Source organism: Bacteroidota bacterium (assembly GCA_039111535.1).
Taxonomy (GTDB): Bacteria; Bacteroidota; Rhodothermia; order Rhodothermales; family JAHQVL01; genus JBCCIM01.
In genome coordinates, this window is record JBCCIM010000019.1 from 1 (window position 1) to 51,586 (window position 51,586).

Sequence of the window (51,586 nt, forward strand, 5' to 3'; positions counted from 1 at the left end):
GGGGGAGAGCGGCACAGGCAAAGAACTGGTTGCGCGAGCGATTCACTACAATGGGCACCGCAAAGACAAACCCTTTCTCGCACTTTTCTGCGGCTCACTGCCAGACGCATTGCTCGAAAGCGAGCTATTTGGCTACAAAAAAGGAGCTTTCACTGGCGCATCAGCTGACAAACCCGGTTTATTCGAGGCAGCAGATGGCGGCACGCTGTTCCTCGACGAAGTAGCTGACCTGAGTCCGTCCATTCAAACCGCGCTCCTGCGTGTATTGCAAGAAGGAGAAGTAAAACGCATTGGTGAAAACCACGTGCGCCATGTTGATGTCCGTATTATCTCAGCATCCAATAAATTGCTGACCGATTTGGTTGAAGAAGGCGCATTCAGGGAAGACCTCTTTTACAGGCTCAACACCATCACCCTTGTCACACCACCCCTCAGAGAACGAGGTGAAGACATTGTATTGTTAGCACACCATTTTCTAGACAAATATGCCACAGGCACCCGGTCTTATGTAAAAGGATTTGAACAAGAGGCAATTCAAGCCCTGAAATCTTATCACTGGCCTGGCAACGTGCGTGAATTGCAGAATTCCATAGAGCGCGCTGTTGTGCTGGCTACCGGTGAAATGATCAACAGCACTGACCTGAGTTTGCCAGCCCTTTCAGGGCCGCTCGACAAAAAATACCAGCCGACAACCTATGCCGGCAAAACTTTGAAAGCGATCGAAAAAGAAGTTGTTTTGCAAACACTGGAAGAATGTGAGCACAACGTCTCAAAAACGGCGCGTACCCTTGATGTATCGCGTAGCTGGTTACACTACAGGCTAAAGGAATGGGAAATCACAAATCCATAGGTGGTGTCACACCGTTCCTTAAAATCCAGGAAGGCACCTGGGCCGGCGTATTCAAAGCTCATGATGCGTCGCTGGACAGGTACGTCCTGTTGAAAGTGCTACACGACCGCTTCCGGCACAACGCTTCCCTCGTAAGCCAGTTTGAACAGGAAGCCCGTCTGATGGCCAAAGTACAGCACCCCAATGTTGTTCAAATACTCGCGTACGGCGAAGATCAAAACCGGGTATACCTCACAACCGCCTTTATTGAAGGCTTTTCGCTGCAACAAATACTTGCATCCCACGGCAAACTACCCGCACCCGTGGCCTTGCATGTTGTAGCAGACATGGCGCGTGGCCTCCAGGCGGCTCATACCCAGCAAATTTTGCACAGGGATCTCAAGCCGGCCAACGTATTAATCGCCCACGATGGCCAGGTAAAACTGACTGACTTTGGGCTCGCCACCCTCAAGCAAACGGATACAGACACACAAAACCCTGCCCTGGCCGGCACACCGGCGTACCTCGCGCCTGAATGCATAACAGAAGGCCGACCGACGACAAAAAGTGACCTGTTTGCGCTCGGTGCTACCCTTTTTGAAATGCTCGCCGGCAAAGCTGCATTCCGTGGCGCAGATAGCCGCGCCCTTTTTGACAGCCTGTTGCACTATGATCCAGTACCCGCGCTCAGAGCGGATCCCGCGCTACCGGCTGACCTTGTTAATTTGTGCGCCTCCCTACTCGATAAATCACCAGCACAGCGGCCAGCTGATGCAGCTTCCGTTGTAGAGCAAGCGGAAGCGTTAAAAGGATGCTATACCAACTTCGAGGGCCAGAAAACGGTGCAACGGTTCCTGGAAGTGCCTGAGGACTACGTAGCTCCAGCACTGGTAACGCAGGCACCGGAAGCCCCGAATAAATCGACCCCCGGGCCTGCACCTTTTACCTCAAAAACAGCAGATCGAGCCACAGACCGTTTAGCTGAAAGCCGCAAACAAAGCGGTACACCTGGATTCAAATGGGCCGTAATTGCCACTGCCTTACTACTGGCTGGTCTTATCGTTTTTCAAGGATGGAGTGCATTTAATACCTCAACGCCAACGGGTTCTGCGCCAGAAACTTCGCCTCTCCCCCCCATGTCAACTGACACGGAAGTTGTCGACACCAACATCGATGCGCAGCCACTCCCTGAAAATCCAAGGGCGCAACAACCAAATACAGCACAACACAAATCCGAAACGCCGGCAATATTACCGGCACCTGAACCAGTAGAAGATCCTGTTGTCCAATCGGGCAGCGATGCGTCAAGCGTAAAAACAGAAGTATCTTCGCTACAGCCTGTTTTTTTCACTACGGATAGCCTGCTGCAAACTGAAACCGTACCCCCAAAGCCCGGAAACCTGACAGTCCTCTGTACACCGTGGTGCAATGTTTTAATGGATGGCATCAACATAGGCACCGCCCCCCCGGCCATCAGCCATACGACCACACCGGGTTCATATGCATTGGCGCTTGTCAATCCACATTACCCGACCTACTCGCGTCAGGTAACCCTTGCGCCGGGACAACAGGATACGGTTCGGTTGTCTTTCAAAGATTTTGTGGCCTCCGTGGACCTGGAAGTTCTCCCCTGGGCAGAAGTGTTTATCGACTCTGTTGCCTATGGCACATTGCCGCCAAATAAAACCGTTTTACTTGCACCGGGCACCCATTCAATCACGTTGAAAAACGACGAATTGGGGGAATGGCAGGGGGAATTGATTGTGACTGCGGGCGAAAAACGCCGGCAGCCTTATAACTTGCGTGAACTGATCAACAACTAAAATTGGTACGTCCATTGCAAAACATAAAATTCCACCATTTAAGTCGTAATAAGCGACCATTATTTGTACACCTGTGATAGTAAATCGTCACATAACATCTATCGGACGCGTATGCTGCGCCCTGTTGTTAGCCTGCCTCATGGCGACTAATGCATTTGCAGATGATCCACGGTCCTGGCAACGCAGGGCGCCTATCCCTGAAGCACGTTCCGGGGTAAGCGCCGTTGTACTAGACAACCAGGTGTATGTGATAGGTGGCAGAAATGAAGCAGGTCAGATTCTGAACACGGTAAGTCGCTACGATCCAGCAAACGATACGTGGACAACCGTACAGCCCATGACACAAGCCCGCTTCAATGCCGCAGCCGTTGTGCATAACAATAAAATTTACGTAATGGGAGGCCGTGGCAACAGCAGCGCTGTGTTGGACAAAGCAGAAGTATTTGACCCGGTTGCGCAGACCTGGACTGACATCAGTAACCTGCGCGAAAGCCGAGAAGGACTTGCCGCTTTTGTGCAGGACAACACCCTGTATGTAGCTGGAGGCTCCAATGGCAATGCGCAAATCCTGAACACTGTCGAATATTTTGACGAGGCTGGAAATACCTGGCGCGACTTCTCAGCCTGGAATCTCGACGTTGCCCGGGCTTCGTTTTCGGCCCTTACGTTTGCCGATTCTGTCTATACCTTTGGTGGCTTCAGCACTTTCGGCCCGCTCAACCAGGTGCAGCGGTATCACCCGGCAAGTGGTGTTACATCTTTAGCGCCTTTTATGCCGGCACGCGGCGGGTTGACTGCCGCACCGCTTGACGACGCCATCTACGTGATGGGTGGCCGCATGAGTGATAATGATGTAGTTGATATCGTAAACCGGTTTATCCCGGCAGAAAACCGATGGGAGCTCGCGGCACCTCTACTCGAGGCACGGGAAAACGCGGCAGCCGTATTTGCCGACAACCAGCTGTTTGTATTTGGTGGCGAAGATGCTGCGGGGAATATCCTTGCAAGCGTTGAAGCGTTTGATGTCATTGCAGCCCCCATCGCAAACAACGATGCCATCAGTACATTGGAAGACACTGCAGTGGTTGTTGATGTACTGCGCAACGATACAGATCCTGCCGGCAGTCCGCTAAACATCAGCGGGTTTACGCAACCGCTTCAAGGAACGGTGACGCAGGTCGACAACCAGTCGTTCAGGTATGAACCTGCTGATGATTTCAACGGACTGGATCTCTTCTCGTACACCATACAAAACGCCGCAGGTGCAGCTGCACTGGCTACCGTACAAATTACCGTTACCCCCGTAAACGATGCCCCACAGGTACGTACAGATCCGGTTACCGGCATACTCACCGAAACAGCCTACGTTTATGAAATTTCGGCATCTGATGCAGAAGGGGACGCCATCACCATTACCGTTAACCCACTGCCTGACTGGCTGACTTTCCTGGATCGCGGAGATGGTTCAGCAGCGCTCTCTGGCACGCCGGCGCCTGCAGATGCCGGAACAGTGCCAATTGTCCTGACTTTTTCAGATGGACAGGATAATAGCACCCAGAATTTTGACCTGCTGGTGGTGACTGCGCTGCCAGCAATCCCGATTCTCACCTTTCCCGCAAACGAAACTACTGTTGACACTACGCCTGTCGCTTTTACCTGGATAGGGTCAGACAATGCACAGTACCGGTTCCAGCTTGCCAGCAACGAAGCATTCAATGACATTCTCGTAGACTCTACCCTGACATCACCCGAAGTCACCCTTTTTCCACCAGATGGCAGTAAATTCTGGCGAGTTCGCGCCTTTAATGCAGCCGGCACCAGCGACTGGTCAGCTACTTTTTCCTTTGGCTTTGTAAGCACAGTCGGTGTTGATGATGAACTGCCGGCGATCCCCTTTGCCCTTGCGCCAGCCTACCCTAATCCGTTCATCACACAGGTAACCATTCCGTTTCAACTGGAGCTGCCGGCAGACCTTGTTTCTGTTGCCATTTACACCCTCGCCGGACAGGAGATCAGGCAACTGCTACAACACCCACTGCCGGCAGGCAGCCACCAGATATCCTGGGATGGCCTGGATAACCAGGCACGCAGCGTTGCCAGTGGTCGTTATCTCGTTGTGCTCAAAGTCCAGGGTACCCTCCAATCTCAGGTCTTGTTGCTTGTGCGCTGATTGATGAGCCGCCGCATCCGACATATCACCCTTTTGCTGCTTTGCTTTGCCGGCTTCGTTGTAGACGGATTTGTTGTAAACTGCATGGCACAACAGTCAAATGAAGCAGTGATTCGCGATATAAAGGGGGCTTATGAAAGCCTTGATTTCTCGGTTGCAGAAGCAAGGATAGAAGCTGCGCTGGAAGGGTTTGATCGCTTTACCCCCGCAGAACTGGGTGAAATATACACCGTCTACGCGCTGATTCTTTTCACCAGGAATGACCAGGCCGGCACCCGGAAACAACTGGCGCTTGCCCTCCAGGTTAACCCCGCCCTACAGCTTTCCCCACAGGATACACCGCCACAGGTTATTGATATTCTGGATGAACTCATCACCCTCCGGAATACAGCCAGTCCGGCTGAGACCGAGTTGCGGTACCTCGTTATAGAAGACGTGAGACCTGCCGCTGTTATGCGCTCCATGATTCTGCCCGGATGGGGGCAATTGCACAAAAATGAGCGGACAAAAGGAATTGCACTGATGTCGGCTTGGGGCGTTAGCGCTGCCGGCGCATTGCTTTCGCATACGCGCAGACAACAGGCTGAAGAGGACTACCTTGCCGCCTTAACACCTGCTGACATCGAAGACCGGTACAGCACGTTCAACCAATGGCACAAAACCCGTAACAATTTGATCGTGGCGGCTGCCGGCATCTGGGTTTTTAGTTATGTAGATGCTCTACTAAAAAGACCAGCCGCTGGTAAACAATCGCCTGTCCGGTTGACCTACACTCCAGCACCCAACCAGCATAACCTCACCTTGCGTTACAGTTTTTAAAAGTGGTGGGAACAGGTCGTGAACCTTAATAGGGATACCTGCACGCTCAGATCCTTCGCGCGGCTCGGGATGCCATGTGGAGAAACTGCGCAGGCCCTTGTAATTCAACACTCGGCATTCAACACTCGGCAATCAACCCTCGACACCCTGGCGCGCCGTGACGACAGTAACATACAAACCCATCTTAGCCACCGGTAGTCATATCGGGTATTTTGTGTACTATCAAGTAAATAGCCAAGGAACTAGTCCATCCCAATGAGTACGAGCCCTTCATTTGAAGAGTACTGCAAGCGCCTTAACGCCTCCGACCGGAGTGCTTTTGGCGACCTGTTCAGGCTCCTCCGTGCAGAGCTCATCCGGTATGTACACCGCATTGTTAAAGACGAGGCGCTCGCGCACGATCTTATTCAGGATGTATTTATTTCCCTCTGGGGGCTCAGGACCTCCCTGGACCCTTCCCGCTCACTTAAAGCATATATCTATCAGATGGCAAAGAATCGTGCCATACGACATCTGCGAGATGAGCGGATCCATGATGAAAAACACAAAATCATCAAGCAACAATCGTCTAACAAAGTCCCGAAAAGGGAGCAACCAGACGCTATGGTTGATGTGCGTACGCTTTCAACACGATTGAAAGCCTGGATAGAGGAATTGCCGGATAGACAACGGGAAGCCATATTGCTTAGCCGTTTCCAAGGTCTGAGTCATCGCGAAATAGCCGACATTATGGCGATTTCGCCGCGTACAGTGAACAATCACATTATGCGGGCCCTGACCCATTTACAACACCGTATTGAAGCATTTGAACCTTCATTGCTTGAGTTATGAGTACGCCAAGTCATTCATCTTTACCTCCCGAGTTGCAGGATGACCTGCAGCAGAAGACTCCTGATGAGCAGGCGCGCATTAAGCGTGTATGGCAATTGCTTGGGCATCTGGAAGAAGATGACTCCGTCCAGTCAGGCCTTATTCCGGATACAGAAGCTGCCCTGCAAGATATCGAACGTTCCCTGGATTCAGGAGAAAGCACGCCGGCCCCAGTTGGTCTGGGCAAACGCGCACGTCGTGCCCCGGATCGTCAGTCGCTTTCCGGCGCAACAAACCCCAAAGAACGGGCGATGCAATGGACTACGATGAGCGCTGCTGTTACACTGGCGCTCTTTGCCTGCATGATCTGGTTCTGGCGTATACCCGTCGTTGTGCAAGCGCCGCTCGGCGAACAGGTAACAACCGTTCTCCCCGACCAGTCTGTAATCACACTCAACAGCGGTTCACGGATTGAATATGCCCGCCGCTTTGAATCATGGCCATTAATCTCAACAACAAAACGACGCGTTTACCTGCAAGGCGAAGCCTTTTTTGAAGTTGAAGAAATGGATGTCCCGTTTGTTGTAGAGTCATTTAATGCACAGGTCCGCGTGCTTGGCACCAGCTTCAATGTGTGGGCCCGCGAACACGACGCAACCCCTGAAACGCGCGTAGCCCTGAAAACAGGCACCGTGCTCGTTACAAGCCATCAAGACGAAGCCCCTCTTGACACCCTCGCTGCAGCCGGCGACATGGCCCGCGTTGTTACCCGGCCCAACGGCCGCATTGAAACCGTCGCCTCCCGCGTTCCTGTTGAACAGGCAGATGCGTGGCGTTCCAATGGCTTTGCCATTCAGGATTTGTCCATTGCTTCCATTGTTGCCGAAATCGAGCGCAGATATGTCATGGACATTACGCTTGACCCCACCATAGATGCTGAGCACAAACTAAACCTGTTTGTCAAAGACCCGACGCCGGCTGAACTGCTTGAGTCAATCTGCCTGTCGGTACAATGTCAATTCAGAGAAACCAGCAATGGGTTCAGTATTTTCACGCCCCCATCGGGTAATTCCCAGCCCCCAACACCCTAAGCTGGAAACTGTAATCCGTTTTCGGGATACATGCTATACAAGGATTTCCCCGGCAACTTTTAGCCTGGCGGCTTCTCCTTTCTTTGTGTCCTGTTACCGCCTATGATCCCTTTCTTACGATATATCTGCTTTGCTGTACTTTTCCTGGTTTTTGCTGCCGCCCCAGCAGACCAGGTTTTTGCGCAATCAGGAGGCACGTACAGCTTGCTGTTGCGCGGTGTATCGATGGAAGAAGCACTTGAAACCCTGGTGGCACAGACACAGCTCGATCTTGTTGTCTCCAGTGAGCTCATCAAAGACAAGCAGGTTTTTTGCTCAAAAAAAGACGCACAACCAGAAGCCCTGCTGCAGTGCATACTAAGAGACTCCGGCCTGGATTACATCCGCTCCTCTTCTGGGACTTACATTTTGATCGAAGCCATCCAGCAAGCCCCGCTATTTGGCGACCTTGCCGGCAGTATTACAGACCTGGAAACGGGCATGCCGCTGCCTTATGCCAATGTATTACTGGCAGATGGCTCATCGGGTACAACAACAAACCAGGATGGCTTTTTCAGCTTCAAGTCGCTCATATCAGGACTCCAGCGCGTTGTTGTTACCTACGTCGGATATGAAACGACCATGGACAGTATCTGGGTACAACCGGGTGCAAAAAGCCGCATCAACATTGAACTCCAATCCAGCGCGCTGTCTGTTGGCCCCATCGTAATCGATGGCCTCGAGCAGCGCATCCCCTCACAGGACCTCGGCAATCCAACCCTTGATGGCAACAGCATGGTTGGGATGTCGGCCCACGGTACCCCCGATGTTATGCGCGGCGCCAGTAAACTGGCCGGCGTATCTATCCTGCAGCCACTTGCCGGTGTGCAGATTCAAGGCGGGATCAGCAATGAACATGTAACCTTGCTGGACGGCGCACCCGTAAGAGATCCTGTAGCACTGGGCCGCTACCTGGGTGCATTTAGCCCGCTTGCCATTAAGCGCATGACGGTTCACAAAGCCGGCTATGGTGCCCGGTATGGAAGCCATCTAACAGGATTTGTTGCCATTGACCAGGATTTGCACCCAACGGATCGTTACAGCGCCACTTTTATGCTCGACCCGGTTAGTGCAAACGGACAAGTAAAAGGCCGCTTCAACCTTAATGAGGCGCGTGAAGGCTTGTTCATGGTTGCGGCAAGAACGAGCAACTGGAATTTATATCAAGACCGAGGGATCCAGGCGCTACTGGAAAACTGGAGTGGTATTGATCCTTTTCTGACCAGTTTGTGGACGGGAGAATCCGTAGCGCCGACAACCCTCACAACCCATACACAAACACCGCTGATTGCCTTTTCAGATTTACACTTTGCCTCACGCATCAAGCTCTCGCCCTACCAGAATTTGCACGCATCGCTTTATCGGGCCAGCAACCGCATTGCCTCTGACCTCGTTGTCACAAACGACTTACTCCAGGTTGGCAACGACCTTTTTGTGATCACGTCTGACCGGTATAGCTGGCTGAACTGGGCCGGCCAACTCAAACACAGTTGGCTGCTTGGCAATCAGTCAGCCCTTTCAACGCAGATTAAAGGAAGCTGGCATGACTCCCGCTACAGCTACCGCGCATCGAACGACTTTATCGAAGACCAGCCTTCTACGCAACTTGTAGACCTCAAAGCCCTGGATCTCAAAAGCACCCTCGCTGATGCACTCTCCTCTTCGGAACGCAATTTCATACGCGAATTAACCGTCAGCTCGACCCTATCACACAGCTTCTCCCCTTTTCATCATACCGATGTCGGGGTTGAGTTTACCCATGTAGATACAGAGTTTGATTTCCGTAACGCTTTTGTTGCCCCCCTCGTCCATCACATTTCAACAACCAATCTGGCTGCATTTGTGCACAACCAGATTGCGCTGAATGCCTATGCAACCGTTGAACCTGGTGTGCGGCTGACGTATCTGCCCATCCATAAAAAAGCATACCTTGAGCCCCGGCTTGCACTCCGGCTTGATGCAGTTAGTCCCTTGCTCGGCAATTATGCCATCAGGCTTGCCGGGGGTATGTATCGGCAGTACGTGAATCAGTACGACCTCACAAGTTTTGGTACCACATCCGCAGCGCCATCCATTCTGTTTTGGTTGCCGCTGGATGCCTCTCAATCCCCACCACTCGCCTCTCACCTTGCCGTGGAGATGCTGATTACCCCCGGGGTAAAATGGACCATCAGCGCGGAGTCCTTTATCAAATGGCAAGAAGTGCTAACCGTAGACTATGCCGGCTTGCAAGAACTTGAAGGGTCTGAATTGTCTCGCCCGCAAGATCAATTCATAAAACGGGCAGATGGTAGATCTTACGGCGCCAGCCTGCACGCAGCCCGCTCGGGCAACTGGCTTACCCTCAAGGCTGGCTACGACTACATTCTGTCAGAACAGCAATTCCCTAACCGATTCAACGATGAGCGCATCGCCGTCCCCTGGAATACGCCACATCAGGTGCGGCTGGACGCCAGTGCGCAGCTCAGCCCTTCTTTTTCTCTCGAAGCCAATTGGGTTAACCAGTGGGGCAAAAAATGGGCACTTCGGCGCGCCTACTACGATTTCCTGGCTTTCAGGCCTTTACCGCTCTCGCTTACACCGTTTGATTTGACATCGCCGCTGAACGACGAAACACCGCGCTATCAACGCCTTGATCTCGGTGCAACCGTACAAATCTCGTCCAATGCTGTGCGGTCTTCCATCCAGTTTTTCGTGTTGAATGTACTGGACAAGGAAAACGTGTTCGACCAGTTGCTCCAACCTGCAAGCCCCGCTGCACTTACCTCACCCCGGTCGCTACCAGGCCGGCAATTTACGCTTTCCTTCCGCGTAGACTATTAAGCGCCGTTCCCACCGTTAATTAGCCAGCAACTCGCTGAACCGCTCGGTTCTATAGTCAAAAATTCGATCAAGCGTTCGTCGAATAAAAACGGCGTTGGCAATCTGGCCAAAAACAAGAAATGGCGGCTCATAGGTTACTTCATCGGTAAACAGCACACCACCTTCTACTTCTTCTATTTTGTGGAAATGATACCAGAGCTTGTACGGACCAACCCGTTGCTCGTCTACAAAAGAATGGTTTGGTTTGATGTGTTTGATTTCAGAAATCCAGCGCTGGGCGCCAATCACTGGAATGGTTACCCGGTATTCTACGAGTAAACCATTGAACATCTGATCAGGGACATCAGAGATAATCTCAAAAGACAGGTCATCTGGCGTAATGAGATTAAGGTTTTCGGGCCGGCTGATAAAATTCCACGCTTTTTCTAGCGTCGTATCGACCAATAGTTCGCGTTTCAGGGTATACATACGTTCTCAATCTTGCAAGATTTATATAAAGCCGGCACTCCTCGGTCCGATGTCTAAATTATCAGCCCTACCGGTCTCTTTCTTTAACCGCTAAGCATCCGCAGTAACTACCCAATGACCAAACTGATTTTTCAATTCAGTAATGAACTCCGCACCATGGTCGACTTTGGCCTAGTTGTGCTGATCTGGCTGGTACAATTAATCATATATCCGAGCTTCCTCCATAGCCAGCCAGCTACATTTCAGGATTGGCATCAGGTGTACAGCTTCCGTATCTCATTGTTTGTGATCCCACTCATGTTTGCACAGGTTGGCCTGATAGGTTTTCAACTTTTTAATGCCCCGGGATGGCCCGTGTATGCCGCAGCGCTCCTGGTATTGCTGATCTGGATTTCCACATTTACCCAGGCGGTCCCGCTTCATAATCTTATCTCAGCCGGCCAGATTCAACCCGACACCCTCTCTTTACTTGTCAGCCGAAATTGGGTACGCACGGTGCTTTGGACAATCGTTTTTCTACTTGGCTGGGTCCGCACGTCTACCTGACAACCGCAATACCTCAACAAAAGCAAATCTTTTCTACAATCCTTTTGGTGATTTCCCCCAACCTCTCGTCTTGATAGATGTGAGTGCTTAGGCAATTCACATGCTCCATTACAATGACAATTTTATATAGAGGTCTTCCTATGGTCACCCTGATTCCTGCTACCCCCCCATTGCAAACCACAAGTCATCAGAAAGAAGCCATTTGGTACGATAGAGACGGTGTTGGCTGGGATGTCGGCTATGTACTGCAATTTGAAAGATTTCGCAACAAGCTTGCCGGGAGCCTGATATGTGCCTGGGATACAGGGTATGACAAAACCCGCAAGGTCTGGACGGCCATTGACAGTTGCTGGCCGGCAGCAATGGCCCGGTGCGCGAACGCTGAAGATATTCAGATCTGCCTTACGTTTGCGCAGCAAAACAACCTGCACGTAGCCATTCGCGTCAAACCGGCACCCATCGACAGACAGTTTGCCGAAAACGGTGTACTCATTCTCGACACGTCTGCATGCGGAGCCATCTAAGGCATACCGAAAATATGCAGCTTATCCCCTGTACTTTCTTCCCGAGTATGCATTTTTACCCCAAAATAAGCAGATTCTTATCATACTATATGCTAACTTATCGACCCACCTGTGTGCCCCGCCTTGGGGATGTGTGTTAAGAATGCAGTCTATAATAATGATTTGATCGAATGATTGACTGCATTTGATTGACGATCCATTGCACAAGTGCAGCACCACCACTGCCGGCAGAATCAACGGTTTCAATAGCCGCTTAATTACATATTCTTGAGGCTTATCTATCTCGTTGGGCAAGCCTCCCAACGATGTGCCTTAACCAAATTTAGGAGCGAGATAAGATGAGCATCTGTAAGAGCTTAGCGCTTAGCGCTATCTGTTTATTTTTATTGATTGGATTCACTGACCCGGTACTCGCACAATCTGCGGCCTTTGAACTAAGGTCGCCGGCCCCCAATACTGCCGGCAACCGGATTGACATGACCTGCTTCCCCCCCCCGCCACCACCCGGGGGCGAACCGGGTATTGGGCCTCCCCCGCCTTGCCTGTTACCTACTGATTTGGATCCAGACCTGGTAGCACCAAATCCGTCGGGATTTGCCAAGTACCAGGCGCTTTCCAACGGAAAACACCGCATTGTAATAAACCTGGAAGGTCTTGATCCTGATCTAGTCCTCACAGCATGGGTTTCCTACTTCTTTCCGGGAGGCCCCGTTGCGCCGCACCCGATCTTTGATCCCATAGGCCCAGGATTGCCGCCCATTGCCGGCGTTTCTGCGCCCGTTGCCCCTACAACCGCAGCGTTCACCGAAGGACTCGGCCCCGAACCCAACCAGTTCCATATCCGACCCAACGGGAAGTCGCAGTTGATTATAGACCTCGATTACAACCCACTCCTGCCCGGCCAAGGACCTCTGAGGAATGGCATGTCGAACACCATTCAAGCACTTGCACCCGATGGTAGCGATTCAGAACAACCGCTTTGCTGTCCGAATGGCGTGCCCGCCCCTGAATACCAGCCAGTGGGCAGTTCGTATCTGCGCGCATTTGATCTCAATACGGGTTTTCAGGAGCTCGACCACAACGGCCGGCCCGTGCTTATCCGCAGTCCGCGTGCTGTTGATTTCATAGCGCTAGTAATACACACAGACAAAACGACACACGGTATCAATCCCGGCGTACCAATTTTGCCCATACCCGGGCTATCCGCTACTACGGGTGATCACTACCTGCTAGGCATCATTGACATGCGGTCGCTGCATCCTGGCAATGAAGCCGTGTCTGGTGAATTGGCTGGAGATCCGGCACAGCTCAATGATGAATATGCGCTCTCGGGTGTATATCCTAATCCGTTTAATCCAAGCACGACATTCCAATTGCGCGTAAAGGAAACCCAGCACGTCAGGATTGAGGTCTATGACATGCTGGGACGGTTTGTGGCGCAGGTTCATAACGGCGAACTGGGTGGTGAACAGGCGCATCTGTTTACCTTTGACGCCAGTAGCCTTGCCAGTGGACGCTACCTGCTCAGGGCTGTTGGCGAACGTTTTGTTGTAGACCAAAACATTACCCTGATCAAGTAAATTTTCTCGTGTTCGACTTGAGGGGGAGATGCCTGGGCGTCTCCCCCTTTTTTGTACCCATACGATTCTCGACAACATTCACTTGCCAAACTCGTATCCGTCTGATATATTACAGGAATACCAAAACAAACCCTACTTAATGGTCCTGCCATGAAAACTCCCTGGAAAGGTATTTTCCCCGCTGTAACTACCAAATTCACAGCTGATGACAAACTGGATTTCGGCGCCATGCGTCACAATTTCCAGGCACAAATCGAAGCCGGCGTCCACGGCATTATCGTATCTGGTTCCTTGGGCGAGAGCAGTACGCTGACGCCAGAAGAAAAACTGGATGTTCTCAAACTGGCTGTTGATGTAAGCGGTGGCCGCGTGCCAGTTATGACCGGTGTGGCAGCGCGCAGAACAACTGATGCCTGCGCATTTGTAGAGCAAGCCGGCAAGGTAGGCGCTGACGGATTTATGGTCCTTCCACCGATGCTGTATAAATCTGACCGGCGTGAAACGATGCATCACTTCAGAACAGTCGCCAACGCGTCACCCTGCCCGATCATGGTGTACAACAATCCCGTGGCATACGCCGTTGATGTAACCCCCGAAATGTTTGCAGAACTGGCTGATGAACCTAAATTTGTAGCCATCAAAGAATCATCAGACAATGTGCGCCGGATTACAGATCTTTATAATATTGTGGGAGATCGGTATCAGATATTCACCGGTGTCGATAACCTGGCCCTTGAAAGTCTGCTGCTTGGTGCCGTTGGATGGGTTGCTGGCCTGGTTTGCGCTTTCCCGCGTGAAACGGTGGTAATTTACGAACTGGCAATGGCCGGCCGGCTCCAAGAGGCCCGTGCACTGTATCGCTGGTTCAAACCGCTGCTGGATCTGGATGTATCCACAAAACTTGTTCAAAACATAAAAATGGCCGAGGTTATGACCGGCCTGGGCACCGAACGCGTACGCGCACCACGACTGGAGCTGGTTGGCGAAGAACGTGCCCATGTAATCAAGGTGATAGAGGACGCGTTGGCAGTTCGACCCACGCTGCCCGAACCCGTATCCGTTTAGTCCTGTACAATTAGCTCAGCATTAAAATGCAATCTGTTACGCAACCTGCCAGCCTTGCCGACAAAGCTTATACCCTTGTGGAAAGCCTCATTGTCACGCTGGCTTTGCCGCCAGGTCACATTTTTTCTGAAGCTGAATTGAGCCGGCAGATTGATATCGGACGGACTCCGCTGCGCGAGGCGCTTCAACGCCTCGCCGCAGCGCGCCTTGTCAAAACGCTCCCCCGCAAAGGCATGATGATCGCAGAGATCAGCATGACGGACCATTTCGCTCTACTGGAAACCCGGCGCGTCCTGGAAAAACTGGTTGCGACCCTCGCGGCAAAAAAAGCAACCACTACACAGCGTACAGCGCTACAAACCATCAGAGATGAAATGGAAAGCGCCGCTGAACATAACGATCTTGCAACGTTTATGACGCTCGATCGTACCTGCGACACCCTCCTTGAATCTGCATCTAAAAACCTGTATGCCACCACTGCCCTGGCACCTCTCCATGCGCACTGCCGGCGGTTCTGGTATCAATACCAGCATGAAGGTGATCTCCGCCGTTCTGCAGCATTGCATATGGAAATGATCGCTGCCGTAGTATCTGGCGACGAACAAGGGGCAGCCTTTGCTGCAGATGCAATTCTGGATTACCTCGATGCATTTACCAGAAAAGCCCTCAACCTGATTTAGGGCCCATCCGATACCATGGCCAGACACACCTTTTTTTGTATAGATGCCCATACCTGCGGCAACCCCGTTCGTGTTGTCACCGGCGGCGGCCCACAATTAGAGGGTAAAAGCATGAGTGAACGCCGGCAGCATTTCCTTGCCGAGTTCGACTGGATCCGCACAGGCCTCATGTTTGAACCGCGGGGGCATGATATGATGTCTGGCAGCATCCTCTACCCTCCCTGCCGCGAAGACTGTGATGTGGGCATCCTCTTTATCGAAACCAGCGGCTGCCTGCCCATGTGCGGACATGGCACCATTGGTACCGTCACTGTGATGATTGAACATGGCCTGGTCACACCCCATGAACCGGGCACGCTGCGTCTCGAAACGCCGGCAGGACTTGTCGTTGCAACTTACCAGATGGAAGGCCAACGTGTAAGCGCCGTCAGGCTCGTCAATGTCCCGTCTTATCTGGCAGCTGAAAACCTGTCTGTCGAATGCCCCACCCTCGGTACGTTGCGCGTTGATGTAGCCTATGGCGGTAATTATTATGCCATCGTTGAACCACAGGAGAATTTTGCAGACATGGCTGACCATGCAGCAACCGACCTGATAAGCTGGAGTCCAGTGGTTCGAAAGAGGCTCAATGAATTGTATACGTTTGAACATCCTGAAAACCCAACCATAAACGGACTAAGCCATATTGAATGGACAGGCAAACCTCGAAACAAAGCGGCCCATGCCCGTAATGCCGTATTTTATGGCGATAAGGCCATTGACCGCTCACCTTGCGGCACAGGGACGTCTGCACGCATGGCTCAATGGGCTGCGCGGGGTGATCTCCAGGTAGGTGATGCGTTTGTACACGAAAGTATCATTGGCAGCCTGTTCAAAGGCCGGGTTGAAAAGACGGCACGTGTTGGCGGGTATAATGCCATTGTGCCAAGCATCGAAGGATGGGCGCGTATTATGGGCTTCAACACTATTTTTATCGATGATGATGATCCGTACGCTCATGGATTTCAGGTCATCTAGCAGCTGTGCGCCACCAAAACGCGGAAGCAAAAGTTCGAACAGGTATCAGCCCAATGCATAAACAAAAAAACATTGTTGTAATAGGCGGAGGTGCCATAGGACTATGCACTGCGCACTACCTGCAACAATCTGGTCACTCAGTTACCGTGATTGAAAAAGGCGTCTACGATAAAGGGACTTCGCTGGGCAATGCAGGTATGTTGGTTCCGAGCCACGTAGTACCGCTTGCTGCACCGGGGGTGATTTCACAGGGCATGCGCTGGCTGTTCCGGCGCGATAGCCCTTTTCGTATCAAACCCCGGCTCGATCCTGCCCTGATGTCATGGCTGTGGCAATTCCGTAGCTTCTGTACCGAAAAACATGTTGCCCGCTCCATGCCGTTACTACGCGACCTGAGTCTGGCCAGCGTTGAGGCCTTCGCAAGCCTCGCTACGCTGTTCGACTTTCACTTCGAGCAAAGAGGCTTGCTGATGGTGCACCGGACGGATAAAGGAGAAAAAGAAAACCTCAAGTACGGCAAAAAGGGGCAAGCAGCCGGCCTTGACGTCACCTTCCTGACAGCAGATGAATTAAAGCAAAAAGCACCCAATCTAAAATCTAGTGCTCGAGGTGCCGTATATTTCCCGCAAGACGCACACTTGAGTCCTAATTTGTTCATTGCGGGCATAACAAAGGCCCTTGCTGATAACGGTGTTGTCCTCCGACCTGACACAGCAGTGACAGGCTTTGAAACAACCGATACAAAAAATAATCGAACAATTCGCGCCGTCAACACTAACAAGGGTCGGATTGAGGCTGACGAAGTAATTCTGGCAGCCGGCGCCTGGACGCCGGCATTGGCCCGTATGCTACGCATTAAGGCACCAATCCAGCCTGCGAAAGGTTACAGCATTACGGTTGACGCCCCAGAAAACGCGCCGACTATCCCTGTTATTCTTACGGAAGAGAAAGTTACGATAACACCCATGGGCAATAAACTGCGATTTGGAGGCACCCTCGAGTTGGCCGGATTTGATGCATCCGTTGACCTGATCCGTGCCCGTGCCATTCGCAACGCCATCCCGGATTATTTGCCATCTGTTTCCCCAGACCAAATTGACCAAAAAATGATCTGGTCGGGCTTCAGGCCCTGTACCCCTGACGGCTTGCCTATCATTGGCCGGCCGGGAACGATGCAAAACCTTGTTATTGCATCCGGACACGCCATGATTGGCATCACACTGGCCCCCATAACAGGGCAGCTTGTTACGTCGATCATCAACAATGAAAAGCCGGCTATCGACACGGAAGCGCTCCATCCTGATCGTTTCTCAAGACTGGGTTCTTTGAAGCAGCGAGCAGGTACTGCTGGTCTTCCTCCTCAAACAGAACCGCTTCATGCAGCCTAGACAATATAACCGCCATATTTTCTGGGCGCTGCTCTCCATTGTGAGCGTACTGTCAATGGTCACCATTTACCTCGTATTTTTTCGCGAAGTCCCAAAAACGCTCCAAACAACCCAAGACCCCTTCCTTTCAAGCGATTTTGTCCGTATCGAGCCCGGTACGTTTATGATGGGCTCAGCCGCTGCCGACGCATATCCGGATGAACAACCCGTCCACAGGGTGACCATCACCAAGACTTTTCTGATGGGCAAAACAGAGGTAACCCAGTCCCAATGGTCGGCCATCATGGACAAAAACCCCAGCCTCTTCCCAAACGACGACCATCCCGTAGACAATGTTGATTGGGGCGACATCCAGATCTTTCTTAACCGCTTGAATAAAGTAGCCGGCTGCCAGCGTTGTTACCGGCTGCCGACCGAAGCGGAATGGGAATACGCCGCCCGTGCAGGCTCTGAAAGCCACTACACCTTCGGAGACGAAGAAGGGAAACTCAAACATTTCGCCTGGTATGCTAAAAACTCTGGGTTTACCACACACCCGGTTGCAACCCGCCGGCCCAACGCCTGGGGCCTGTACGACATGCACGGCAACGTTTATGAATGGGTCCAGGACTTCTATGGTGAATACAGCGAAGAACCCGAGGTTGACCCGCAGGGAGAAACCTTTGGTAACCAATATGTGCTCCGCGGCGGCAGTTGGACCGATGAAGCGCGCGAACAACGGGTTTCCTACCGGGACTACTACGCCCCAAGCCATCGCCACAACTTCTTTGGCTTTAGGCTCGTTCGTACCAAGAGCTTCAAATAACCGCTCGCCTATCCATTCGGTTTTCCTGAACGTAGCTTGCACCTGCACGCGCTTTTTCATTAACATGCCTGCCCAAGAAATGAGTAAAAGGCATGAGTACCACACCGAACATTACGATACGATCCGAGAGCGCCGCAGGCGCAGAAATCGCGTGGTTCGCCCCGATCTGCAATGGCGATGACGTGTACCTCGGCACCCATGACCCGCAATACAAAAGCAACTGGGAAAACACGTCCAATATCTTGCTTACGGCAGACAAACTGGGGTACCGGAATATCCTGTGCCCGTCGTCTTATCAGGTAGGGCAAGATGTATTGCCTTTTGTATCAGCTGTTGCGCCGCTAACAAAGCAAATCAACCTGCTGCCGGCTATCCGGTGTGGTGAAATCCATCCTCCCATGCTGGCACGTTCAATCGCTACACTCGACCATATCCTCAAAGGCCGGCTCACGCTCAATATCATTTCGTCGAACCTGCCTGGTACCTCGATGGAGTCGGAGGCGAGATATCAACGTTCGCGTGAAGTTATTCAGATACTGAAGCAAGCATGGACTCAGGATGCCATTGACTTCTCTGGAGACTTTTACAACATCCAGTTGCCGGCTACCCCCGTAAAGCCGTACCAGCAAAACGGTGGCCCATTACTCTACTTTGGCGGCTACTCTCCGCCAGGCGTTGCGCTCTGTGCAGAACATTGTGACGTATACCTCATGTGGCCCGACACCCAGGAAAAGCTGCTGCGTTTGATGCAAAACATGAGCGCTCAGGCTGCAACGCACGGCCGGACCGTCGATTTTGGACTCCGCGTTCATGTTATTGTCAGAGAAACTGAAAGCGAGGCCCGCGCAGCTGCCCGAAGCCTGGTTTCACAACTCGACGACGCCCATGGCACCGCACTTCGCGAACGCGCCCAGGATGCAAAATCACTGGGCGTATCCAAGCAATCTGCCTTGCGCGAAGGGGCTGATGATGAAGGCTATGCTGAGCCTTTCCTCTGGACCGGCATTGGTCGGGGCCGATCGGGTTGTGGTGCGGCGTTGGTTGGCAATCCCGACCAGGTGTTGACGAAAATTAAAGCGTACATGGCAATGGGCATGCGCGCATTCATTTTCTCAGGTTACCCGCACCTGGAAGCATGCGGTCTCTTTGCACGGTATGTATTACCAGAACTGGAGACTTTGTCTATGCCTCAACTACAAGGCCGCATACCTTCAGGTCCACCCAACACGCCCCTTGCCGCCGGCCCCCGACGCTAACTTTCCCCAGCCCCCAATACCACCGTGTTAGACCTGGCCATAGTACTTGTCTATTTTGCAGCTATTTTTCTTGTAGCCCTCTCTGGCCGGCAAGACAAAAACGTATCCACCGAAACCTATTTCCTGAGCAATCGCTCGCTCCGCTGGCCTTCAATTGCCCTTTCAACAATCGCTACCAACATCAACGGGTATCAATTTTTGGGGATGATGGGGTCTGCCTATCTGTATGGACTGGCGCAGGCTAGCCTTGAAATCAATGCAGTACAGGGCATTTTGATAGCGGCGTTCATTTTTGTCCCGATGTACCTGCGCGATCGTGTAATCACCGTTACGCAGTTCATCAACAACCGCCTTGGCAAGCGGGTTGGTTTGGCATACGCCCTTGCCAATCTTGCCCTGTTTTCTACCATTACGTTGGGCGCAGCATTGTTTTGGGGCGCGTACGCAGCAGAACTTGTTTTCTCTGACTATCTAAGGATCCTCAGTGACAACCCCCTTATTCAGCGGTTGGGAGAAGCCCTGTTTGCCAACTACGATACATCACCAGAATTGTCGCAACTGATGCGGGTCGGGGTACTCCTCATCGGGCTTGGTATTTTTTCAGCCATTTACACCTATCTCGGTGGCCTCAATGCAGTGGTCAAAACGGATGTGATTCAGTTTGCCATTCTGCTCACCGGCGGCATTCTGATTGTTGTTGTCATCATTCGAGAGCTCGGCGGCTGGGGCATGCTCTACGAGAAGACACCCGAGCTTATGCAACTGCATTTGCCGGCCGATCATCCCACCCTTCCTTGGATCCACATGTTTGGCCTGTTTCTGATGAACATCAACTACTGGTGCGCCAATCAAACCATTATGCAGCGTTCTTTTGCAGCAAAAAGTTTGAAAGAAGCACAGCTAGGCTTAATGGTAGGCGGTGCGCTCAAATATGCTATGGCCGTGGTTATCGTCGTCCCGGGTATTGCACTTGCCGGCATCCTCATCGACAACGGACTCACCGACCCCGACAATGCGTTCCCCTACATCGTCTCCACGTACATGCCCGTAGGCATCAAAGGCCTCATTCTCTGTGCACTTTTTGCATCGCTCATGAGTACGGTCGATTCTACGTTCAACTCTCTCGCTACCCTCTGGTCAATCGATATATACAAAGCTTACTTGCGCCCGCACGCATCTGAACAGCAAGTTGTACAAGCAGGCCGGCGCGCCATTCTGGTTACGCTTTTTACGGGGATTCTGATGGGCCTCATTTTGCTCTACCTCAAGTTCGAAAACCCGGAGGCAGCGTTTACCCACACCCTCAACGAGTTACGGTACTATATTAATTGCGGGATCGTTGTCCTAATCTGCTCGGCCGGCTTAATGATCGCACCAAACCATCGCGCAGCGCTCCTCGCCTTTGTCTCGACCATCCCACTGCACCTCACCATAATCGCCGTCTTCCCCGACATGAACTATTTCATCCGGGCAATGTGGGTGATTCTCATTGCATTTGGCTTCCTGGCTGCGGTATCCCACAAACACGGCTGGAAAAGCCGAAAAGACCTCTTTGTATCAGCCTCGCCTGTACTGACAAAAGTTGGATTTGGATTGCTGGCCTCGCTGGTCTCCCTGCATATCATTTTCCACTAGATGTATCTCACGTGGGCTATGGAACGTTGTGCCCTTTGGAAGCCTGCCAAACTTTAAACCACTGTTGGCGCGTTAGCACAAGCGCTGCGGCATCACAAGCAGCTTCCACGCGGTTCATTTTCCCCGTCCCAAGTACCGGAATAATGCGAGCGGGGTGTTTCAACAGCCAGGCATAGGCAACCTGATCAAGGGTAGCGCCGCCCAATTCTTCACCCAGCGTTTCCAGACACGCCCGTACACGGACCGCCTGTGCATCCTGGCTGGAAAACAACCGTCCGCCCCCAAGCGGTGACCAGGCCATCGGTGCGATACGCAGTTCCTGGCTCTGGTCGAGGGTACCATCGTGCATCACATCAAAATTTAGTACGGAGCATTCAACCTGATTCGTAACGAGCGGGAAAGGGAGCCGGCTCGCCAGCAAGCTATACTGTGCGGGCGTAAAATTGGAAACACCAAAGTGCAATACTTTGCCGGCATCGCGCAACGCAGCAAACGCTTCAGCTACTTCATCAGCCTCCATCAAGGGGTCGGGGCGGTGCAGCAAAAGCACATCGATATGGTCGGTATGCAGCCGGCGCAGGGAGTTTTCAACGGACGCCATAATGTGCGCCTTGCTCGTGTCGTAGTGCGGCAGTGCGTGTCCAGGATGTTTATCTGATACCAGCTTGATGTCACATTTAGTTACCAGTTGCATCTGTTGCCGAAGACCGGGTGCCTGAGCAAGCGCCTCACCAAAAAGCGCTTCACAGGAATAGTCGCCATAGATATCTGCATGATCCATCGTAGTAACACCAAGCGCCAAACACCGGTGTAGCATAGCCAGCAACTCATCGGTTCGGTATCCCCAATCAGCCAACCGCCAAAGGCCAAAAACAAGTCTGGAAAAAGTGGGACCGTCTGTACACGTTTGTATTGCTGGAATCATGCGAAAACTGGTTTAAGGTGGAAGGTTTAAGGTTGAAAGTTTTACGTCGTGGGATACGTCGAAGCGGAGACCAATAATGTTAAACTTTAAACGTTCAACCTGCAACTTTCAACCCGCGTCCAGCCATCCTACGAGGACCTTGATGAGCGTTGGATGAATCAGGTAGCCGGTGCTGTGATGTGGGTTGGACTTTCCATTTCGTAGCGACAAGTTGTAAATCTCGTGGTCTTCAATTGTGTCAACGAGATTCCACTTCAGCATCTCCCGATAATCGTTTTTGATGCGCTTGTCGTGGCAAATAAAATCGTCTTCAGCCGCGATGTTTACCCATTTTCGGATGTTGCAGGGAAATTGCCGCTCATTGGTTGCAGAAGCGCCAAACAAACCACGCTTGACGGTGTCATCACCAAGCGGTGAACCAATGGTAAGAAATAGATCCACGAGTTTGTTGCAATAATCCGGACGGTATTCGCTCATGTACGAAAATTTCCAGAGCACATCATAGGCAATCAAGCTGCCAAGGCTGTGGGCGATGATGCATACCGAGTCGCTTCGGTTTAAAGCCCGCTTTAACGGACGCGTGACAGGCGCACGGACGGCAGAACCAAACGGACTCTGGTATCCCATCCAGTATTCTTTCATGTCGGGCGCGACCAGGCTGATCACTTCATCACCGAGGCGCGTAAAACTCAGTACTGCCGAAAGCACATCTGCGAGGCCTTCTTTATACGACTCCTTGCCGGCCAGCCCTTCATAATTTGCTTTATCAAATTCCGACTTCTTCCACAACTTAAGTCCATCCAGCGTTGCCTTGCGGGTTGTGATATCATCTGGCACAGGATCACCACTCAACTGGCTCAGAAAGGCATTCGAGATATCACCGTAGTACACAAACTCAATGCGCGTCGCATCAAACAGATCAAGCGCTGCGGGAAAATCACGCGCAATACCAAAGCGCAACGCGTCGAGCCAGAGTTTCTTTAACTGGGTCTTGGGGGGTTTAAATCCCCGGCCATGCAATAGAATAAGGGTTTTCATGCAGCGTCGTTTACGAAACGAAAGGCCACAAGTTAGAAATTGGCGGCCTTTTTCTCCACAATCATGGCGCGCTACATGGGATGCGTACAAACCGGCAGGAAGCCTGGTAGATGCGGTAAGAGAAATGAGATAGCGTGGGGAGCAATATACAAGCGATACCCAGATGGAAAATGGGGGCAGAGTTTCGAATGTCGAGGACGGTAACGCAGGCTCCTTGTTACCTGTGTACCCATTCGAAACTCCCCTGGCCTCGAGATAAAAATGTGGAGGGCATCAGAAGGTTAACTTCTGTATGTGAACCGGCACGTGCCGGGTTATAGCCAAAAAGGAGGCAAGCGGCTCGGGAGGTCGGGAGGTCGGGAGGTCGGGAGGTCGGGAGGTCGGGAGGTCGGGAGGTCGGGAGGTCGGGAGGAAATGCGGGGAGCATCGGGGGGTTGCAAACGACGAGATCCCAGGTTCATGGCTCGGAAAGCCCGTCGTTTGCGCTATGTTATGTCCCTCGGGGGAACGGGGTGCGCTCGGGGTTGGCCGGGGAGCCTTGGGTTCAGGGGGATAGTCAAAAAGCTCGGGTTCGAATCGTCAGCTGCTGCGGCACTATGGGAGGAGAAGTGCAAGGACGGAGACCTCTACCCACTCTTTGGGTCTCCGTCCAATTTGGAATTGATCTTAAAGATGTGTCAGCATGTAAAAGAAGTGCTTCCGTTCGTTCTGGTAATAATATCGTTGTTTCTTAAATTCCGCGGTATCGGGGGAATACTGTCATCTTTTGCAATCAAAACCCCCTACAACCCCCTTACAAAAAACGCCACACTATATGCCTGTCCTCCCCACAATAGCAACACACGCTGCAACCCTGCAATCCAGACAAATTTCGAGTGTTGAGCTGGTTAAAGCCTGCCTAAAGCGCATTAACGCACCTGACGGGGAAGGCGACCTGGCTTTTGTTCATGTAGATGCTGATCAAGCACTGGCCGCAGCTGCTGCATCAGATCGGTTGCGTGCCGCCGGCATTATGCTCTCGCCCTTGATGGGGTTGCCGGTATCTGTAAAAGATTTGTTTGACATTGCCGGCCAGGTGACGCGCGCCGGCTCCCGCGTCCTTGCTGAAGCGCCGGCTGCAACTAAAGACGCCACCTGCATTGCCCGCCTCCGCCGTGCTGGGGCAATCCCTATTGGCCGCACCAACATGACTGAGTTTGCGTATTCCGGGCTCGGACTCAACCCACACTACGGTACGCCAGCTTCTCCTTATGACCGCACAACCCGACGTATCCCGGGAGGCTCCTCTTCCGGCGCCGGCGTATCTGTGGCTGACCAGATGGCAGTCTTTGGCATTGGCACCGATACGGGCGGATCCGTACGTATTCCTGCAGCGCTTTGCAATCTTACCGGATTCAAACCTTCAACGGGCCGCGTCCCTACAGCAGGCGTATTACCCCTCTCTACTACGTACGATTCGGTTGGCCCCCTGGCCCCTTCTGTCGCCTGTTGTGTTACAGTAGACCAGGTGATGACCGACCAGCCCACCACACCACTTGTGCCCCGACCGCTCAACCATCTCAGGCTGGCCATTCCAACAGGTATTGCAATGGAAGGCCTCGACAACCACGTTGCCACTGCCTTTGCAAGGGCGGCCAAGAAGCTGGAAGCAGCCGGCGCGCATATACAGGACGTGCAGATCGATGCCATAACAGATCCATCCAGACCAGGCAATGGCGGGCGACTCCTTGCTGCTGAAGCTTATGCCTGGCACCGCCATTATCTTGAAGCATCGTATGATATGTATGACCCGCGGGTATCAGGCCGCATGATGCCGGCATCTGAAACAAGTGCAGCAGATTATATCGCATTGCTAGGTTGGCGCCGGCAATTTCTGCAAGATGTCGCGCAAACCCTGACACCATACGATGCACTCATCTTGCCCACCACGCCCATCACGGCCCCTCCGATCTCATTACTTGAAGAAAGTGAGGATGCGTATTTTGCCAACAACGTATTGATGCTCAGAAATACATCCATCATAAACCAAATTGACGGCTGTGCGCTTTCAATACCCTGTCATGCACCCAATGAGCCACCGGTTGGCTTTATGTTGGCAGGTACAGCAATGCAGGATCAACAGATACTACAGAGTGGCCTGTCGGTAGAAAGCGTCTTGCGAGCGCTGTAAAGCAAAAAAATAAAAACAGGCACCCGGACTACGATAAGGGCGCGGCATAGACGTAGATCCAGGTACCTGTTTTATAGTCGTAGTATTTATGCACCCCGTCTAAAGGGAGACACACTTCAAACACTACAATTCCCTAACAATAATTTTGACTGGTATCGCCTGCAGCACAAGTGTCTTGTTTATAACATTGCAACCCATTATGAACTTTAACTAACCTGGCTGCAGTGACACCAGCTATCCAATCTCTTACAAGGACCTTACCAGCCTTGGCATACCCCGCAAAAAACGGCATAGAGGCCGATTCGGTAAGATGCAATCGATTATTTGTTCATTATAGTCGACAACCGGCTGGACCTTTTGCTATACATCCGGGTTAGGCTACCCCTTTTCCTGCACGAGGCTCACCCGCCCTTAAGCAGGCACCACCCGACCACCTCGAAATTGTATGGCAAGTACCGACCCGGCGGAAGCGTCGCAGGACACCAGCTTCTGGTCAGACCTAAAAGGCATTTTTCAGGGCAAGCGCCGCGACTTTACCTCGGGAAGCATCGGGCGGGCCATCCTGCTGTTGGCCATTCCCATGGTACTCGAAATGCTGATGCAATCCGTTTTCGGGGTTGTTGATGTGTTTTTTGTGGGCCGGCTTGGCGCTGACGCCGTAGCCGCTGTTGGCATGACCGATTCCCTGATGGTGCTGGTTTATGCCGTAGGGATGGGTATTTCCATGGCAGCAACTGCAATGGTTGCGCGCCGGATTGGCGAAAAGAAAGAGAAAGAAGCCAGTGTTGCTGCATTCCAGGCGCTGATTGCCGGCCTGGTTACGTCTATTCCCATTGCAATCCTGGGCATCGCGTACGCCCCTGAACTCATGGCGCTTATGGGTGCCACTGAAGGGGTGATCGAAATTGGCAGCACATACTGCGCTATTTTGCTTGGCAGTAACATTCTCATCCTCTACCTCTTTCTTATAAACGCGATCTTCCGCGGCGCCGGCGATGCCGTGCTGGCGATGCGCGTACTCTGGCTTGCCAACCTCATCAATATTTTTCTCGATCCCGCGCTCATTTTTGGCTGGGGCCCCTTCCCTGAACTGGGCGTCACGGGAGCAGCAATTGCCACAAGCATTGGGCGTGGCATCGGCGTCATGTACCAGCTCTACATCCTCCTGCGGGGCAATGGACGGGTGCGGCTTTTCCTCGACCAGCTTACCCTGAACCGTACCATGATGCGGCAGCTAATCAATATCTCGTGGCCGGGCATGATTCAGTATGGTGTCGCAACAGCCAGTTGGATGCTCATTTTCCGGATTGTTGCGCTCTTTGGCAGCACCGCTATGGCCGGCTATACCATAGCCATCCGGATCATCATTTTCGCTTTGCTGCCTTCCTGGGGTATGGGCAATGCCGCAGCAACCCTTGTGGGCCAAAACCTGGGTGCCGGCCAACCCGACCGCGCCGAACGAAGTGTCTGGATAACCGCGTTCTGGAATATGGCGTTCCTCGGCACTGTTGCGCTCTTCATGTTCATCTATGCCGTTGAACTCATGGAGATCTTCACCCAGGAAGCAGCCATCATTGCCGTTGGAGTTGACTGCCTCCGCATCGTCAGTGTCACGTATATCTTCTTTGCATTTGGCATGGTGAGCGTCCAGGCCTTTAACGGCGCAGGAGACACCAAAACGCCCACGATTATCAACTTGATTAGTTACTGGATTTTCCAGATTCCGCTTGCCTATTTGATGGCAGAGCCCATGGGGCTTGGGGCGCGCGGGGCTTTTCTCGCCATTGCCATTGCCCAAACCGTCCTTGCCATTATCAGTGTGATCTGGTTTAAGAAGGGAACGTGGAAAACTAAATCCGTTTAGGGCATGTGGACAATCAGCTTGTAAAATGCATATGATTTCATTTTTGTCCACACGCCCTAAGCAGAAAGCCTCCATCAAACGGTGTTGATAGAGGCTTCTTCATATCAGGGATACTTGTTCAAGACCGTCTATCTTGTGAATTCAATCCAGTCTAGCAAGAAGAGTGGATAGGCTGTATCCAGGCGGTCTTTGAATATGAAATAGATATTGTGCTGACCGGTTTGCTTTTCGAGTGTGGTTTCAAAAGCAAAGCCCGTCGTCAGTCTACCCATTTCTATTGGCGCGCTGCCAATCAATTGGCCATCAACCGCATCCATTCTCACTTCAATGGTGCCGGACGTAGTCGAGGCGGTTGTCCCCATAAGCATAAACTTGAGGCCAGCTACCCCGGTGAGGTCAATGTTTTCGAATCCGATGTGTGAGCCATCGTAAATCTCTTCAATTACGGTTGGCTCACTGCCCGAGCCGGCTTTGACTTTCACGTTGTGCGAGAAATCAAAGGTCTCAGCCTGTACCCGCGGGTGACGCAGAACAAATAGGGACTGCCTTGTCAACGGCCCGATGCCATTTGCACCCTGATCCGTGTACGAAGCGCGGAGGAAGTACATCCCCTGCTGTTGTTCTACTTCCTGGTGTGCATCCAGTGAAAAAGTGCCCGAGAGCGGCAAACTTACGGGTGCAACCTGCTCTTTGGTCTGGGCGAGGATATACTCGACAATGGCCCCTACCTCGTCTTGCGTCATGTCAGGATGTGCTGCCATTGCCGTTTCTCCCCAGACTCCACTTCCACCATTTCTGATTTTTTCAATCAGATATGCCGGCGCCTCAGGGTCGTCTGCATAGCGTTCTGCTACATCTTGATAGCTTGGTCCGATGGACGTTTCATTTACCAGATGGCAGCTTGCACAATCGCTGTTGTCGATTAGACGCTTGCCGCCGGCCAGGCTTGCTGAAGCATCCGCCTGCTGATGACCTTGCGCTACCAATGTTTTGTCAAAACCCTGCTTCAGGTAATCCATCTGGACAAATACATCTTCCTGCGCAATTCCATCACGCAGGGCGCCGTCCTCTGCATCTTCAACCAATACATGGTAATCCAGCGTGGTGCTATCCCAGAAAAATGATCTGTTGCCTTCAATGGCAAGATCTACTTGCGGCGGCGCATTGCCTACTTTGATGCGAACGCGGTCGTTGCCCTTTCCTCCTGCCGGGTCTGTCACCTGTACTGCGACCTTGTAAACCCCAGGCTCGTTGAACGTGTGACTTACGGTCGCATCTTCAATAGCTGAAGGATTTCCTGCAAAACGCCAGGTGTAGGAAAGCGGATCATCATCATGATCAAAAGAACCAGTTGCAGAAAAGTTGACAGTTAGCGGCGCGGCGCCGGCAAGTTGGTCCGCTTTCAATACGGCTACTGGCAATCGATTGCCAGGGTTGTATTCAATACGGGAGATGCGGGCATCTGCGTTTTCCGAGAACCACTTCTTGCCATACTCCATCACGTACATGACGCCATTTTTATCGAAAATCATGTCGATGGGATTGGCAAATTCAGCCGAAGGCATAAAGGGCTCTATTTTCTCAAGGTCACCGTTTTCGTCCATGGTGACAACGAGAATCCATCCTCTAATCCAATCATAGATAAACAGCTTGCCGTCAAAGTAGTCTGGAAACGTGCCGGCAGCCGGCTCAAACATATCGGTGTAAAAAACCGGACCAGCCATTGCATTGCGCCCACCGCTTTTAACAATCGGAAACTCGGGTGATGCAGCGTATGGGTACCAGATGAATGCCTTTTGGGCAGGAGGCAATACGCCCAGCCCTGTATTGTTCGGAGAATCGTTCGAAGCACCATTTACGTCGAATGACGCACCAGATTCTTTGGTGGCAAAATTGTAATCGACGTATGCCTTGTTGTCGCCGACAAAATAGGGCCATCCGAAAAAGCCGGCTTCGCGCGCCTGGTTTACTTCATCATGTCCACGCGGTCCACGTACCGGGTTATCTTCATTCGCATCAGGTCCAACTTCCCCCCAATACAGATAGCCCGTTTTCTGATCAATGGCAATGCGATAGGGATTGCGATTACCCATCACATAGATCTCGGGGCGGGCAAGGGGCTCATCTGGCGGAAACAGGTTACCTTCCGGAATTGAATACGAGCCATCAGCCTCAGGGCGAATCCTGAGGATTTTGCCGCGCAGGTCGTTTGTATTTCCAGACGTCCCCTGTGCATCCCATGGCGCGCGTCCTGGCTGTTCATCTATCGGCCCGAAACCATCAGAAGCAAACGGGTTGGTGTCATCACCCGTGGAAATAAACAAGTTTCCATCAGGGCCAAATTCAAGTGACCCACCGGTATGACAGCATTCAACGCGTTGCGTGTTCACAACAAGCATCAACTTCTCACTGTCCATTTCCAGGACATCGTCTTTGAATACAAAACGAGAAAGGTGCTGTACTGCCTCATCCCCTGCTGGCGAGTAGAACAGATAAATCCAGTTGTTTTGCGCAAAGCCGGGATCCAGCGCAAGCCCCATCAAACCATCTTCAAACTCGTTGTGGACATCCAGTTTGGCAATCTCTTTTACTTCGCCAGCTTCCGGGTCAAGCAAACGCACGCGGCCGCGGCGCTCAATAAAAAGGATACGTCCGTCATCCAGAATCTCCAGTTCAGTCGGCTCATTGAGTCCGGCAACCAGTTCTGTTCTCACAAACCGGCTTTCATCGGGAGCACGCCGGGCTTTCACCTTGTCATAATCGAGCGGGGTGCGCAGCCCCATTACGTATTGGATCCCGCCGGACAGGTGTTGCAGAAATGCTTCATCCGTATAGCTTTCAGCCGTGTGGCCGGCTGCGGTGTAGAAGATCTTGCCCCCTTCAAATGTCCGCGTCCAGGCCACAGGATGGTTTACGCCGTTGGTGCCACCGTTGTATGACAATTCGTCTATAGCGAGCAGCACATTTACATCCGGTGCAACTTCAGTAAAATTTAGCCACTCGTCTTCGCGCTCCCATACTTCAGGCAAATGGCGCGTGCTTTTATGCTTGGCGTCTACTACGTAAAGTGTCGCCGGCTGGACGTTAGACGGGGTTGTTGGATGACCAGCATATTTGGCCCCGATCATTTCGCTAAACCATTCCCAATCCGGTTCTGTATTGATGGCCCCATGGATACCAACAAATCCACCGCCGGCCTGAATAAAGCGCTGCAAGTCCATCTCTTGCTCATAGTCGAGGAGATCGCCAGCGGTATTCAAAAAAATGACTGCTTTGTACTTTTTGAGATGCTCTTCCGTCAGCATCTCCGGCTCATCGGTAGCCACAACATCGTAGCCATGTCGTTCTCCAAGCATCTGAATGGCTTTAACCCCTTCAGTGGTAGAAGCATGTTGGTAGCCGGACGATGCCGTCAGGACAAGTACATTGGTGTCGGGAAATGGGTAAATCCATGCGAGGACGCCAAAAATCAGGGCGAACGGAATCAGTTTTTTCACGCTTGGTCGCAGCTTTGATTGGGGGATGGCCTGGTGGTCCTATAAGAAAAGAAAAGCCGGGCCATTAATAAATAGCCCGGCTAAAAATTTGAAAAGAGTACACAGAGGGGTGAATTCTATGCAGCTACTTTTTCTCTGGTGGTATCAGGTGTTGCATTTACCGTGAGTACGCCGGCAAAATAGCTACGATAGCTATATGCAAGGTACACCAGCAAAACAACCGTCAGAATAGGTACAGCAATGGCTTCAGGAGCTGACGCCAGGAAAATATGGAACAGGATAATGTTCAATACAACCGGGGCCAGAATCGTCAATGCCAGGGGCACCATTCTGTTCGTAAGCAACAACAACCCGCACACAGTTTCTGTCAACTTCAGGAAGGGGAAGAAGTAGCCAGAACCGAGCAATGCACCAATAAATTCACCTGCTCCACCCGGTAGATCCGGAGCCGGCAGGAAATTCAGAAAGCCATTAAGGCCAAAAACGGTGAAAATCAGTCCCAGTACAATGCGGGCTATGAGGGTTAGATTCATAGGAAAAACCTCCTTTATTAGTTTACCTCGCCAAAAAGGTAGCCAAATAAAGACAATTACTCAACGAATTGATGCATACAAAAAAGGCCAGCTACACTGTAGCCGGCCTTAAAAGGATCCTTCTTTTTCTACTTTCCTGCAGGAAAGCATCGGTAATACGGTCAACTAGTTGACGGTACAACCACTGTCAATAATTTTGACAAGAATATCGTTTGCTGCATCATAATCTCCATTGTTAATATGTTTGGAGAGTTTTGCTTGCAGTCCAGTACAATTCACTGAACTCATGGCAGATGCGGTATTCAGCAGCGGAGCGGCTGCAATCACGGGAAGGGCCCAACCCGCTTTCTTAAGAATGGCGCGACGTGAAACGGCCTGTTCTGGTTTATTGTTTTCGTTCATAGTTTTACCTCTAGAAGGCAATTAGCTTGCATTTGCACGCAACTGGTTCTGGATGTCCAGTGCTTTCGATTAGTTTCCTCTCTTTGTCAGCGAAAAGTGATGCTTGCACGCTGTTCTATATAGAAAGGGCGTATCCATCCCCCCTCACCTGACAAACAAGTCCAGGTAATTCAGCCGGATTGCACAAAAATAATACAAAAACGAGCCGGTCTGCACCATCCACTTTTGGCGCATACCCATCTAGTAAAACCACCTAAAAAACCCCGCTCCAAAACTTCGAGGCCGGGCGAGATGGTAATCCTGAACGACTTTAGCGGGCTTATTCCAGCACAAACGGCTTTCGAAAAAGTCCAAGTGCCCTAACCTGGGCGTGTAGTTGTTCTACAGAAGGCTGTTCATTCGCTGCGCGTTCTCCGGCTACAGACCGACGGCCCATAAGGTCAAATGCATATTGGTCAAACCAGGCCTGCAAGGCAGCAGCTTCATCACCAGCAAAGAGATAGCGTTGGCCGGCTATGCTGATGGAAATCATGTCTGCCTCTATCTCAACAGATTCCAGCAAATCGATGTTCAGAAACTGGTTTTCGATTTTGATCAACTTCATGGTCGGGAGCAGTTTTGGTGGTTGACACACAGAAAGACGTGGCAGGTAGCCCCATTATAATCCCATCTTGAAGCCTCGCCTGAAGCTAATGCCACACACCAACATTATCCTTTAGCGCGCCAGGCATCAGCCATGCTGCGCTAAAAAGCAGGATTTCTTTTCTCTCTTCGCAGCAGGAATCCGCTCACTCCCGTTATCCTTGCGCTTTTTAGTTGAATAACGCCCCTTGTTGCCTTATCATGCCCGCATCAGTTTCGAGGCTTCTAACTTAACCAGGCGCTGTGGTTGACCCCGGTTGCCCTCCTCATTTATTGCAATCATGTCTGAAAAAATTGGATTTATCGGCCTGGGTATCATGGGCCGCGGAATGGTAAAAAACTTAATGGATGCCGGCTTTGATGTCTCGGTCTGGAACCGTACCGCATCGCGGGCCACCCCATTCGCAGACGCCGGCGCCCATGTAGGCGCAACGCCGGCAGCAGTAGCCCAAAGAAGCGACATCATCATCACCTGTGTGAGCGATACGCCCGACGTAGAAGCTGTAATCACTGGATCAGATGGCGTTATTGAAGGGGCAAGCGCAGGCGCGCTGGTCATCGACATGAGTACAATTTCTCCCCAGGTAACACGCGATATAGCCGCCAACCTCGAAGCAAAAGGCATTCATATGCTCGATGCCCCCATCAGCGGTGGCAGCGAAGGAGCAGCCAATGGCACCCTGAGCATTATGATTGGCGGAGACGCTGAACAGGTTGCACGCGCCATGCCCTGTTTTGAAGCAATGGGTAAAACCATCACCCACGTAGGCCCTTGTGGTGCCGGCCAGGCGGTGAATCTGGTCAACCAAATTCTGGTTGTGGTGACCATGCTGGGCGTAAGTGAAGCCTTGCTTTTCGCTGAAGCAAGTGGGGTGGATCTCGAAAAAACACTTGCTGCAGTTACCCAGGGCGCTGCAGGCAGTTGGATGTTGAGCAATCGTGGACCGCAGGTCATCGAACGAGACTGGCGACCCGGCTTCACCATCGACTTGCAGCAAAAAGACTTGCGACTGGTTTTAGAAGCAGCCAACGAAATGGGTGTCCCGATGCTAGGTACCAGCCTTGTGTACCAGTGTTATCGAACGTTGCAAGCGCAAGGCCTGGGCCTGGAAGGCAACCACGCCCTGGTCAAAGCGCTTGAGCATCTTTCCGGTAAAACAATCGGAAACGAATGACTGCCGGCTTAGTTAATGCACCAATTATTTAAATTTGCCTGCTATTACCTTACTTTAAGTGGCAGGTATGTGCACAGCACGTACAGTTTATGATCCACAACTCTATAAAAATCACGCTACGATAACACAGATTACAATGAAACACATCGCTACAACTTGTCTCCTACTTCTCGCACTGGTCTATGTCGGCTGTTCTTCTTCCAAAGACGCTGCCCAGGAAGCTGCGCCTAACCCGTATCACGGTGCCTGGGTGATGGACGGAAGTGCCAATGGCGCCTTACAGTTGATGTCCTCTGGCGACGCTGTCCTCGAGCAAGGTGATATCCTCGCGGCGATCAACCGTCACCAGAATACAGATCGTGCAAAGTATAGAACGCGGCTGGTGAAAGAAGCGACGTATAAGCTGGACTCTCCCGAGCAACTGACGCTGAATGTAATGGCTGATTGGACCGGCAAAGGCACTGGCTCAAGGCGTGCAGAAGACAAAAGCGTTGCAAGTACAATCGTGTTTTCCGTTATCCACATGGGAGATACAATGAAGCTGACGAAAGTCAGCATGACACAGTCTGGTAGTGGTACAGACAACACCAATGCAGACGAAGAATTGGTTCTGACGCTGAACAAAATGTAGTTTTACCGCAAATTTTTGCGCGTAATTGGCCGGCTACCCGGCGAAAAAAATATCAAAGGTGGAATTCCAACGGTGTATGCCCGGAATTCCACCTTTGCAGCTTTAGGGCAATACGGCGCCCCTGCTCTATCAAAAAGGCTCAAACTGCTCAAAAAACGCGCATCACAACTTTAATCTAGAACTTGCGTTAGAGGATGAGTTTTTTGGCGTGATTTTTTCGCCCCCCAACTCTCTAGTACACTTTCCGGCCCATTTCTTAGACAAATCCAATCGAGCATGGCAAACACAGCGCACCTCGACATTTTACAACAAGGCGTGCAGATCTGGAACGAGTGGAGAAAAAAGAATAAAGATCTCCGTATCGACTTGCGGGAAGCACAACTCAATCGGTTTAATCTTTCCAACGCAAACCTGAGTGGTGCACTCATGGCCCGCGCCCAATTGAAAGGGGCCAAATTACTGCGCACCAACCTGCGCGGCGCAAAACTAACAGCATGCAATCTGTCGGGTGCTGATCTGACAGGTGCTGACCTTTACCGCGCTACCCTGTTCAAATCAGACCTCGCGCGCGCCAGCCTGATGAAAGCCAACCTTACACGGGCCAACCTGGGCAAATCAGACCTTACCCAGGCGGTACTCAGCCGTTCTGATTTCCGCGGCGCAGACCTCAAAGGCGCGCAGATGATGGGTGCCGTGGTCTATGAAACTGTCTTTGGCGACACTGACCTTTCAGATACACAAGGACTTGAGAATTGCCAGCACCACGGGCCATCTACCGTTGATCACCGTACGATCAACAAATCCAACAACATCCCGCTCAGTTTCTTGCGGGGTTGTGGCCTGCCAGATGAAATCATCGGCCATTACCAGGCGCTGATGGCCAAAGGCCTGCGTACACACACATGCCTCATCAGCTATGCCAAGGAAGACAAAGCATTTGCCCTTCAACTGCACCATGACCTGCAAGACCAGGGCATCCGGTGCTGGCTTGTACCAGATGAACTGAAAGGCGGTCAGGATCTCCAATTACGCACCAACCAGGCGCTTGGCCAACACGGCAAGCTTGTGCTTATCCTGTCTGACAGCAGTATGGCCAGCGATTGGGTGGCAGCTGAATTGAAAGGGATGCGTGAACTGGAAAAACAGGAGCGCCGGCGCATGCTGTTCCCGGTAAGCCTCGCCAGTCCACCCATGCTGCAATCATGGACCCTGATGGAGCCGGGCTCATTCATAAACCTGGCCAAAGAACTGCGCCAGTATCCAATTCCAAATTTTAGCGATATGCACCACGAGCCTTCTTATGAATCGGCACTGGTACAGTTGCTGCGTGACCTCAAAAGTCCATTTCACCACCCGCGGTCGAATAACCTGGGACCAGACGTGACAGGTGAGCTCGAAAACAAGTTATATTAATCCTGCGCACCTAAGGGTTTTTTGTCCCTGAATTACCCTGTTGAAAAAAAATGGAATGCGAAGACCTGATGGTTCGTCATTAGGTCAGCGCCACCTTTTCTTTCAACCACCTGCCGGCTTGACCCCATAGAGCCCGGTGACAAACACAGTAATTCATGGACACCCCTGGCTTTTCCCAAAGCTGGTGCTGGCTCGCCAGTACCTGTAAGGTAGCGTTTCTGATAGCCTGTTTGGTCGCACCATTGTCGATTGTCCACGCACAGGACCTATCTATCTCAGGCTCGGTACGAGACGCAAACTCCAGAGAAACCCTCCCCTACGCAAGCGTAACCGTTCTCAATACCGACCGCGGCACAGCAACCAATAACGACGGTTTTTTTGTGTTGCTCGATGTGCCCAGAGATTCGATTACCCTCGCAATCTCGTATCTCGGCTACGTTACAGCTGAATTCAAACTCTTCGCACCCGATATCACAGGTGCACTCGATATTTTGCTCCTGCCCTACACGTCTGAGCTGGACGAGGTCATGGTGGTAAGTGACAAATACACCATCATGAAAACAGCGGAGAACATCAGTCAAATTACGGTCTCTCCAAAGGAACTGGCTACGCTGCCGAGCCTTGGCGAAGTTGATATCTTTAGATCTTTACAATTACTTCCCGGCGTTAGTGGCACCAATGAAGGTTCTTCTGGTCTCTATGTACGAGGAGGCACGCCAGACCAAAACCTTGTTTTGCTGGACGGCATGACCATCTACCACGTTGATCACTTCTTTGGCTTTTTCAGTGCATTCAACGCAGACGCCATTAAAGACGTACAGTTGTACAAAGGAGGCTACCCTGCAAAATTTGGTGGCAGGACCTCAAGTGTAGTTGAACTCACGGGCAAATCTGGCGACGTTTCGCAATTCAGAATGGGCGCCGGCCTCAATTTGCTTAGCGCCAGTTCCGTGATCGAGTTTCCGTTTCTTTCACGCGGATCCGTCCTGCTCTCTGCCAGGCGTTCCTATACAGATGTAGTAAGAAGTGGGGTCTACAACAACATTTTTGATCTGTTTGATGACGACAACGACGTTGTGCAAGGGCCGGGCGGCCTCGCCGGCGGTGGCGGAGGGCCTGGTGGTGGCAGATTTGGCAACGCTGCCACGCAAACGGCACAACCCGATTTCTTTTTCTACGACTTGAATGCAAAGATATCTTACCGGCCAACGAGCAAAGACGTTGTAGCAATCAGCCTGTATAATGGCAAAGACGACCTCGACAAATCGCGGGATCAATCCAGAACCATTGGCAACAACGCAAACCTGAATATCCTTGGCGGCACAACAGACCTTACAGATTGGGGCAATAGTGGCATCAGTGGAAAATGGGCACGACAGTGGTCTCCCCGTTTCTATTCCAATGCCCTCGTCGCTTATTCGGAGTATTTTAGCGATTACTACCGCTTCACGGACCAGGAAGTGCTCAATGGCGAAACCAGCGAAGTCATACGATCCATACGAAGAGGCTCTGCGGAAGACAACAACATTTCCGACTTAACCATCGGCCTTGACAATGAGTGGCAGGCCGGCAGAAATCACAAAGTGGGATTTGGGGCAAAAATTACGCGCTCAGATGCTTCGTATTTCTTCAGCCGGGATGATACAACAACCATTCTGAATCGGGCCCAGTCCGGCCAGCATTCAGCTGTCTATATACAAGATGCGTGGCAGTTGACGCCGGCGCTTGAGTTGTCGCTCGGTGGCCGTGCGTCGTACTACGACCAAAGTGAAGAGACTTTTCTGGAACCACGCCTCGCAGCAACTTACAACGTAACGGATCGCCTTACATTCAAAGCTGCATATGGTAAATTCCACCAGTTTGTAAACAGGGTTGTAAATGAAAATGTATCAGAAGGGTCGCGCGATTTCTGGTTGCTTGCTGATGGCGAAACCATCGAAGTCAGCCAATCTGAACACATTGTTGGCGGCTTGAGCTTCGACCAGGGCACGTACCTGTTTGACGTTGAAGCCTATCGAAAAAAACTGGATGGGCTTTCGGAATTCTCTCTCCGGTTCCAGCGCAGCAACTTCAGAAGCGAAACGGCTAACGAACTGTTCTTTTCAGGAAGCGGCATTGCAGAGGGCATAGAGTTTCTGGTGCAAAAGAAGCGGGGCACCTACAATGGCTGGCTGAGCTACACACTGGCCAACGTCGAACATACATTCCCTGAACTCAACGACGGCGTATCGTTCCCGGCACTGCACGACCAACGCCATGAATTCAAAATGGTCCACAACCTGGAATTGGGCCGCTGGAATCTATCCTCAACGTGGATGTTTGCCTCCGGAAAGCCCTATACGGCGCCGGAATCTGAATACACGGTAACCTTGCTCGATGGCACCGAACAATCGCAGATCCACATTGGCGAGAAAAACGGTCTCCTCTTGCCGGCATATCATCGGTTAGATGTTGCCGCCAATTACAACCTCGATTTTGGCCAGGCTAAAGGACGCATTGGGTTGTCCCTGTTCAATCTATACAACAGGCAAAATGTCTGGTACCGGGAATTTGATCTAACAGAGGGCGACCTGCTCGTCACAGATGTCAACTATCTCGGTATGACACCCAATCTGCAATTCCGCATCGACTTTTAGCCCCAACCCCAGTTTTTTTGGTTAAGATCATGAAGAACTTAAGCTACATCCTCTTTGCCGGCATTTTGTTTTTGATGCAGGCGTGTGACACAGCAACCGGCGACCTCGGTGACGACCTCGCCGTAATCGAAGCCTTCATTTTTGCCGGCGAACCTGTTGAAAATATCCGTGTAACCTCAACGGTTGCGTTCAATGGTACCGACACCACGGCGCAACCCATCAATGATGCTGAGCTCCGGCTCATCAAAAACGACGTCAGCTATCCGCTAACACCTAGTGGTACAACGGGCTTCTACCATTATGCCGGCGACGATTTAACCGTAGCGCCTGGCGATTTTTTCGAACTTGAAATGGATTACCTGGGCCAGCGTGCAACGGCAGAAACGGTTGTTCCTCCTCCTCCAGTAGCGGTTGTATTGGATTCAACCATAATGGAAGTACCTACTTTTGAGTTTGGTGGCGGCGGACCGCGTGGTGGAGGCGCCCCACCAGACCGGGGGAATCTGGATAATAGGCTTACGGTAACCTGGGACAACAGCCAGGATCTCCTGCATTACGTGGTCATCAATGGCCTGCAGGAAGAACATGAGTCTATTTTCCCAGAATTCCTCGGACAACGCATCGGACGCTTCCGGTTTATTTCAGAACCCAACCGAGACAACTTCTTCGAAATAAACCTGCTTATCCTGGAAGGTATAGGTGCCCATGAAGCCCGTGTATACCGGGTCAACCAGGAATATGCAGATCTTTACGAAAGCCGCGTGCAAGATTCGCGGGATCTGAATGAACCGCCAAACAATATTGATGGCGCCCTCGGGATATTTAGTGCCTTTAACAGCACAGCTATCCCATTTGAGGTGAAACGCGAAGAATAATCCGGCGTTGATGCAAAACCCAGCAACCAATCGGACACATTCGTGCAGCACCCCCCTATTCTTGTATGGCTTCGGCGCGATTTACGATTACACGATAATCCGGCGTTATTCCATGCGGCTGCAACAGGCCGACCCATTGTACCCGTTTTCATCTGGTCTCCAGAAGAAGCGGGTGCCTGGGCACCAGGAGGGGCGCACAAGTGGTGGTTTCATCACAGCTTGCTCAGTTTTCGGGAAAGCCTCGCTGCATGCGGGGCTTCCCTGGTTATTCGAAGTGGATCAAGCGAACGTGAACTGAATGCCATCCTTGCTACTACCGGAGCTGATGCCGTCTACTGGAATACCCGATATGAACCTGAAGGCAAAGCCATTGACGCAGCAATATTAGCAACGCTAAAAGCCCGGGGGATTTCTGTCACACCTTTTGCAAGCCATTTGCTGCATCAGCCCGACCTGATCAAGACCGGCTCAGGTTTGCCCTACAAGGTGTTTACACCTTTCTGGAAGAAAATACACGCAACCATGGAAGTACCAGCCCAACTGCCGGCACCGGCGTCCCTGGTTGCGTCCACTTCCCAACCCGATTCAGTCCCGATCGAAGCGCTTGACTTGTTGCCGCAACGCAACTGGGCAGACGGCTTCCCTTCGCTATGGACGCCTGGCGAACAAGCAGCTCGTGAGCGCTTGACATATTTCTGTGACCACCTGATGGTGGCCTACCCTAAACAACGCGATATTCCGGAAGATGATGGTACGTCGCAGCTGTCTCCATACTTGCATTTTGGAGAAATAAGCCCACGACAGATTTGGCAAGCGGTCTCTGAAAAAATGCATGACCCCGCGCTGCAGGAGGCAGGGGTCTGTTATCTCCGAGAAATTGCATGGCGCGAGTTTTCGTACCACCTCATCCACCATTTCCCACAAACGGCACAGGAGAACCTGCGGCCGGCGTTTGACCATTTCCCCTGGAATACAAATGCGGATTGGCTGAAGCGCTGGCAAACCGGCACAACGGGTTATCCGATAGTAGATGCCGGCATGCGGCAATTGTGGCACACAGGCTGGATGCATAACAGGGTTCGCATCGTTGTCGCATCATTCCTGACCAAACACTTGCGGATGCACTGGCAGCACGGCGCCCGATGGTTCTGGGATACGCTTGTTGATGGTAACCTGGCCAACAACACGATGGGCTGGCAATGGTCTGCCGGCAGCGGCGCGGATGCACAGCCGTTCTTCCGCATTTTCAACCCGATTGCGCAGAGTGAGCGGTTTGATGCAAAAGGGACCTATATCAAACGGTGGGTCCCTGAACTCGGAAAGCTGCCGGCCAAATATGTCCACACGCCGTGGACCCTCCCCCGTCCCATGCAGGAACACCTTGGCTTTTATCCAGGAAAAGCTTATCCACTCCCTGTTGTTGACCACAAAACAGCCCGTGAAGCAGCATTAGCGGCTTACCAGACCATTCGTAAATAAGCTACGTTATCAATTTGAGACGGCAGCACAGCGTATTTTGCCTTCGTGAACCAGCAGCCGGCTACCGTCTTCCCCTTCTGCATGCCCAAATACCGCGTAGTTAAGTAAACACTGTATTACCATCTGCTACAGCTGTGCGCTAAAATACCTACATAAATGCGGTTTTTTCGAGGGCAAGGCAATATGGAATAGCTTTTGATGTTTACCACCCACAAGTCCCCTCTGCCGCTGGGTGGCATGCTCCAGTCAGCTCTCCAAGGAACAGCAATGTGACAGGTAAAACAATGGTCGCAAAGAATCTATTTCGCCCGCGTCAGGCAATCAACAGAAATGACATGTTTCAACAAGCCCCTCCTGTAACACCAGACCCTTACGCACAAAAACAGAAAGAGCACGAAGAGCAACTGGCACACCTTTCACAGCAAAAAGAGCTGCATACGCTTGCGCTGAAAGAGATGTACCAGTTCATCTGCAAACTGGACAACTCTTTCAGGGAAGAAAACAAAAAGCTTCGTGATCAAATTGCAGTGGAGCAAAGCCGCTCTGCAAAACTGATCGAGGTAACCCGTGGACTATGGGATATTATCGAGTTGATGGATGATGGTGAGCCCAAGCCACTGGACCTTGCAGCTGAGCTTACGCGCGAAGTAAAACAGCTTGCTGAACTGGAAGTGGAAGTTTCTGATGAGTCAGAAGCAGACAACTTCCCTAACGTCTCCGAAATTGCACCGATGATTGCCGCCGTGGGTTAATGTTGTTGCGTTGATTCTTTGACGCCAGTAACATCTGCAGTGGTCTCAACGTCGTCCGTCGCATTCGGATCGCACAACATACCGGTACAGAGGCACATCTTCCGATCTGTTCGGGTGAGGATGTCAAAGTTAGGGCAACTGCGGCAACCGTTCCAGAATTCTTCGTCGGTTGTCAATTCGGAAAATGTAACAGGTTTATATCCCAAATCAGAGTTGATCTTCATGACTGCCAGACTCGTGGTAATCCCGAAGAGTTTGGCATCTGGATATTTCTTGCGCGACAGTTCGAAGGCTGTTTCTTTGATTTTACGGGCGAGGCCGGCTTTTCTGAAGTCAGGGGACACAATCAAGCCGGAGTTTGCCACATACTTGTTGTGGCTCCAGGTTTCGATGTAGCAGAATCCAGCCAAGGCACCACCTGTATGCAGGGCAATGACCGCCTTGCCATCTCGCATTTTCCCTCTAATGTACTCGGGATCGCGCTTGGCAATACCCGTTCCGCGTTTTTTGGCTGCGTCTTCGATTAATTTACATACAGCTTCAGCATAGGACAGGTGCTCCGTGGTCGCAACCTGAACGGTAAATGCGGCACTCATGGTATAAATGCAGATTTCGTGGCTGGGAGTTCAAGAAATGTCCTAGGCTATTTTGCCTTCAATCAACACTACTGCTGAAAGTTCACCCGGTGTTGTCGATTTTTTCTGATTTGGCAAAAAATCACACAGGTAGTTTTGCCGATGTAACAACCGTAAAGGATATACGCTCAAGCAGTCTATGGAAAAAACGAGAAACAGCACATACTTTTACAGATACCATGTGCGAGGACGTCCACCAAATGCGTGACGATGTGCGGAGGGGCTTTTATCGAGCCGTATTCCTGAATGAAGTGCAGGATGGGATGTGCAATTGGCGATAAAAGTGTGCTTTTATTTGGTGGTGCCCATTTGGGGGCAAGCAATAACATGAACGGCCACTAGCCCCAAGGCAACTTAACAAGCAATAAAGCGCTACTTAGCTTGCATCAATATCCTATCAACTAAGAAGCTTCGTTTCCCTTTTTGCAACAGCCACCATTTTTACCGAAGAACAACCAGAACCCGACGGCTAACAAAATCCAGGGCAGCGCACCGCCAAAATGAACAAATCTGTGAAACCCACCAAAGCTGGGTGCCCCTGTGATTTGAATAACGGCCAAAAACAAAACGCCCAGGCCGGCGAGCATGATAAGTTTGGATCGGTCTTGCATCGGTTTTCTCTCTCCTAAAAGCAGTCAATAATCCACGCTACGACTGCATGCACAGGAAGTTACAACTGTTCACTGCTATGCACCGGGGCCGTAACCTGCATCCTGCATCGGATGCCAAAAAATCGGCAAGCCTTGCCGCCCTGCTTCAGCCACCAGGATAGCAAACCGTGATTTTCCCTTTTTTTTAACGACTACAGCATCAGGAATGGAGTTTGAACCTTCCAGATCCAGACACCCATACCTGCAGGTGCATGCCGCGCTGCTTCGGTGTTCTTTATCGTATCTCATTCATCAGGAACCGGGTGACGCACATGCTGCTTGCTCCAGTGATTCCGGTTGTTGTCCTTTTGATTGTGGGGCTTTTCTGCATCGAAGCCTATCTTGCCTTTCTGACCGTTGTGCTATTGCAGCCCAACCTGGTCTTGCCGTCTCAACCAGCACCGCTGCAAGCAGACCGCAAAGGTACTGCCTGGCTGGACAACGTAAATCACGAAATCAGAACGCCGCTTGCCGGCATTCTGGCTACCGCACAAATCTTGCACGATGAAGTTGGCCCGCAACATCAAGAGTTAACAGAACTCCTGATGGAAAGCGGTCAGCGAATGAACAATGCAATTTGTGACGTCATTGATCTGGTCGCACTCACCGAACCCTCGTATAAACCAGACCAAATACCCGTCCGGATCAATCAAGAACTCCCTGCTCTCATCGACCGCTATAGCGCAGCGGCAATGGCCCGTGGCATCTCGATTGAATTTGACCCGATGCAGAAAGATTATGCGGTAAAAAGTGACCCAGCATTGCTCAGAAAAGTATTTGAGCATTTGTTACAAAACGCCATCCAGTTCACAGATGCCGGCGCAATCAAACTCGCCGTCAAAAAAGATGGCGAATGGCTACACGTCGAAATTAAAGACGCCAGTCCAGTAATGGCTAAAAATTTGCTTTACAGACAGCATAACCCATCATTACTGCCAGAATCAAAACAAACACCTACAGCCGTAGCGGACGGACTTGGGCTGGCTTTAACAAAGCGTATGATCAACATCTCAGGAGGGAGAATTTCCGTATCCCACCAGGCCGGCAACAGCAATACCCTGACCGTCTCATATCCCGTTGCCGAAGAATCCGCTTAGGCGAGGAAACGCATGACCGTTCCATGCGTGCAAGGGATACTGATTTACCAGCATTTCATGAAGGGTCACAGCGGTTCTCCCTGCTCGTCAGGCCGAATTGCCCAGGAATGAATGACGCATTCAAAACAGCCGTGTGCATCCTTTTCCATATCATGAAAAGCGCCTCAGTTGCTTGATCTAAAGGAGTACGATGGATATAATTGACCCATGCATGGAGTTGTCTGGCGGCCGACAATATCCACAAGTCCATTCTTTACAAGCATTTACGTCTATTTCCGAACCCAATACCCACCGTAAGTCTTCCAGGTAGTAGCTTTTTAACATGGAGACCGCGCGATCACATGGTTCATCCAGAGTATTGACCGAAGCTGAAGCTGAACGGTCAGGAGTGGCCTATGCCATTGAAAATGCGTGGGCCAATACGCCTGTTGATGACTCTGGCTATCAGTCCATTCACCTTTCCCAAATGGGAAAAGAGCGCCTCAAAGCTAAACCTGAGCGCTATAAAATTGGTGATGTGATTGGGGGCAGATACGCCGTACTGGACATCCACAGAGGCTCCATGGGGGTCATCTACGCAACCTACGACCGCGTAGAAAAGCTGCCGCGCGCGCTTAAAACACTGCAGCAACGCTTTGCGCACATTAAAGAAATGCAGCAGATGTTCATCGAAGAAGCCTCTGTTTGGGTGCGCATCGAAAAACATCCCTTTATTGTTCGCGCTTATCTGGTAGATATTTTTGAAGGTCAACCTTTTGTAATTACCGAGTATATCCGCGGTAAAGAAGGTGTTGGCAACGATTTACGCGCCTGGCTGGGCAAACCAGAGCTAACCCTCGATGTAACCATGGAATTGGCCTTGCAGATGGCGCAAGCCCTGCAGCATGCCACCCGTAAAGTCTCTGGACTTGTACACCGCGACCTAAAGCCTGGCAACGTGCTCGTTGACGACCGCCGGCGGGCGCTGGTAGCAGACTTCGGTCTGGTTTACGCCAACGACTCGCGGAGCGGTACGCCGGCCTACATGGCACCAGAGCAATGGATGCGAAAAGAAGTTACGATGCAAACCGACATCTACGCTTACGGCTGCATCTTGTATGAAATGATCACAGGCCATCGCCTGTTCAAGGCACAAACGATCAACGATTGGCAAAACGTCCACCTCAACCAGGAGCCCGTGCTCCCCTCTTTGCTCAACACCAATGTTGATGAGGGACTCGAGCGCTTTGTACTCAGATGCCTCGCAAAAGACAAAGGTGAGCGACCATCGGGTTGGGAAGAGGTTGTAGACGAGTGTACCAACTGGTACCGCCATCTTACGGGCCTAAATCCAAAACTCGACTTCAGTACATACGACCTCAAAGGGGGCGAACTTGTGAACGCAAGTTATTCGCTTACCCAATTGGGCAAATATCAGGAAGTACTTGAAGTGTGCGACCGGGCCCTGCTGCTGAATGCCAACAACACCACTGCCCTCTACAACAAAGGCATTGCGCTTGGCAAAATTGGCAGATACGAGCAAGCTGTAGCAGCATACGAACGCATCCTGGCGCTCGACCCCAGTGATGCCGGCGCCCTGTACCATAAAGGCAACGCGCTGATGGCACTTGGTCGATATGACCAGGCCGTGATTGCCTACGCAGATACCCTTGCAGTGAATAAGGAAGACGCGGCCGTTTGGTATAACAAAGCCCTTGCGTTAAACCACCTTGGGCAGCACCAACAAGCCCTCGATGCGTGCCTGCATTCGTTGCGCATCGACCCTGAAAATGCCGCAGCCTGGCAGAACAAAGGCAACGCGCTGATTGCGCTGGAAAAATACGACGAGGCCGTTGAAGCCTACCAAAATGCCATTGCCCTCGACAGCGCTGACCTCGACTCCTGGTACAACCTTGGCAATGCCCTCATGACCACAGGCCGGCATGATGCAGCTGTGGAGGCCTATGACAATGTCTTAAACGTAGCCCCCAATGATCCGGGAGCCTGGAATAACAAAGGCATCGCGCTAAAGCATCTGGGCCGGCATGAAGAAGCCGTAGCAGCATACAACCGGGCACTTGATCTCGACCCGTCGGATGCCGGCGCGTGGAACAACAAAGGCAACGCCCTCCTGCAACTTGGTAAAACCGACAAAGCGATGACCGCCTTTGTCCGCGCCCTCGTGCTAAACCCGGAAGATGCCGGTGCCTGGTACAACAAAGGCATTGCGCTCGCGCAGGTACACCGCTATGCGCAAGCACTCGAAGCATACAACCGGGCACTTGCCATCAATGCCGGCACAGCCCAGGTATGGTACCACAAAGGAATTGCACTCATCAAAACCGGCCAATACGAAGAAGCCATTAAAGCCAACGATCGCGCCATTAAACTGGATGCCCTTTCGGTGGACGCATGGTACAACAACGGCATTGCCCTCAACCACCTGCGTCGATACAAAGACGCGGTGACCGCTTACAACAGGGCGTTGTCGCTCGACCCCAAATATGCAGATGCCTGGTACAACAAAGGCAATGCGCTGACCAATCTTGGCCTCCTCCAGGATGCGCTGGAAGCATATACCAATGCGCTGGAACTGAACAACGAAGACATCGAAGCAGCCTACAACAAAGCCATTACCCACGGCAAACTTAACCAGTTTGAAGAAGCCAACCGGGCGTATGACATTGTGCTAAACTACAATGACCGAGACGTAGACGCGTGGCTCAACAAAGGGATTGCGCTTGACAGCCTGCATCGCTACTCGGAAGCCTTCGTTGCTTATGAACACGTATTAAACTTGAAAGACGACCATCCGGTAGCCTGGAGTAAAAAGAGTGGTATTCTGATCAAGCTGAAGCGGTTCAGAGAAGCTGTGCAGGCCAGCGACCGGGCGCTTGCGATCAATGCGCACGAGCCAGAAGCCCTGCGTAACAAAGCTATTGCGCTGAATTATCTCAGGCGCTACTCCTGATCTGGCATCCGCTACTGGATTCCAGTTAACGTTGCATACCGGGTCGTAGCACATTGGACATTCCCACCTCCTTGTTCGATATTCAACCGTACCCAAAATCGAACAACGCTGAAACAAACCCCAAAAACGCGATGCCGCTTTCCTGCCGCTCGTTGTACCCTGCTGTGCAAACAAGCTTACTGATATGCTTGCTGCTGCTGGCTACCGGATGCAAACCCACTGACAACAAACCAGAAAATTATCCACAGCGTCCGATCAGCTTTTTTGTCCCCTGGAATCCCGGAGGCGGCACCGATACCGTTTCAAGGGCGCTTGCGGTTGCATTGCAAAAACATCTAGACACCTCGGTAAATGTTATAAACCGAACGGGCGGCGGCGGCGTTGTCGGCCACCTTGCCTTGTCTCAGGCAAGATCCGATGGCTACACCATTGGCGCTGTTACGGGTGAAATAACGATGATGCACTGGCAAGGCCTGACAGATTTGACCGTGAACAACTACACCCCGATTGCGCTGTTGATGAATAACCCGGCAGCCCTCACGGTACGCGCTGATGCCCCCTGGCAAACCCTCGATGATTTGCTAGGCGCGCTACGTACTGACCCCGGGACGCTACTGGCTTCGGGCACCTCGCGCGGAGGTATTTGGGATCTGGCACGTATTGGTTTTTTAAATGAAGCCGGCCTGGAAGCCTCAGCAATGCCGTGGGTACCGAGCCAGGGCGCGGCCCCTGCCTTGCAGGAATTGCTTGCGGGCGGCGTGCAGGTTGTTACAGTGGCCCTTGCAGAAGCAGAAGCCCTCTACCGGGCTGGTGAAGTTAAAGTTTTAGGCGTGATGGCCGATGACAGACTCGCTGCTTTCCCTGAAATCCCTACCCTCAAAGAACAAGGCATCAACTGGCAAATTGGGGGCTGGGTATCACTGGGCGCACCAGCTGACCTGCCAGACGCCGTTAAAGCAAAACTTGTAGCTGCTACGCGCGCAGCAGTCTCGGATTCGGTCTACGCCGCCCCGCTAGAACGCGCCGGCTTCAACCTGACGTTCATAGACGGCGACGCCTTTGACAATTTCCTCACCGAGCAAGACGAAATCAGCGGCAGACTACTCGAAATGGCAGGTATGTCGAAAAAACAAGGAAATTGAGTAAAGCCCTTAGCAACAGCGCTGATTCGAGATGCTCATGATCCTGTAGTTGTTGTCCTCCTCGCCTGACACAGACACCACCCATGCAACGACGCGCCATACATAGAGATGCTTTTTCGGGCGTGTTGCTCATCAGCCTGAGCCTGTGGGTTTTGTGGTACAGTAGAGGGTTTCCACAACTCGACAATGGCTATCCCGGCCCCTCCCTTTTTCCAGTGCTTATCGCCGGTTCAATCGGGCTTGCCGGGCTCTGGCTTGCCTATCGTGGCTTGCGTCAATCGGGGACTCCACGTAAACCCCGCACAGCAAAAAGCGTCCTTTCTGGCCTCGCCCGACTTCTTACCGGCATTGCCCTTGCAGCACTGTACCCTGTGTTGATAAACTACACACACTTTATCCCCGTGATGGCATTCCTCATTCTCTTTGTTGCGCTCATGCTAAAGCATACGGCATGGCATGCAATGCTGATGGCCATCTTAAGTGCTAGCCTGATTTACGGACTGTTTACGCAGCTTTTGAATGTGCCTTTGTAAGCCCGTCTTCTAAACACAAATAACCGCTGTTTGCCCTATATTGGTGCGCTGAACGTACCACCTAGTTTGCGGTTATAACAATGTCCATATTCTCCTGGGAAGGCCTGCTTGCCCTTGTGCTTGGAGGCCTGTATGGATCGTTGTTTGGTGCAATTCCCGGTCTGACAGCGACGCTTGCTGTAGCCCTGTTTATCCCAATCGCCTTTTTCCTTGAGCCGGCTGTTGCGTTACCTGCCATCATCGCCATTTCCTCCGTTGCCATTTATGCCGGAGATGTGGGATCTGCGATTGCACGAATTCCTGGCACACCAGCCAGTGCAGCCTACGCAGATGAACTCCATGGCCTCACTAAATCAAGGGGACCGTTTTATGGCCTCGGCATTAGTGCACTCGGATCAGCAACAGGTGGCATCATTGGCACCCTCTTGCTAATTTTCAGTGCAACGGCCCTCGCACGGCTTGCAGCCCAGTTTTCATCCTTTGAGTATTTCTGGATTGCTGTACTCGGATTAACAGCCGGCATTTTCGCCTCTGGACGAGCGCCTGTCAAGGGGTTTGTCTCACTCGCCATTGGCCTCCTCTTTGCCACCGTTGGCATCGACCCGACGCTTGGCTTCCCCCGCTTTCATTTTGAAAACCCAAACCTGTTGAGCGGGCTGAATTACATCGTAGCCATGATTGGGTTATTTGGATTCTCGGAAGTCCTCGAACACCTGTACAAAGGAAGCCGCAAGACCAACGCTGTTGCGATTACGGATAGCAAAGATTCGGGGGCCAGGCTTTTTTTTATACAACCCCTCAAGCTAATCATTCAGGAAAAGTGGGCGGTGGTCCGATCGTCACTGCTTGGGGTAATGGTAGGATTTCTGCCTGGCGCCGGCGCTGACATTGGATCTTGGGTAGCAACCAGCGTTCAGAAAATGCAGGATGAAGAGCCGGATAAAGTTGTGCTTTCAGGCACAACCAGCAACAATGCAGCCGTGGCAAGCGCATGGATCCCTGCGCTTTCACTTGGCCTCCCGGGTGATACGGTAACGGCCATTGTGCTCGGTGTTTTCCTGATGAAAGGCATTACACCTGGCCCAATGCTTTTTGAGCAAAGTCCTGAGCTTGTCTACGCGTTATTTGCGACATTTCTGATTGCCAACCTCGTACTGCTCCCCTTTTACGGTTACCTTACCGCACGGATTGCCGCACGCGTAATCAGGGCTCCGCTCACCCTGATTGTGAGTGTGATAGCCGGCCTCTGCGTTGTCGGCGCCTACGCCATCAACAACAACCCGTTCGACGTTTGGGTTATGGCTGGCATGGGACTGGTAGCTTTCATCCTCCGACGCGGTGGATTCCCGCTGGCGCAGGTTGTTTTAGGGATGGTATTGGGGCCAATTCTGGAGCAAAACTTTATGGTCAGCGCCATTAAGTCGAGATGGAACTGGTCCAGTTTTTTTGAACGTCCGATTGCGCTTGTGCTGATGGTACTCACCCTGGTTATTATCGTCGCCGGCATCCGGTTGGTGCGCGCAAAAACCAAACAGTAGTTGCCTGAATCGGCTAAAAAGGTCTATAGGGGACCCAATCTCGGGCCTATTTCGTATCTTACCTATACCCACACCCCACTGGATGGTAACAGACGTCTGTATAGTATGAAATCGTGTAAGATGGCATGGCTCCTTGTGTGTGTCCTGGGTTTTGCCAGTTGCGAATCCAGTGCACCCGTATTAGAAAAGACTGAAGCCCTGCCAACTGCTGAAACCCCTTCACTCGCCATGCGCTATTCCGTTTCTCAGGTATCCGAAGCCCGCACCACACACAATGTTGACCAGCGCGCCATGACCATTGAGGGCGTGCTTAGCGTCGGCGTCGCCGGCAACAGCAATGAAGACGCGTGGATCCAGATTCAATGCGCGGACAGTTCTGCCGTATCCCGCGCCCGCGCCGCTCTCGGAGATTCTCTCGCCGGCATCCCAATCCACTTCTCCCTGTCCGATTCGATTAAGGCGCAGTAAACTACACAAGATACTTCAGCTAGTTAATTTAGGAGCTGGTATTTAATATAAATCCAGTATACAGATGCGGATACATTTCGCCCGTCTGTTCATGCTTGATATAAATTAGTGGCATATTCTGTTCAAAAAACACAACCATGCCCTGTCGGCTTAATAGAATATTTTCGCCTACAAGAATAGAACCCTACACCAAACCCCACCATCCCCTAGATATGAGCAGAACATTCAAAGAACCTGTATTGGGCCTGATAATAATAGTGATTTCTTTATACCCTACTAATACCATTGCCCAAAACACTAAGCAAAACCAACCTGATTCCATAAGTACTGAAGAGCAGATTTTGATTCTCGAAAAGCAAATCAAAGACGCCCAGGAACTGGCGACTCAATTACAAGAGTCTCTAAGCTTGGCAAATACAAAGTCAGTAAGAAATTATGAGTTGCATGCTTTTACTTGCATCGAAGTGAATGGACAAAATAGTTCAGAGTGCGGCTTACAAGACCACTGGAGACTCGAGTTCAGAACTTATGCAACAGAGCCTGTTAACTCTCAGGGTAGTTCGAATCTAAAGCATAACCCCTATGGATACCCAATCCCTCCAAATGACAAACCAAAGTTTAAAAACAAAGGAGGCTGGGGAATATCGATTGACCAGTATGCTAACAACTCGGTACCAGACCCAGATCCAGCGATCGAAAAGTCATTCGAAGAGCTTGCAATTACATCAATTGAGACTAAACTAGATAAATTGGCCATTTATTCTACGAATAATACTATTGCACGTACAGAATTAAATGCTAATGGTGTGGTTGCCATTCTGGCAAATTATTATCACGATCTCTCGTTCAATAATTTTATTTCCATTGGTGGTTTTCTAGGTCTTGGCTTCGCAGGCATTCATGCTGCCTAGGCAACAACAGATAAAGCAGGAGTGAAAAGGCAATTTGGGTTTCCATCTGCTCAATTTGGCATTAACGTAACTATACCAGCCAATTCTTTGGCAGCATTGACTATTCAATACAAAACGGCTTTATTCTTCCCTGAAGATATAAATTACATAGAAACGCTTAGTACTCCAGCGGAATTCCCCGGTTTTAATCGGGTGAGTTTTTTCGCTAAAACTGACTTCAATATTGGAGCTAGGCTTAGATTAAATCAATTAGGTCGTTGAC

42 protein-coding genes are annotated in these 51,586 nt (G+C 51.6%); 33 read left to right on the forward strand and 9 right to left on the reverse strand.

Translation table 11 applies throughout. From position 1 onward, the window contains the following. The 7 genes from AAF564_05100 to AAF564_05130 all read left to right on the forward strand — a co-directional run. Positions 1–850: sigma-54 dependent transcriptional regulator (locus tag AAF564_05100; GenBank protein MEM8484901.1), on the forward strand; the 850-nt coding region annotated here is incomplete at its 5' end. After that, the gene (locus tag AAF564_05105) at positions 829–2,652 is read left to right on the forward strand and encodes a serine/threonine-protein kinase (GenBank protein MEM8484902.1); all 1,824 of its coding nucleotides are present in this window, start codon (positions 829–831) and stop codon (positions 2,650–2,652) included. The genes AAF564_05100 and AAF564_05105, both read left to right, overlap by 22 nt. A gap of 139 nt (positions 2,653–2,791) precedes the next feature. Continuing rightward, complete coding sequence (locus AAF564_05110) at positions 2,792–4,822, forward strand: kelch repeat-containing protein (protein ID MEM8484903.1); 2,031 nt, start codon at positions 2,792–2,794, stop codon at positions 4,820–4,822. A gap of 3 nt (positions 4,823–4,825) precedes the next feature. Continuing rightward, positions 4,826–5,641 carry a hypothetical protein gene (locus AAF564_05115; protein MEM8484904.1) on the forward strand — a complete coding sequence of 272 codons (816 nt, stop codon included), beginning with the start codon at positions 4,826–4,828 and terminating at the stop codon, positions 5,639–5,641. A gap of 255 nt (positions 5,642–5,896) precedes the next feature. Next, on the forward strand, positions 5,897–6,472 hold the full coding sequence (locus tag AAF564_05120; GenBank protein ID MEM8484905.1) for an RNA polymerase sigma-70 factor: 576 nt from the start codon (positions 5,897–5,899) through the stop codon (positions 6,470–6,472). Beyond that, a complete protein-coding gene (locus AAF564_05125) occupies positions 6,469–7,542 on the forward strand; it encodes a FecR domain-containing protein (protein MEM8484906.1) in 1,074 nt (357 codons plus the stop codon). Before AAF564_05120 ends, AAF564_05125 begins: the two co-directional genes overlap by 4 nt. Before the next feature lie 102 nt (positions 7,543–7,644). Next, positions 7,645–10,404, forward strand: a complete 2,760-nt coding sequence (locus tag AAF564_05130) for a carboxypeptidase-like regulatory domain-containing protein (GenBank protein ID MEM8484907.1) — start codon at positions 7,645–7,647, stop codon at positions 10,402–10,404. Between the two features lie 15 nt (positions 10,405–10,419). On the opposite strand, the gene AAF564_05135 is transcribed toward AAF564_05130, so the two are convergent. Next, a complete protein-coding gene (locus AAF564_05135; protein MEM8484908.1) occupies positions 10,420–10,872 on the reverse strand; it encodes an SRPBCC family protein in 453 nt (150 codons plus the stop codon). A gap of 114 nt (positions 10,873–10,986) precedes the next feature. Here AAF564_05135 and AAF564_05140 point away from each other — a divergent pair, with 114 nt between their 5' ends. From AAF564_05140 to AAF564_05185, 10 genes are all read left to right on the forward strand, one after another. Continuing rightward, a complete protein-coding gene (locus AAF564_05140; GenBank protein ID MEM8484909.1) occupies positions 10,987–11,418 on the forward strand; it encodes a hypothetical protein in 432 nt (143 codons plus the stop codon). A 113-nt stretch (positions 11,419–11,531) separates the two neighbouring features. After that, positions 11,532–11,942: a hypothetical protein gene (locus tag AAF564_05145; GenBank protein ID MEM8484910.1), complete on the forward strand. Its 411-nt coding sequence runs from the start codon at positions 11,532–11,534 to the stop codon at positions 11,940–11,942. Between the two features lie 338 nt (positions 11,943–12,280). After that, positions 12,281–13,522 carry a T9SS type A sorting domain-containing protein gene (locus AAF564_05150; protein MEM8484911.1) on the forward strand — a complete coding sequence of 414 codons (1,242 nt, stop codon included), beginning with the start codon at positions 12,281–12,283 and terminating at the stop codon, positions 13,520–13,522. 150 nt (positions 13,523–13,672) lie between these two features. Continuing rightward, a complete protein-coding gene (locus AAF564_05155; GenBank protein MEM8484912.1) occupies positions 13,673–14,587 on the forward strand; it encodes a dihydrodipicolinate synthase family protein in 915 nt (304 codons plus the stop codon). A 26-nt stretch (positions 14,588–14,613) separates the two neighbouring features. Beyond that, complete coding sequence (locus AAF564_05160; protein ID MEM8484913.1) at positions 14,614–15,267, forward strand: GntR family transcriptional regulator; 654 nt, start codon at positions 14,614–14,616, stop codon at positions 15,265–15,267. A 15-nt stretch (positions 15,268–15,282) separates the two neighbouring features. Continuing rightward, the gene (locus AAF564_05165) at positions 15,283–16,284 is read left to right on the forward strand and encodes a 4-hydroxyproline epimerase (GenBank protein MEM8484914.1); all 1,002 of its coding nucleotides are present in this window, start codon (positions 15,283–15,285) and stop codon (positions 16,282–16,284) included. A gap of 53 nt (positions 16,285–16,337) precedes the next feature. Continuing rightward, entirely contained in the window at positions 16,338–17,672 is a 1,335-nt protein-coding gene (locus tag AAF564_05170; protein MEM8484915.1) for an FAD-dependent oxidoreductase, read from the forward strand. Continuing rightward, positions 17,662–18,477: a formylglycine-generating enzyme family protein gene (locus tag AAF564_05175; GenBank protein ID MEM8484916.1), complete on the forward strand. Its 816-nt coding sequence runs from the start codon at positions 17,662–17,664 to the stop codon at positions 18,475–18,477. Before AAF564_05170 ends, AAF564_05175 begins: the two co-directional genes overlap by 11 nt. 92 nt (positions 18,478–18,569) lie before the next feature. Further along, a complete protein-coding gene (locus AAF564_05180) occupies positions 18,570–19,733 on the forward strand; it encodes an LLM class flavin-dependent oxidoreductase (protein ID MEM8484917.1) in 1,164 nt (387 codons plus the stop codon). A gap of 24 nt (positions 19,734–19,757) precedes the next feature. Beyond that, positions 19,758–21,368, forward strand: a complete 1,611-nt coding sequence (locus AAF564_05185) for a hypothetical protein (GenBank protein MEM8484918.1) — start codon at positions 19,758–19,760, stop codon at positions 21,366–21,368. 16 nt (positions 21,369–21,384) lie between these two features. Here AAF564_05185 and AAF564_05190 read toward each other — a convergent pair whose 3' ends face one another. Both AAF564_05190 and AAF564_05195 read right to left on the reverse strand, forming a co-directional pair. Beyond that, positions 21,385–22,293, reverse strand: a complete 909-nt coding sequence (locus tag AAF564_05190; protein MEM8484919.1) for an aldo/keto reductase — start codon at positions 22,291–22,293, stop codon at positions 21,385–21,387. Positions 22,294–22,401: 108 nt separating this feature from the next. Further along, positions 22,402–23,331, reverse strand: coding sequence for a hypothetical protein (locus AAF564_05195; protein MEM8484920.1), 930 nt, complete (start codon positions 23,329–23,331; stop codon positions 22,402–22,404). Positions 23,332–24,145: 814 nt separating this feature from the next. Here AAF564_05195 and AAF564_05200 point away from each other — a divergent pair. Together AAF564_05200 and AAF564_05205 are read left to right on the forward strand one after the other, a co-directional pair. After that, positions 24,146–25,501: an amidase gene (locus tag AAF564_05200; GenBank protein ID MEM8484921.1), complete on the forward strand. Its 1,356-nt coding sequence runs from the start codon at positions 24,146–24,148 to the stop codon at positions 25,499–25,501. Positions 25,502–25,946: 445 nt separating this feature from the next. Further along, positions 25,947–27,365 carry an MATE family efflux transporter gene (locus AAF564_05205; protein ID MEM8484922.1) on the forward strand — a complete coding sequence of 473 codons (1,419 nt, stop codon included), beginning with the start codon at positions 25,947–25,949 and terminating at the stop codon, positions 27,363–27,365. A 128-nt stretch (positions 27,366–27,493) separates the two neighbouring features. On the opposite strand, the gene AAF564_05210 is transcribed toward AAF564_05205, so the two are convergent. From AAF564_05210 to AAF564_05225, 4 genes are all read right to left on the reverse strand, one after another. Then, positions 27,494–30,862 (reverse strand): ThuA domain-containing protein, encoded by a 3,369-nt coding sequence (locus AAF564_05210; GenBank protein ID MEM8484923.1) that lies wholly within the window; start codon positions 30,860–30,862, stop codon positions 27,494–27,496. A 116-nt stretch (positions 30,863–30,978) separates the two neighbouring features. Next, positions 30,979–31,395, reverse strand: coding sequence for a DoxX family membrane protein (locus AAF564_05215; GenBank protein MEM8484924.1), 417 nt, complete (start codon positions 31,393–31,395; stop codon positions 30,979–30,981). A 165-nt stretch (positions 31,396–31,560) separates the two neighbouring features. Further along, the gene (locus tag AAF564_05220) at positions 31,561–31,797 is read right to left on the reverse strand and encodes a hypothetical protein (GenBank protein MEM8484925.1); all 237 of its coding nucleotides are present in this window, start codon (positions 31,795–31,797) and stop codon (positions 31,561–31,563) included. A gap of 319 nt (positions 31,798–32,116) precedes the next feature. Then, positions 32,117–32,401 carry a hypothetical protein gene (locus tag AAF564_05225; GenBank protein ID MEM8484926.1) on the reverse strand — a complete coding sequence of 95 codons (285 nt, stop codon included), beginning with the start codon at positions 32,399–32,401 and terminating at the stop codon, positions 32,117–32,119. A gap of 319 nt (positions 32,402–32,720) precedes the next feature. Between AAF564_05225 and AAF564_05230 the strand changes: the two genes are divergently transcribed. From AAF564_05230 to AAF564_05260, 7 genes are all read left to right on the forward strand, one after another. Continuing rightward, entirely contained in the window at positions 32,721–33,614 is an 894-nt protein-coding gene (locus AAF564_05230; protein ID MEM8484927.1) for an NAD(P)-dependent oxidoreductase, read from the forward strand. A gap of 136 nt (positions 33,615–33,750) precedes the next feature. Next, positions 33,751–34,245 carry a hypothetical protein gene (locus AAF564_05235; GenBank protein MEM8484928.1) on the forward strand — a complete coding sequence of 165 codons (495 nt, stop codon included), beginning with the start codon at positions 33,751–33,753 and terminating at the stop codon, positions 34,243–34,245. 276 nt (positions 34,246–34,521) lie between these two features. Then, on the forward strand, positions 34,522–35,658 hold the full coding sequence (locus tag AAF564_05240; GenBank protein ID MEM8484929.1) for a toll/interleukin-1 receptor domain-containing protein: 1,137 nt from the start codon (positions 34,522–34,524) through the stop codon (positions 35,656–35,658). 155 nt (positions 35,659–35,813) lie between these two features. Continuing rightward, positions 35,814–38,294 (forward strand): TonB-dependent receptor, encoded by a 2,481-nt coding sequence (locus tag AAF564_05245; protein ID MEM8484930.1) that lies wholly within the window; start codon positions 35,814–35,816, stop codon positions 38,292–38,294. A gap of 29 nt (positions 38,295–38,323) precedes the next feature. Further along, entirely contained in the window at positions 38,324–39,169 is an 846-nt protein-coding gene (locus tag AAF564_05250) for a DUF4249 family protein (protein ID MEM8484931.1), read from the forward strand. Positions 39,170–39,211: 42 nt separating this feature from the next. Continuing rightward, the gene (locus AAF564_05255; protein ID MEM8484932.1) at positions 39,212–40,648 is read left to right on the forward strand and encodes a deoxyribodipyrimidine photo-lyase; all 1,437 of its coding nucleotides are present in this window, start codon (positions 39,212–39,214) and stop codon (positions 40,646–40,648) included. Positions 40,649–40,983: 335 nt separating this feature from the next. Next, positions 40,984–41,400 carry a hypothetical protein gene (locus tag AAF564_05260; protein MEM8484933.1) on the forward strand — a complete coding sequence of 139 codons (417 nt, stop codon included), beginning with the start codon at positions 40,984–40,986 and terminating at the stop codon, positions 41,398–41,400. Here AAF564_05260 and AAF564_05265 read toward each other — a convergent pair. Beyond that, complete coding sequence (locus tag AAF564_05265) at positions 41,397–41,996, reverse strand: GNAT family N-acetyltransferase (protein ID MEM8484934.1); 600 nt, start codon at positions 41,994–41,996, stop codon at positions 41,397–41,399. The genes AAF564_05260 and AAF564_05265 overlap by 4 nt on opposite strands. 440 nt (positions 41,997–42,436) lie before the next feature. Continuing rightward, the gene (locus tag AAF564_05270; GenBank protein MEM8484935.1) at positions 42,437–42,646 is read right to left on the reverse strand and encodes a hypothetical protein; all 210 of its coding nucleotides are present in this window, start codon (positions 42,644–42,646) and stop codon (positions 42,437–42,439) included. Positions 42,647–42,957: 311 nt separating this feature from the next. Between AAF564_05270 and AAF564_05275 the strand changes: the two genes are divergently transcribed. The 7 genes from AAF564_05275 to AAF564_05305 all read left to right on the forward strand — a co-directional run bounded on the left by AAF564_05275 (position 42,958) and on the right by AAF564_05305 (position 51,324). Then, positions 42,958–43,782, forward strand: a complete 825-nt coding sequence (locus AAF564_05275) for a HAMP domain-containing sensor histidine kinase (protein ID MEM8484936.1) — start codon at positions 42,958–42,960, stop codon at positions 43,780–43,782. 322 nt (positions 43,783–44,104) lie between these two features. Then, positions 44,105–46,732 (forward strand): tetratricopeptide repeat protein, encoded by a 2,628-nt coding sequence (locus AAF564_05280; protein ID MEM8484937.1) that lies wholly within the window; start codon positions 44,105–44,107, stop codon positions 46,730–46,732. 131 nt (positions 46,733–46,863) lie between these two features. Then, entirely contained in the window at positions 46,864–47,874 is a 1,011-nt protein-coding gene (locus AAF564_05285) for a tripartite tricarboxylate transporter substrate binding protein (protein MEM8484938.1), read from the forward strand. Between the two features lie 83 nt (positions 47,875–47,957). Next, entirely contained in the window at positions 47,958–48,407 is a 450-nt protein-coding gene (locus AAF564_05290; protein ID MEM8484939.1) for a tripartite tricarboxylate transporter TctB family protein, read from the forward strand. A gap of 80 nt (positions 48,408–48,487) precedes the next feature. After that, a complete protein-coding gene (locus tag AAF564_05295) occupies positions 48,488–49,945 on the forward strand; it encodes a tripartite tricarboxylate transporter permease (protein ID MEM8484940.1) in 1,458 nt (485 codons plus the stop codon). Between the two features lie 120 nt (positions 49,946–50,065). Further along, a complete protein-coding gene (locus AAF564_05300; protein ID MEM8484941.1) occupies positions 50,066–50,413 on the forward strand; it encodes a hypothetical protein in 348 nt (115 codons plus the stop codon). Positions 50,414–50,625: 212 nt separating this feature from the next. Further along, a complete protein-coding gene (locus AAF564_05305) occupies positions 50,626–51,324 on the forward strand; it encodes a hypothetical protein (protein ID MEM8484942.1) in 699 nt (232 codons plus the stop codon). The last annotated feature ends 262 nt before the right edge of the window (positions 51,325–51,586 follow it).

What these genes read in the sequence shown, in the direction of transcription:
- AAF564_05105 (MEM8484902.1), top strand. Translation starts at nt 829, where the DNA reads ATGGGAAATCACAAATCCATAGGTGGTGTCACACCGTTCCTTAAAATC.
- AAF564_05110 (MEM8484903.1), top strand. Translation starts at nt 2,792, where the DNA reads ATGGCGACTAATGCATTTGCAGATGATCCACGGTCCTGGCAACGCAGG.
- AAF564_05115 (MEM8484904.1), top strand. Translation starts at nt 4,826, where the DNA reads ATGAGCCGCCGCATCCGACATATCACCCTTTTGCTGCTTTGCTTTGCC.
- AAF564_05120 (MEM8484905.1), top strand. Translation starts at nt 5,897, where the DNA reads ATGAGTACGAGCCCTTCATTTGAAGAGTACTGCAAGCGCCTTAACGCC.
- AAF564_05125 (MEM8484906.1), top strand. Translation starts at nt 6,469, where the DNA reads ATGAGTACGCCAAGTCATTCATCTTTACCTCCCGAGTTGCAGGATGAC.
- AAF564_05130 (MEM8484907.1), top strand. Translation starts at nt 7,645, where the DNA reads ATGATCCCTTTCTTACGATATATCTGCTTTGCTGTACTTTTCCTGGTT.
- AAF564_05135 (MEM8484908.1), bottom strand. Translation starts at nt 10,872, where the DNA reads ATGTATACCCTGAAACGCGAACTATTGGTCGATACGACGCTAGAAAAA.
- AAF564_05140 (MEM8484909.1), top strand. Translation starts at nt 10,987, where the DNA reads ATGACCAAACTGATTTTTCAATTCAGTAATGAACTCCGCACCATGGTC.
- AAF564_05145 (MEM8484910.1), top strand. Translation starts at nt 11,532, where the DNA reads ATGACAATTTTATATAGAGGTCTTCCTATGGTCACCCTGATTCCTGCT.
- AAF564_05150 (MEM8484911.1), top strand. Translation starts at nt 12,281, where the DNA reads ATGAGCATCTGTAAGAGCTTAGCGCTTAGCGCTATCTGTTTATTTTTA.
- AAF564_05155 (MEM8484912.1), top strand. Translation starts at nt 13,673, where the DNA reads ATGAAAACTCCCTGGAAAGGTATTTTCCCCGCTGTAACTACCAAATTC.
- AAF564_05160 (MEM8484913.1), top strand. Translation starts at nt 14,614, where the DNA reads ATGCAATCTGTTACGCAACCTGCCAGCCTTGCCGACAAAGCTTATACC.
- AAF564_05165 (MEM8484914.1), top strand. Translation starts at nt 15,283, where the DNA reads ATGGCCAGACACACCTTTTTTTGTATAGATGCCCATACCTGCGGCAAC.
- AAF564_05170 (MEM8484915.1), top strand. Translation starts at nt 16,338, where the DNA reads ATGCATAAACAAAAAAACATTGTTGTAATAGGCGGAGGTGCCATAGGA.
- AAF564_05175 (MEM8484916.1), top strand. Translation starts at nt 17,662, where the DNA reads ATGCAGCCTAGACAATATAACCGCCATATTTTCTGGGCGCTGCTCTCC.
- AAF564_05180 (MEM8484917.1), top strand. Translation starts at nt 18,570, where the DNA reads ATGAGTACCACACCGAACATTACGATACGATCCGAGAGCGCCGCAGGC.
- AAF564_05190 (MEM8484919.1), bottom strand. Translation starts at nt 22,293, where the DNA reads ATGATTCCAGCAATACAAACGTGTACAGACGGTCCCACTTTTTCCAGA.
- AAF564_05195 (MEM8484920.1), bottom strand. Translation starts at nt 23,331, where the DNA reads ATGAAAACCCTTATTCTATTGCATGGCCGGGGATTTAAACCCCCCAAG.
- AAF564_05200 (MEM8484921.1), top strand. Translation starts at nt 24,146, where the DNA reads ATGCCTGTCCTCCCCACAATAGCAACACACGCTGCAACCCTGCAATCC.
- AAF564_05205 (MEM8484922.1), top strand. Translation starts at nt 25,947, where the DNA reads ATGGCAAGTACCGACCCGGCGGAAGCGTCGCAGGACACCAGCTTCTGG.
- AAF564_05215 (MEM8484924.1), bottom strand. Translation starts at nt 31,395, where the DNA reads ATGAATCTAACCCTCATAGCCCGCATTGTACTGGGACTGATTTTCACC.
- AAF564_05220 (MEM8484925.1), bottom strand. Translation starts at nt 31,797, where the DNA reads ATGAACGAAAACAATAAACCAGAACAGGCCGTTTCACGTCGCGCCATT.
- AAF564_05225 (MEM8484926.1), bottom strand. Translation starts at nt 32,401, where the DNA reads ATGAAGTTGATCAAAATCGAAAACCAGTTTCTGAACATCGATTTGCTG.
- AAF564_05230 (MEM8484927.1), top strand. Translation starts at nt 32,721, where the DNA reads ATGTCTGAAAAAATTGGATTTATCGGCCTGGGTATCATGGGCCGCGGA.
- AAF564_05235 (MEM8484928.1), top strand. Translation starts at nt 33,751, where the DNA reads ATGAAACACATCGCTACAACTTGTCTCCTACTTCTCGCACTGGTCTAT.
- AAF564_05240 (MEM8484929.1), top strand. Translation starts at nt 34,522, where the DNA reads ATGGCAAACACAGCGCACCTCGACATTTTACAACAAGGCGTGCAGATC.
- AAF564_05245 (MEM8484930.1), top strand. Translation starts at nt 35,814, where the DNA reads ATGGACACCCCTGGCTTTTCCCAAAGCTGGTGCTGGCTCGCCAGTACC.
- AAF564_05250 (MEM8484931.1), top strand. Translation starts at nt 38,324, where the DNA reads ATGAAGAACTTAAGCTACATCCTCTTTGCCGGCATTTTGTTTTTGATG.
- AAF564_05260 (MEM8484933.1), top strand. Translation starts at nt 40,984, where the DNA reads ATGTTTCAACAAGCCCCTCCTGTAACACCAGACCCTTACGCACAAAAA.
- AAF564_05265 (MEM8484934.1), bottom strand. Translation starts at nt 41,996, where the DNA reads ATGAGTGCCGCATTTACCGTTCAGGTTGCGACCACGGAGCACCTGTCC.
- AAF564_05270 (MEM8484935.1), bottom strand. Translation starts at nt 42,646, where the DNA reads ATGCAAGACCGATCCAAACTTATCATGCTCGCCGGCCTGGGCGTTTTG.
- AAF564_05275 (MEM8484936.1), top strand. Translation starts at nt 42,958, where the DNA reads ATGCTGCTTGCTCCAGTGATTCCGGTTGTTGTCCTTTTGATTGTGGGG.
- AAF564_05280 (MEM8484937.1), top strand. Translation starts at nt 44,105, where the DNA reads ATGGAGACCGCGCGATCACATGGTTCATCCAGAGTATTGACCGAAGCT.
- AAF564_05285 (MEM8484938.1), top strand. Translation starts at nt 46,864, where the DNA reads ATGCCGCTTTCCTGCCGCTCGTTGTACCCTGCTGTGCAAACAAGCTTA.
- AAF564_05290 (MEM8484939.1), top strand. Translation starts at nt 47,958, where the DNA reads ATGCAACGACGCGCCATACATAGAGATGCTTTTTCGGGCGTGTTGCTC.
- AAF564_05295 (MEM8484940.1), top strand. Translation starts at nt 48,488, where the DNA reads ATGTCCATATTCTCCTGGGAAGGCCTGCTTGCCCTTGTGCTTGGAGGC.
- AAF564_05300 (MEM8484941.1), top strand. Translation starts at nt 50,066, where the DNA reads ATGGCATGGCTCCTTGTGTGTGTCCTGGGTTTTGCCAGTTGCGAATCC.
- AAF564_05305 (MEM8484942.1), top strand. Translation starts at nt 50,626, where the DNA reads ATGAGCAGAACATTCAAAGAACCTGTATTGGGCCTGATAATAATAGTG.